Origin of the sequence: Xanthomonas bonasiae (genome assembly GCF_014836395.1) — a bacterium.
GTDB lineage: Bacteria > Pseudomonadota > Gammaproteobacteria > Xanthomonadales > Xanthomonadaceae > Xanthomonas_A > Xanthomonas_A bonasiae.
This window is the reverse complement of sequence record NZ_JACSQX010000010.1, coordinates 165766-222613: the sequence shown is the minus strand read 5'-3', so window position 1 is coordinate 222613 and position 56848 is coordinate 165766. Positions and strand designations below refer to the sequence as shown.

Annotated in this window: 47 protein-coding genes (1 of these 47 cut by a window edge); 26 read left to right on the top strand and 21 right to left on the bottom strand. The window is 69.8% G+C overall.

Translation table 11 applies throughout. From position 1 onward, the window contains the following. The 4 genes from H9658_RS17325 to H9658_RS17310 all read left to right on the top strand — a co-directional run. On the top strand, window positions 1–1671 hold the 3' portion of the coding sequence (locus H9658_RS17325; protein ID WP_191826289.1) for a TonB-dependent receptor. The gene continues 627 nt to the left of window position 1, outside the view; only the last 1671 of its 2298 coding nucleotides appear in the window; its start codon lies beyond the left edge, outside the window; the stop codon is at window positions 1669–1671. Between the two features lie 41 nt (window positions 1672–1712). Further along, complete coding sequence (locus H9658_RS17320) at window positions 1713–2819, top strand: glycerophosphodiester phosphodiesterase (RefSeq protein ID WP_225210062.1); 1107 nt, start codon at window positions 1713–1715, stop codon at window positions 2817–2819. A gap of 287 nt (window positions 2820–3106) precedes the next feature. Beyond that, window positions 3107–3700: a queuosine precursor transporter gene (locus tag H9658_RS17315; protein ID WP_191826288.1), complete on the top strand. Its 594-nt coding sequence runs from the start codon at window positions 3107–3109 to the stop codon at window positions 3698–3700. A gap of 312 nt (window positions 3701–4012) precedes the next feature. Beyond that, complete coding sequence (locus tag H9658_RS17310) at window positions 4013–4240, top strand: hypothetical protein (protein ID WP_191826287.1); 228 nt, start codon at window positions 4013–4015, stop codon at window positions 4238–4240. A 90-nt stretch (window positions 4241–4330) separates the two neighbouring features. Here H9658_RS17310 and glnE read toward each other — a convergent pair whose 3' ends face one another. After that, a complete protein-coding gene (glnE, locus tag H9658_RS17305) occupies window positions 4331–7159 on the bottom strand; it encodes a bifunctional [glutamate--ammonia ligase]-adenylyl-L-tyrosine phosphorylase/[glutamate--ammonia-ligase] adenylyltransferase (RefSeq protein WP_191826286.1) in 2829 nt (942 codons plus the stop codon). A gap of 705 nt (window positions 7160–7864) precedes the next feature. Next, window positions 7865–10150 (bottom strand): translocation/assembly module TamB domain-containing protein, encoded by a 2286-nt coding sequence (locus H9658_RS17300; protein ID WP_225210061.1) that lies wholly within the window; start codon window positions 10148–10150, stop codon window positions 7865–7867. Between the two features lie 74 nt (window positions 10151–10224). Here H9658_RS17300 and H9658_RS17295 point away from each other — a divergent pair, with 74 nt between their 5' ends. Then, complete coding sequence (locus H9658_RS17295; protein ID WP_191826284.1) at window positions 10225–11745, top strand: acetyl-CoA hydrolase/transferase family protein; 1521 nt, start codon at window positions 10225–10227, stop codon at window positions 11743–11745. 360 nt (window positions 11746–12105) lie between these two features. Here H9658_RS17295 and H9658_RS17290 read toward each other — a convergent pair whose 3' ends face one another. From H9658_RS17290 to H9658_RS17270, 5 genes are all read right to left on the bottom strand, one after another. Continuing rightward, window positions 12106–12390: a GIY-YIG nuclease family protein gene (locus H9658_RS17290; protein ID WP_191826283.1), complete on the bottom strand. Its 285-nt coding sequence runs from the start codon at window positions 12388–12390 to the stop codon at window positions 12106–12108. 659 nt (window positions 12391–13049) lie between these two features. Beyond that, window positions 13050–14123 carry a 3-deoxy-7-phosphoheptulonate synthase gene (locus H9658_RS17285; RefSeq protein WP_191826282.1) on the bottom strand — a complete coding sequence of 358 codons (1074 nt, stop codon included), beginning with the start codon at window positions 14121–14123 and terminating at the stop codon, window positions 13050–13052. 346 nt (window positions 14124–14469) lie between these two features. Continuing rightward, window positions 14470–17361, bottom strand: a complete 2892-nt coding sequence (locus H9658_RS17280) for a TonB-dependent receptor plug domain-containing protein (protein WP_225210060.1) — start codon at window positions 17359–17361, stop codon at window positions 14470–14472. 592 nt (window positions 17362–17953) lie between these two features. Continuing rightward, window positions 17954–19603, bottom strand: coding sequence for a chaperonin GroEL (gene groL / locus H9658_RS17275; RefSeq protein ID WP_179569051.1), 1650 nt, complete (start codon window positions 19601–19603; stop codon window positions 17954–17956). Window positions 19604–19740: 137 nt separating this feature from the next. Beyond that, entirely contained in the window at window positions 19741–20028 is a 288-nt protein-coding gene (locus H9658_RS17270) for a co-chaperone GroES (protein ID WP_003470504.1), read from the bottom strand. A gap of 274 nt (window positions 20029–20302) precedes the next feature. Between H9658_RS17270 and H9658_RS17265 the strand changes: the two genes are divergently transcribed. From H9658_RS17265 to H9658_RS17250, 4 genes are all read left to right on the top strand, one after another. Then, the gene (locus H9658_RS17265) at window positions 20303–22072 is read left to right on the top strand and encodes an endonuclease (RefSeq protein ID WP_191826281.1); all 1770 of its coding nucleotides are present in this window, start codon (window positions 20303–20305) and stop codon (window positions 22070–22072) included. A gap of 366 nt (window positions 22073–22438) precedes the next feature. Further along, a complete protein-coding gene (cutA, locus tag H9658_RS17260) occupies window positions 22439–22771 on the top strand; it encodes a divalent-cation tolerance protein CutA (protein WP_179569055.1) in 333 nt (110 codons plus the stop codon). Window positions 22772–22775: 4 nt separating this feature from the next. Continuing rightward, entirely contained in the window at window positions 22776–25061 is a 2286-nt protein-coding gene (locus H9658_RS17255) for a protein-disulfide reductase DsbD family protein (protein WP_191826280.1), read from the top strand. Beyond that, window positions 25058–25627, top strand: coding sequence for a TlpA disulfide reductase family protein (locus tag H9658_RS17250; RefSeq protein ID WP_191826279.1), 570 nt, complete (start codon window positions 25058–25060; stop codon window positions 25625–25627). The genes H9658_RS17255 and H9658_RS17250 overlap by 4 nt, the downstream gene beginning before the upstream one ends. A gap of 150 nt (window positions 25628–25777) precedes the next feature. Here the strand turns inward: H9658_RS17250 and H9658_RS17245 are convergent, their stop codons facing one another. Together H9658_RS17245 and gstA are read right to left on the bottom strand one after the other, a co-directional pair. Then, entirely contained in the window at window positions 25778–27175 is a 1398-nt protein-coding gene (locus H9658_RS17245; RefSeq protein WP_191826278.1) for an FAD/NAD(P)-binding protein, read from the bottom strand. Window positions 27176–27427: 252 nt separating this feature from the next. After that, window positions 27428–28057 (bottom strand): glutathione transferase GstA, encoded by a 630-nt coding sequence (gene gstA, locus H9658_RS17240; RefSeq protein WP_191826277.1) that lies wholly within the window; start codon window positions 28055–28057, stop codon window positions 27428–27430. A 142-nt stretch (window positions 28058–28199) separates the two neighbouring features. On the opposite strand from gstA, the gene H9658_RS17235 reads away from it, so the two are divergent. The 6 genes from H9658_RS17235 to H9658_RS17210 all read left to right on the top strand — a co-directional run bounded on the left by H9658_RS17235 (window position 28200) and on the right by H9658_RS17210 (window position 32557). After that, on the top strand, window positions 28200–28523 hold the full coding sequence (locus H9658_RS17235) for a winged helix-turn-helix transcriptional regulator (RefSeq protein ID WP_179569065.1): 324 nt from the start codon (window positions 28200–28202) through the stop codon (window positions 28521–28523). Between the two features lie 345 nt (window positions 28524–28868). After that, window positions 28869–29315 carry a type II 3-dehydroquinate dehydratase gene (gene aroQ, locus H9658_RS17230; RefSeq protein WP_179569067.1) on the top strand — a complete coding sequence of 149 codons (447 nt, stop codon included), beginning with the start codon at window positions 28869–28871 and terminating at the stop codon, window positions 29313–29315. Between the two features lie 93 nt (window positions 29316–29408). Beyond that, window positions 29409–29888, top strand: a complete 480-nt coding sequence (gene accB, locus H9658_RS17225; RefSeq protein ID WP_179569069.1) for an acetyl-CoA carboxylase biotin carboxyl carrier protein — start codon at window positions 29409–29411, stop codon at window positions 29886–29888. Between the two features lie 77 nt (window positions 29889–29965). Beyond that, a complete protein-coding gene (locus tag H9658_RS17220; RefSeq protein ID WP_218848413.1) occupies window positions 29966–30343 on the top strand; it encodes a four helix bundle protein in 378 nt (125 codons plus the stop codon). Beyond that, on the top strand, window positions 30333–31700 hold the full coding sequence (gene accC / locus H9658_RS17215) for an acetyl-CoA carboxylase biotin carboxylase subunit (protein ID WP_179569073.1): 1368 nt from the start codon (window positions 30333–30335) through the stop codon (window positions 31698–31700). The genes H9658_RS17220 and accC overlap by 11 nt, the downstream gene beginning before the upstream one ends. 95 nt (window positions 31701–31795) lie before the next feature. Continuing rightward, entirely contained in the window at window positions 31796–32557 is a 762-nt protein-coding gene (locus H9658_RS17210) for an HAD-IA family hydrolase (RefSeq protein WP_318241406.1), read from the top strand. A gap of 18 nt (window positions 32558–32575) precedes the next feature. Here the strand turns inward: H9658_RS17210 and H9658_RS17205 are convergent, their stop codons facing one another. Further along, complete coding sequence (locus H9658_RS17205; RefSeq protein WP_191826276.1) at window positions 32576–33469, bottom strand: AraC family transcriptional regulator; 894 nt, start codon at window positions 33467–33469, stop codon at window positions 32576–32578. Between the two features lie 100 nt (window positions 33470–33569). Here H9658_RS17205 and H9658_RS17200 point away from each other — a divergent pair, with 100 nt between their 5' ends. Continuing rightward, the gene (locus tag H9658_RS17200) at window positions 33570–34331 is read left to right on the top strand and encodes an SDR family oxidoreductase (protein ID WP_191826275.1); all 762 of its coding nucleotides are present in this window, start codon (window positions 33570–33572) and stop codon (window positions 34329–34331) included. 68 nt (window positions 34332–34399) lie between these two features. Here H9658_RS17200 and H9658_RS17195 read toward each other — a convergent pair whose 3' ends face one another. Beyond that, window positions 34400–34756, bottom strand: a complete 357-nt coding sequence (locus H9658_RS17195; protein WP_179569078.1) for a hypothetical protein — start codon at window positions 34754–34756, stop codon at window positions 34400–34402. Next, window positions 34753–35700 carry a hypothetical protein gene (locus H9658_RS17190; protein WP_191826274.1) on the bottom strand — a complete coding sequence of 316 codons (948 nt, stop codon included), beginning with the start codon at window positions 35698–35700 and terminating at the stop codon, window positions 34753–34755. Before H9658_RS17190 ends, H9658_RS17195 begins: the two co-directional genes overlap by 4 nt. Window positions 35701–35905: 205 nt before the next feature. On the opposite strand from H9658_RS17190, the gene prmA reads away from it, so the two are divergent. Continuing rightward, complete coding sequence (prmA, locus tag H9658_RS17185; protein ID WP_191826273.1) at window positions 35906–36826, top strand: 50S ribosomal protein L11 methyltransferase; 921 nt, start codon at window positions 35906–35908, stop codon at window positions 36824–36826. Between the two features lie 48 nt (window positions 36827–36874). Here the strand turns inward: prmA and H9658_RS17180 are convergent, their stop codons facing one another. After that, window positions 36875–37342, bottom strand: coding sequence for a hypothetical protein (locus tag H9658_RS17180; protein ID WP_191826272.1), 468 nt, complete (start codon window positions 37340–37342; stop codon window positions 36875–36877). A 186-nt stretch (window positions 37343–37528) separates the two neighbouring features. Here H9658_RS17180 and H9658_RS17175 point away from each other — a divergent pair, with 186 nt between their 5' ends. From H9658_RS17175 to fis, 3 genes are all read left to right on the top strand, one after another. Then, the gene (locus tag H9658_RS17175; RefSeq protein WP_179569086.1) at window positions 37529–37897 is read left to right on the top strand and encodes a helix-turn-helix transcriptional regulator; all 369 of its coding nucleotides are present in this window, start codon (window positions 37529–37531) and stop codon (window positions 37895–37897) included. 174 nt (window positions 37898–38071) lie between these two features. Then, on the top strand, window positions 38072–38989 hold the full coding sequence (locus H9658_RS23025; RefSeq protein ID WP_225210059.1) for a DUF3426 domain-containing protein: 918 nt from the start codon (window positions 38072–38074) through the stop codon (window positions 38987–38989). Between the two features lie 114 nt (window positions 38990–39103). Next, entirely contained in the window at window positions 39104–39376 is a 273-nt protein-coding gene (gene fis / locus H9658_RS17165; protein ID WP_003471008.1) for a DNA-binding transcriptional regulator Fis, read from the top strand. A 253-nt stretch (window positions 39377–39629) separates the two neighbouring features. On the opposite strand, the gene H9658_RS17160 is transcribed toward fis, so the two are convergent. The 8 genes from H9658_RS17160 to H9658_RS17125 all read right to left on the bottom strand — a co-directional run bounded on the left by H9658_RS17160 (window position 39630) and on the right by H9658_RS17125 (window position 47628). Further along, window positions 39630–40604 (bottom strand): phosphatidate cytidylyltransferase, encoded by a 975-nt coding sequence (locus tag H9658_RS17160; RefSeq protein WP_191826271.1) that lies wholly within the window; start codon window positions 40602–40604, stop codon window positions 39630–39632. Continuing rightward, the gene (locus tag H9658_RS17155; RefSeq protein ID WP_179569090.1) at window positions 40601–41233 is read right to left on the bottom strand and encodes a lysophospholipid acyltransferase family protein; all 633 of its coding nucleotides are present in this window, start codon (window positions 41231–41233) and stop codon (window positions 40601–40603) included. Before H9658_RS17155 ends, H9658_RS17160 begins: the two co-directional genes overlap by 4 nt. Continuing rightward, the gene (locus tag H9658_RS17150; protein ID WP_191826270.1) at window positions 41230–41883 is read right to left on the bottom strand and encodes a CDP-alcohol phosphatidyltransferase family protein; all 654 of its coding nucleotides are present in this window, start codon (window positions 41881–41883) and stop codon (window positions 41230–41232) included. Before H9658_RS17150 ends, H9658_RS17155 begins: the two co-directional genes overlap by 4 nt. Next, window positions 41883–43391 (bottom strand): TIGR04222 domain-containing membrane protein, encoded by a 1509-nt coding sequence (locus tag H9658_RS17145; RefSeq protein ID WP_191826269.1) that lies wholly within the window; start codon window positions 43389–43391, stop codon window positions 41883–41885. The genes H9658_RS17150 and H9658_RS17145 overlap by 1 nt, the downstream gene beginning before the upstream one ends. Before the next feature lie 13 nt (window positions 43392–43404). Then, on the bottom strand, window positions 43405–43839 hold the full coding sequence (locus H9658_RS17140; RefSeq protein WP_191826268.1) for a hypothetical protein: 435 nt from the start codon (window positions 43837–43839) through the stop codon (window positions 43405–43407). Further along, window positions 43836–45173, bottom strand: a complete 1338-nt coding sequence (locus H9658_RS17135; protein ID WP_191826267.1) for a phosphatase PAP2/dual specificity phosphatase family protein — start codon at window positions 45171–45173, stop codon at window positions 43836–43838. Before H9658_RS17135 ends, H9658_RS17140 begins: the two co-directional genes overlap by 4 nt. Further along, a complete protein-coding gene (locus tag H9658_RS17130) occupies window positions 45170–46924 on the bottom strand; it encodes a bifunctional alpha/beta hydrolase/class I SAM-dependent methyltransferase (RefSeq protein WP_191826266.1) in 1755 nt (584 codons plus the stop codon). The genes H9658_RS17135 and H9658_RS17130 overlap by 4 nt, the downstream gene beginning before the upstream one ends. A gap of 89 nt (window positions 46925–47013) precedes the next feature. After that, window positions 47014–47628, bottom strand: coding sequence for a CDP-alcohol phosphatidyltransferase family protein (locus H9658_RS17125; protein ID WP_191826265.1), 615 nt, complete (start codon window positions 47626–47628; stop codon window positions 47014–47016). A 78-nt stretch (window positions 47629–47706) separates the two neighbouring features. On the opposite strand from H9658_RS17125, the gene purH reads away from it, so the two are divergent. From purH to H9658_RS17095, 6 genes are all read left to right on the top strand, one after another. After that, the gene (gene purH / locus H9658_RS17120) at window positions 47707–49293 is read left to right on the top strand and encodes a bifunctional phosphoribosylaminoimidazolecarboxamide formyltransferase/IMP cyclohydrolase (protein WP_191826264.1); all 1587 of its coding nucleotides are present in this window, start codon (window positions 47707–47709) and stop codon (window positions 49291–49293) included. Between the two features lie 19 nt (window positions 49294–49312). After that, entirely contained in the window at window positions 49313–50170 is an 858-nt protein-coding gene (locus tag H9658_RS17115) for a hypothetical protein (RefSeq protein ID WP_406848139.1), read from the top strand. Between the two features lie 28 nt (window positions 50171–50198). Further along, entirely contained in the window at window positions 50199–51488 is a 1290-nt protein-coding gene (gene purD, locus H9658_RS17110; protein ID WP_191826263.1) for a phosphoribosylamine--glycine ligase, read from the top strand. Between the two features lie 124 nt (window positions 51489–51612). Next, window positions 51613–52287 carry a uracil-DNA glycosylase family protein gene (locus H9658_RS17105; RefSeq protein WP_191826262.1) on the top strand — a complete coding sequence of 225 codons (675 nt, stop codon included), beginning with the start codon at window positions 51613–51615 and terminating at the stop codon, window positions 52285–52287. Between the two features lie 236 nt (window positions 52288–52523). After that, complete coding sequence (locus H9658_RS17100) at window positions 52524–54617, top strand: TonB-dependent siderophore receptor (protein WP_191826261.1); 2094 nt, start codon at window positions 52524–52526, stop codon at window positions 54615–54617. 97 nt (window positions 54618–54714) lie between these two features. Further along, window positions 54715–56832, top strand: a complete 2118-nt coding sequence (locus H9658_RS17095) for a TonB-dependent siderophore receptor (RefSeq protein ID WP_191826260.1) — start codon at window positions 54715–54717, stop codon at window positions 56830–56832. The last annotated feature ends 16 nt before the right edge of the window (window positions 56833–56848 follow it).

Sequence of the window (56848 nt, the reverse complement as noted above, 5' to 3'; positions counted from 1 at the left end):
AGCGCCGACATGTGGGCCGACCCGAAATCGCCGACCAGCACCGCGCAGTTCAACGGCAAGGGCGTGTACCAGTTCGAAAGCGGCAAGATCACCGCCTTCGTCGATACCTCGCGCACCTCGCAGGCCGACTACGCCTACCTGTCCAAGAGCGGCCTGCACCGCGGCCTGGGCTGGGACTGGAACCTGTACGCGCCGGACTGGCAGCGCGCGCTGGCCGCGGCCTACTGCGCGCCGGCCACCCGCGACGCCAGCCGCTGCGCCTACAGCGGCGGCGTGGACAACATCGACGACGCGTACTACCAGAGCCGCGCGCTGCGCAACGACGACCTGTATTACCTGGCCGGCGATTTCCAGCCGTCCGACACCGTGAGCGTGCACACCCAGGTCTACCACCACGAGAACGAAGGCCAGGGCCATTGGTGGTCGCCGGGCCAGGCGTCGAATCCGGGCACGCCGCAGGCGCTGCCGATCTCGATCCGCAGCACCAACTACACCATCAACCGCACCGGCGGCATCGCCTCGCTGGGCTGGGACCTGGGCCCGCACCACCTGGAAGCCGGCGTGTGGTACGAGCGCAACAAGCACCACGTGGAGCGCAACTTCTACTGGATCGACGGCCCGATCGACGACGACCTGTTCCTCAGCGGCCCGGACCGCCGGCTGTTCTCGCAGGACTACACGATCACCACCAAGCAGGCCTATGTGCAGGGCACCTTCAAGCTGCTCGACGAGCGCCTGACCCTGGACGTGGGCGCGAAGAGCCCGCACACCACGATGACCGCGCGCGAAACGCCGGGGATCGCGGTGGAATCGCCGGTGGCCAACGGCACCCTCAAGGCCAGCGAAGCGCTGCTGCCGCAGGTGGGCGTGAGCTATCGCCTGGCCGAAGGCCAGGAAGTGTTCGCGTCCTATGCCGAGAACATCGCCGCGTTCCAGGGCGGCGGCGCCGGCGGCCCGCTGCTGGTGACCCAGGCCTCGTTCGACGCCAGCGTCGGCGCGCTGGAACCGGAGAAGTCCAAGACCTTCGAGGCCGGCTACCGCCTGGTGCGCGACCAGTTCGAGGCCTCGCTGGTCGGCTACGACGTGACCTTCGACAACCGCCTGCTCTCGCTCAATCCCTGCCCGAGCATCCAGCAGGGCACCACGCCGGCGTGCACCACGCGCTTCTTCAACGTCGGCTCGGTCAGCAGCCGCGGCGGCGAGCTGACCTTCATCTGGAAGCCGACCGCGCACCTGCAGTGGTACAACTCGGCCTCGATCAACCGTTCCACCTACGACGACAACTACGTGCAGAACGGCGTGACCATCCCCACCGCCGGCAAGTACACGGTGGATACGCCCAAGCGCATGGTCACCAGCGAGATCAGCTGGAACTACAACGGCTGGAACGCGAACCTGCGCGGCAAGTACACCGGCCAGCGCTACTACACCTACACCAACGACCAGGGCTTCGGCGGCTACACCGCATTCGACGCCGGCACCGGCTACGACTTCGGCGCGGTGTCGTTCCTGCAGGACCTGAAGCTGTCGCTCAACGTGACCAACCTCACCGACAAGCGCTATGCCTCCAACCTCACCGCCTTCAGCAACAGCGATCCGAACGGGCGTTCGCTGGCGTTCCATGCCAGCGCGCCGCGGCAGGTGTTCCTGACCCTGGACGCGCGCTTCTGAACGCGCGCATCCTGCCCCCACCTGGCCGCCGAGCGCATGCGATGATGAAACCCATGGTCTGGATGCTGGGATGTTCGATGGCGCTGTCGTCGCTGACTGCCGCGGCCGAAACGGTCGCGGTTGCGGGTACGCACAAGCCGCTGGTGATCGGTCACCGCGGCGCCAGCGCGCTGCGCCCCGAGCACACGCTGGCGTCGTATGCGAAGGCCATCACCGACGGCGCCGACTTCATCGAGCCGGACCTGGTGTCGACCAAGGATGGCGCACTGGTGGCGCGCCACGAGAACGAGATCGGCGCCACCACCGACGTCGCCGCGCATCCGGAGTTCGCCGCGCGCAAGACGGCCAAGCAGATCGACGGCCAGCGCGTGGAGGGCTGGTTCACCGAAGACTTCACCCTGGCCGAGCTGAAGACGCTGCGCGCGCGCGAGCGCCTGCCGCAACTGCGCGGCACCGCCTTCGACGGGCAGTTCCAGTTGCTCACCTTCGACGAGATCATCGATTTCGCCGCGGCCGAATCGGCCGCGCGCGGACGCCCGATCGGGCTGATCCCGGAAATCAAGCACGGCACCTATTTCCAGTCGCTGGGCCTGGCGATGGAGGACAAGGTGCTGGCCACGCTGGACGCGCATGCGTACACGCGCAGCGCGCCGGTGATCGTGCAGTCGTTCGAGATCGGCAACCTGCAGTCCCTGCACCGCAAGCTCGGCAAGGACCATCCGAACGTGCGCCTGGTGCAGTTGCTGGGCGATCCGAAGGAACGCCCCGGCGACCAGCTGCGCGATGGCCCGACCTATGCGCAGATGGGCAGCGCGCAGGGCCTGCGCGAAATTGCCAGGTATGCACAACTGGTCAGCCCCAACCTGCGCACCATCATCCCGGTCGATGCCGACGGCGCGCTGGCCGCGCCTACCGCCTTCGTCGCCGATGCGCATGCGGCTGGGCTGCAGGTGGTGCCGTACACGTTCCGTCCGGAGAACTATTTCCTGCCCAAGCACCTGCAGGATGCGCGCGGTCCGGCCGCGGTGAATGCCGCCGGCAGCATCGCCGAGATGCGCGCGTTCATTGCCGCGGGCGTGGATGCCTTCTTCACCGACGACCCGGCGCTGGGCCGCGAGGCGGTGGATGGGACGGCGGTGTCGCGCTAGCGCCGAGGGCACTTCCTCGGCGGCTGGCCCCTTGTAGGAGCGGCTTCAGCCGCGACGGGCTTTACCGGTAATGCCGGTCGCGACTGAAGTCGCCCCCACAAAAGAGCGGCGAACTTCCCCCTTGTAGGAGCGGCTTCAGCCGCGACCGGATCCTACTGGTGAAGCCCGGTCGCGGCTGAAGCCGCTCCTACAGGGAGCACCCGCGGTCCGCCTGCATGCCGCGCTGGCCGCGACGCCGCCGCATCGCGATAATGCGCCGCTTCGCCTCACCCGCAGCGCAGCCGCCCATGCATCCCCCCTCCCCGCCATCGCCCGCGTTCGCCGCATTGACCCCGCGCGCCCTGCTGCTGGCGGTGCTGGCGATGGGCGCCGTCGTGCTGCTGTCGAACGTGCTGGTGCAGTTCCCGATCAACGACTGGCTGACCTGGGGCGCCTTCAGCTATCCAGTGGCGTTCCTGGTCAGCAACCTGATCAATCGCCGCTTCGGCCCGCGCGCGGCGCGGCGCGTGGCCTGGTGCGGCTTCGCGCTGGCGGTGCTGCTGTCGATCTGGATCGCCACCCCGCGCATCGCCGCCGCCTCGTGCCTGGCGTTCATCGCCGCGCAGCTGCTGGACATCGCCGTGTTCGACCGCCTGCGCCGCGGCCGCTGGTGGCGCGCGCCGATCGTCGCCACCACCTGCAGCGCGACGCTGGACACGACGATCTTCTGGTCGGTCGCCTTCGCCGGCTCGGCGCTGCCGTGGGTCAGCTGGGCCGCCGGCGACCTGGCGGTGAAGCTGGGCATCGGCGTGTTCCTGCTGGCGCCGTTCCGCGCGCTGCTGTGGCGGACGGCGCCGCCGGCCGCCGCCGATGCATCGGCCACACGCGCGCCGCGGCGTTAGGGCGAACCGCGATCCGCTTGGCCGCCGCCATGGAAACAGCCCCCTACATTTGCGCAACGTCCCGGCCTGGCGACGCGCAGACACGCAGACACGCAAGCGCCAATGCACCGACCCGGCGACACTCGCCACGCCAGGCCGACGTCGGCAACATCGTCGCCGAGCCGGTGCGACGGATCGAACAAGGCTGCCACATGCGGTCGCGCACGTAACTCGGATCCAAAACACGCCTCGAATGCTTCCCCGCGACGCATCGACGGCGCCGCGACTCGGACGCGCATCGGCCACCTCAAAAACGAAAGGAAGCGAAGACAGATGACATCGAACTACAGCCGCATGCTCCGCGATCCACTGCTTCTTCCGCTATTGCTCGCCTCGCTGTTGAATGCGCTTTGCGCAGACGTTCTTTGGCAAAAATTTGCGGCCGCATGCGACCTCGGTCCCGGCTGGCCGGAATTGCTGCAAGGACTCTCCGGCTTTCTTTTGCTTGTGCTCATGCTCATCAGGGCGCTCTGGCTCAAAAAGCGAATCAACCCCGGATGACGGGCACGCCCCATGTTCGCCACAGGGGCCTGCCATCCACGTCCGGGCAGGCCGGGTCGGATCCGGCGGACCGTCGGCTGGCCCGTCACGCTATCGGCCGCTGCGCCCCGGCTCGAATGCCAGTCCCTTGGCCTGCGCCGCGGCGGCGATCGCCGCGCGCGCGTGCTCGATCGCGGGGGTAATTGCGGTCAGCCGTGGGCGCCGGTCCAGCGTACAGGCCAAGCCGGCATTGACCAGCGTCGCGTGCGCCTCGTGCAACGCGACGGCGGTCGGCGCATCGCACCATGCGCTGGCCGCCAATGCGTCGATCAGCGCCGGCGTAGCGCGCGGCACGGTCAGCTCGGGATGTTGCGCGGCGCCGAGCAGCACCCCGGCCTGCAGCAGGAATTCCAGATCGACCAGGCCGCCGGCGCCCTGCTTCAGGTCGAAGCGCGCCGCATCGCTGCGATCCAGTTCGGCGCGCATGCGTGCGCGCATCTTCAACACTTCCTCGCGGAGCTGCGCCGCGTCGCGCGAACGCGCCAGGGTCTGTTCTCGCACCTGCTCGAAGCGTTGCAGCAACACGGCGTCCCCGGCCACGCCACGCGCACGCACCAGCGCCTGGTGCTCCCAGGTCCAGGCGCGCTCGCGCTGGTACTCGGTATAGCTGGCCAGCGACGACACCAGCGCGCCCTTGCCGCCGTCCGGGCGCAGGCGCACGTCGATGTCGTACAGGCGGCCGCCGCCGGTGACCGCGCCGAGCAACGCGATCACCTTCTGCGCCAGGCGCGCGAACCAGCGCCCGCTCTCCAGCGGACGCGGTCCGCTGGAGGCCTCCGCGCCGGCGGCATGGTCGTACAGGAACACCAGGTCCAGGTCCGAGCCGATGCCCAGTTCGATGCCACCGAGGCTGCCGTAGCCGACGATCGCGAAACTGCCGCCGGGCACTTCGCCGTGGGCCGCGACCAGTTCGGCACGGGCCAGGCGCAGCACGGTCAGCACCACGCCTTCGGCCAGTTCCGCGAGCTGGCGGGCGCTGTGCACCGCCGGCTGGCGCCGGTCCAGCGCGGCCAGGGCGATGCGGAAACTCAGCGCCTGGCGCGCTTCGTTGAGGCCGCGCAGGGCGGCTTCCGGGTCGTCGCCGCCAGCGACGACCGCGCTGTCGCACAGCCGCTGCATCGCCGCCCGATCCGGCATCGGCCCGGCGACGCGGCTGTCGAGCAGTTCGTCGAGCAGCAACGGATACGCGACCAGCCGTTCGGACAGGAACGCACTGCGCGCGAGCACGTCGACCAGCCGCGCCAGCGCGCTGGGCTGTTCGTCGAGCAATGCGAGATAGCTGGCGCGGCGCAGGATCGCCTGCAGCAGGCCGAGCACGCGGTGCAGCGCGGCATCGGCCTGCGGCGAACGCGCCGCGGCGTGCAGCAACGCCGGCAGCACCCGGTCCAGCCGCGCGCGTGCCGCATCGGACAGCGTGCGCACGCCCAGCGACTGCACGAAGCCACGCAGCGCCTGGTCGGCGCCCTCGGCATCGGCGAAGCCGGCGGCGGCCAGCACCTGCGTGCCGGCTTCGTCCGGCAGGCCGCGCCAGTAACTGGCCAGCGCATCCGGCGCCACGGCCTGCACGCGCGGCGCCAGCAACTCGGCGAATTCGGCGGCGACGCGGTCGCGCTGCACCTGCAACGCGGCATACAGCTGCGTCCAGTCGGCGTAGCCGAGACCGAGCGCGATGCGCGCGCGGTCCAGCGCGTCTTCTGGCAGCGCATGGGTCTGCGCGTCGCGCAGCATCTGCAGGCGGTTCTCGACCTGGCGCAGGAAGCGGTACGCGTGGGCCAGCGCCGCGCCATCCGCGGCCGCGACCTGGCCGCCGGCGACCAGCGCCTGCAGCGCCGGCAACAGGCGGCGCTCGCGCAGCGCCGGCTCGCGGCCGCCGCGGATCAGCTGCAGCGACTGCACCAGGAATTCGATCTCGCGGATGCCGCCGGGACCGCGCTTGATGTCGTCGAGACGATCGTGCCGCGCGACTTCGGCGGTGATCGCCGCCTTCATCTCGCGCAGCCCGTCGAGCGCGGTGAAGTCGAGGTAGCGCCGGTATACGAACGGGCGCAATGTCTGCAGCCAGTCCTCGCCGGCGGCGATGTCGCCGGCCACCGCGCGCGCCTTCAGCCAGGCGTAGCGCTCCCAGTCGCGGCCCTCGCGCTGGAAGTAGTGGTCCATGCCGGCGAACGACAGCGCCACCCGCCCGGCAGTGCCGAACGGACGCAGGCGCAGGTCCACCCGGTGCGAGAAGCCGTCGGCGGTGGTCTCGTCCAGCAGCCGCGCCAGGCGCTGCCCGAGGCGCGCGAAATATTCCTCGGCGGCGAGCGCACGCGCGCCATCGGATTCGCCGCCCTGCGGATAGGCGTAGACCAGGTCCACGTCCGAGGAGAAGTTCAGTTCGCCGCCGCCGAGCTTGCCCAGGCCGAACACCACCAGCCGCTGCGCGCTGCCGTCGGCGGCGCGGACCACGCCGTGGCGCGTGGCGAATTCGCCTTCCAGCGCCTGCAGCGCGATGCCCAGGCAGGTCTCGGCCAACTGGGTGCTGCCGGCCAGGGTCGCATCGACGTCGTCCAGGCCCAGCACATCGCGCCACACCAGCCGCGCCGAGGCCGCCGCGCGATAGCGGCGCAGCTGCGCCGGCCACGCCGCCGGCTGCGCCGGATCCAGCTGCGGCACCGGCAACGGTGGCGGATCGGGCTGCGCCAGATGCTCGAGCAGGGTCGGTTGCCGGCACAGCGTATCGAGCAGGAACTCGCTGGTGAGCACCGCACGCTGCAGGTCGGCGTCGAAGCGCGGGCGATCGGGCCAGGGTCGCGCGCCAACGGCCTGGCGCAAGCGCGCCAGGTTGCGGTCGAGCACGGGTTGCACGGTGTCGGGGACAAGCGGGGAGGAGGCGGACATCCGTCGATTCTGGCATTCCGGCGCGTCGGCAGACAGAGGCCGCATGTCGCCCGGACGACGTTTGCGGCCAGGCCGCCGGCAGGAACGGCGTTGCGCTGTGCTGCCTGCGTTCAATCGCTGGGGTTGGCGCTGGCAGAACGGCCGCATGGCACCATGCGCTGTCCGAACTGCAGGCAAAAAAAAGCCCGCTTGCAGCGAACTGCCAGCGGGCTTTGCTCCCTCCCCCACGTCGGGATGCAGGTTGATCTTGGGCGCTTTATTCGCACATTGCACGCTGCACTGCAAAATGAAACCGGGCGGTACATTCTGCTGCGATGCAGTATGCGGCGACGCCCTGTCTTCACGGGGGGCGTTGCTACTGCGAACGCGCCGTGGGCGATCTGGCGATCGGTCGTAACTGAAGTCGGCAAAGGGGTTTGCGGCGAGACTGCTGGGTGCACTGCAGGAGGGGCTTCAGCCCCGACAGTGGCCTGGAGTTGGAAAGGTCCATCGCTTCGTTCGTCGCGACTGAAGTCGCTCCCACAGGGACGTGCCGTGACGTTACTAGGTGCACTGTGGAAGTGCTTCGGCCTGACAGAGGCTGGAGTCATGAAGGTCCATCGCTTCGTTCGTCGCGGCTGAAGCCGCTCCTACCGTCTCTCGTCGGCGATGCATCTGGCGACGCGATGACGACCACGCACGAAGAGGACCACGGCTTATGCCGGGTCAGGGCGCCGACGGCGTCGGGGCTGGCGCGGGCAGCGTGTCCGACAACCACGCCGGTTGCCGCTCGTACCATTCGCGCGCGCCGAGCAGATGCCATTGCCGCTGTTCGCCGCGCAGCGCCACGCCGACGCCGAGCACGCCCCAGCGCGCATACAGTTCGCCCTGGGTGCCGGCATCGCCGACGCGCAGCCGCGCACGCAGCGACAGGCGCTGGTTTTCCGCCTGCAAGCGATCCAGCCACAGCGCGTCCTTGCGCCAGCGCAGCTGGCCGCTCGCCTCCAGTTGCCCGGCGTCGACCAGCTTGAGCAGCCAGGCCGGCGCATCGCTGCGCTGCGCGAACACCGCCAGCACCGGCCCGGCATCGCGCATCTGGATCTGCACCTGCGCATCGGCCTGCGTGGCCGGCGTTGCGGCGATGCGTCCCTGCGGCACGCGCAGCGTGGCCCACCAGTCGCGCTGCTTGGCGCCGTCGCCGTAGCGCACGCCCTGCAGGCGCAGCGTGCTGCCGCTCAGGTCGAAGCGCTTGCCCTGCAGTTCCGCGCGCCGCAGCCGCGCATCGAGATCCAGGTCGCCCGCCAGCGCCAGTCCCGCCGCCTGCAGCCGCGCCTGGCGGCCGCGCACGCGCACATTGCCTTCGCCCACCTGCCCGGCCGCGTCCAGGTGCAGGTCGCCGCTGAGCGATCCGCTGCCGCCCAGCACGCGCACCTGCGCTGCCGGCAGGTAGCGGTTGTAGGCGCGCAGGTCGGGCACGCGCGCATCGTCGAAGCGCATGCGCGCCTGCAACGATTCCTTCAGCGTCGCCAGCGCGCCATCGCCCTCCAGGTCCAGGCGCAGGTTCTCGCCTTGCACGAAGATCGCCTTGGGTTCGGCCAGCGGCGCCAGCGCGAAGGTGCGCATGCGCACGTCGACCTGGGTGCGCGGCTGCGCGGCAGTGCCGACGATGCGTCCGACCGCCTGCGCCTGGCCGCGGATGCGCAGCCGCAGCACATCGGCCACGGCCTGCACGTCGGGCACGTCGAGGCGGCTGCCCGGCTGCAGCGCGCCATGCGCCAGGCGCAGATCGGCGGCCACGTCGCCGCCGCCGTCGAGCCGGAACCACGGCTTGCGCACCAGCAGGTCGCTGATCCAGTTCAGCGATTCGAAATGCCAGCGTCCCTGCACCGTGCCGGACACGCGCGGCAACAGCGACGCCGGCTCGGCGAACGGCACGCTACGCCCGGCGATGCGCACATCGGCATCGAGCATGCTGCGCGGATCGACCTGCCCGGGCAGGCGCGCGCGCAACCGGATGTCGCGATCGACATCGAGCAGCAGCGCCAGCACGCCGCGGTCGGTGGCGCCGACGCCGGCGTGCAGCGGCACCCGCCAGGTGAGCTTGCTGCCCGGCTGCAGTTCGCCGCGCCGCATGCGCAGGTTCGCATCCACATGGCCGAGCCCGGGTTCGGTGCTCAAGCGCGTGTGGGTCCCGGCGGTGTCGATCCGCAGCGCCACGCTGCGCCCGTGCAGCTGCAGCGCCAGGTCGGCGATGCCGAGCTTGCGCAGGCCCGGCGCCTGCGCCCGGTAGTGACGCGGGAACGAGAAGCGCGCGTCCAGATGCGCCTGGTCGGCGATCTGGCGCTTGCCGTAGCGCACGCTGGCGTCGTCGAACACGATCTGCGACGGGAACAGTTCCGACGGCCCGCCCTTGAGTTGTTTCAGGAACCCCACCGTGCCATGGCCCTTGCCTTCGATCGCCAGTTCGCCGATGCGTGCCCGGCGCAGCGTGCCGCTGTGGATCGCGTCGAAGCGTAGGGTCCAGCCCTGATCGCTTTGAGGCGGCGGCGGGATGGCATCGGCGACGCGGTCGATCTCGCCGATCACGTTCACCGCCTCCATCCATGGCAACCGCACCTCGCGGTGCAGCAGCGGCAACAGCGCGATGCGCGCGCTGGCGCGATCCGCGCGCAGGACCCAGACGCTGCGCTGCACATGCCCGCGCATGCGCACGTCCCATGCAGTGACGAAGCCCGGCAGCACGGTCAGCGCCGGGCCGGTCTGCATGCGGAATTTTTCCGGCTTGCGGTTGGTCGCCATGTCGAACAGCGGCGTGTTGAGGAACACGTTGCCCAGCAGCAGGTACAGCAGATAGGCGATCAGCAGCCCGCGCAGCAGCAGGCGCCACGGACGCGGCAAGCGCCGGTAGCGTTCGAGGGCGGCATTCGGCGAGAGGCGGGCGAAGGGCGGCACCGGGGCACTATCGCCGCGGCGCGGCGTGAGGCGCGTGAAAGCCGGACCGCGGCGCGCCATTGCACCATCGCCGCAAACCCACTCCGGGCGCGATCCGCGATAATCGGGGTCTCCCTTCCCTGCACGGTTGCCCCATGTCCGCCGAACGCATCCTCCACCCGCGCCTGCGCGAGCGCATCGTCACCGCCGAGGCCGCCGCCGCACTGATCCAGCCCGGCGAGACGGTGGCGATGAGCGGCTTCACCGGCTCGGGCTACCCGAAGGCGGTGCCGATCGCGCTGGCGCAGCGGATCGAGGCCGCGCACCTGCAGGGCCAGGCGTTCAAGATCCGGCTGATGACCGGCGCCTCCACCGCGCCGGAACTGGACGGCGCACTGGCCAAGGCCGACGGCATCGCCCTGCGCATGCCGTTCCAGACCGACCCGGACGCGCGCCAGCGGATCAATGCCGGCACCCTGGACTACATCGACATCCACCTCAGCCATGTCGCCCAGCACGTGTGGTTCGGCTTCTACGGCGAGATCGACACCGCGGTGGTGGAAGTGGCCGGCATCCGCGAAGACGGCAGCCTGATCCCGTCCACCTCGATCGGCAACAACAAGACCTGGCTGGACCTGGCCAAGAAGGTGATCGTCGAGGTCAACGACTGGCAGCCGGCCGGCATCGACGGCATGCACGACGTGTACTACGGCACCGCGCTGCCGCCGCAGCGCAAGCCGATCCCGCTGCTGCACGCCGACGACCGCATCGGCGAGCCGTCGCTGCGCTGCGATCCGGACAAGATCGTGGCGGTGGTGCGCACCCACGGCCCGGACCGCAACAGCCCGTTCACCCCGGCCGACGCCACCAGCGAGCGCATCGCCGCGCACCTGATCGACTTCCTCCAGCACGAAGTAAGCAAGGGCCGGCTGCCGGCCAACCTGCTGCCGCTGCAGTCGGGCGTGGGCAACATCCCCAACGCGGTGCTGGCCGGCCTGGCCAGCAGCGGCTTCCGCGACCTGAGCGCCTTCACCGAAGTGATCCAGGACGGCATGCTCGACCTGCTGCGCAGCGGCGTGCTGAAGGTGGCCTCGTGCACCGGTTTCGCGCTGAGCCCGGAGGCGAACGAGGAGTTCAAGCGCAACATCGATTTCTACCGCGAGCGCATCATCCTGCGCACGCAGGAGATCTCCAACCATCCGGAACTGGTCCGGCGGCTGGGCTGCATCGGCATGAACGGCATGATCGAGGCCGACCTGTACGGCAACGTCAATTCCACCCACGTGATGGGCAGCCGCATCATGAACGGCATCGGCGGCTCCGGCGACTTCGCCCGCAACGGCTTCCTGTCGATCTTCCTCAGCCCCAGCACCGCCAAGCACGGCAGCATCTCGGCGATCGTGCCGATGGTCAGCCACGTGGACCACACCGAGCACGACGTCTCCATCATCGTCACCGAACACGGCCTGGCCGACCTGCGCGGCCTGCCGCCGCGGCACCGCGCACGGCAGCTGATCGACCATTGCGTGGACCCGAGCTACCGCGCGCAACTGGAGGAGTATTTCGACCGCGCGCTGCGCGACAGCTACGGCAAGCACACCCCGCACCTGCTGCCCGAAGCACTGTCCTGGCATCAGCGCTGGTTGGATACCGGGACGATGCACGCGGCGAGTTGACCCATCCAGCGCGCTACGCAGTGCCATCGCCGCGGCTCCGGCGTGCTTTTGTAGGAGCGGCTTCAGCCGCGACAAGCGACGCCCGGACCGCGACCGTTTCGGTGATCGGTCGGGGCTGAAGCCCCTCCTACAGTGCACCCAGCAAGCAAGCCGCAGTCCCTGTAGGAGCGGCTTCAGCCGCGACAAACGACGCGGCGGGGCTCGCCCGCTTCGGAAAAAGTTGGGGCTGAATCCCCTCCCACAGTGCACCCGGCAAGCTCACCGCAAGCTCCCTGTAGGAGCGACTTCAGTCGCGACGAACGAAGCAGCGATGCTGGCCGGTCGCAGACGCGATCGAGGCCGAAACCTTCGCAGCCTCCGTTACGCGTCAATTGACAGCGAAACCCCTTCAGGCTCGCTCAGGAACGCCAGCTTGCGCGCGCGCGGCAGTTGCTTGAGCGCGTATTCGGCGCGCGAGGCGGCGGCGCGGTCCGGATAGGCGCGGCTGGCCAACAGCCGCAGCGGCGGGTTGGCGCGGGTGTACTTGGCGCCGGTGCCGCGCAGATGTGCCCGGTAGCGCGCCTCGAGGTCGAGGGTGATGCCCGCGTAGTAGCTGCCGTTGCGGCATTCGAGCAGGTACAGGAACCAGGGCGTGGAGTCGGCCATGGGCGCATTATCGGCCAGCGCGGGATTTGCGCCACCGTTCGCGAGCGCCGCATCGCCGTATGCGTTCGACTTCTGCGCATGCCACTGCTCATCCGATGCCGGCGCCCATCATCGCGACCGCGTCGCGGCGCTGAACGGCCACGAAACCGGCTTTAACGCAACCCGAACACCTTGCCAGCCGCTGGCACACACCGGCAAACCGCAGCCAAGGCACGGGCGCATAAATTCACCACCGGCCGGATGCCGTCGATGAAGAGGCTCTCTCCCTTTGGATTCGACGGCACGGCCGGGTCTTTTTGGGCGACACCCAACGGACACCCTGGGCGTTGCCTGCAATCTGCCACCAGATCAACACCGCTTCGACGACCCGTGCCCGCACCGGATCGGAAGCGCCCCCCAGCCTTTTGCGGACGACGCCGGCATGGCGCAGCTGAAGCCGCCTACAAAGACGTGCGCCCCCTGCTACACGCGCTGCGGAAGAGGTTTCCACCCCTGCTGTCACCGGAGTTGGAGCGATCGCGGCTTCGCTCGTCGCGGCTGAAGCCGCTCCTACAGACTGGCCACGGCGGGCATCGTGATAGCGGCGAGTCTGTCGGGCGACACGCATCGGGCTCCTGGCCCGATGCCTGCCGCTCCGCCACACCGCTCCGCCACGCCGCTCAGGCCGCCTGCGACAACCGCGCCTGGCGCCGTGCGCGCACCGCCTGCGCCAAGCGCTCCAGCACCTGCACCGAGCTGTCCCAATCGATGCAGCCGTCGGTGATGCTCTGCCCATAGACCAGCGATTGGCTTTCCACCAGTTCCTGGCGGCCGCCGACCAGATGGCTCTCCACCATGGCGCCGACGATGCGGGTCTGCCCGGCCTCCAACTGCGCGGCGATGTCCTCGATCACCTTCGGCTGGTTGTCCGGGTTCTTGCCGCTGTTGGCGTGGCTGGCGTCGACCATCAGCCGTGCCGGCAATCCGGCCTTCTCCAACACCTGGCCGGCGGCGGCGACGCTGGCCGCGTCGTAGTTGGGCAGCTTGCCGCCGCGCAGGATCACGTGGCAATCGGGATTGCCGGTGGTGGTGGCGACCGCGGTCTGTCCGTCCTTGGTCACCGCCAGGAAATGGTGCGGATGCGAGGCCGCGCCGACCGCATCGACCGCGATCTTGACGTCGCCGCTGGTGCCGTTCTTGAATCCGACCGGGCACGACAGGCCCGAGGCCAGTTCGCGGTGCACCTGGCTTTCGGTGGTGCGCGCGCCGATCGCGCCCCAGGCCACCAGGTCGGCGATGTACTGCGGCGAGATGATGTCGAGGAATTCCACGCCGGCCGGCAGGCCGAGGCGGTTGATGTCGCGCAGCAGGCCGCGCGCCAGGCGCAGGCCCTTGTTGATGTCGAAGCTGCCGTCGAGATTGGGATCGTTGATCAGGCCCTTCCAGCCGACCGTGGTGCGCGGCTTCTCGAAATACACCCGCATCACGATCTCCAGCGCATCGCCGTAGGTGTCGCGCAGCGGACGCAGGCGCTGGGCGTACTCCATCGCCGCCACCGGATCGTGGATCGAGCACGGGCCGATCACCACCGCCAGGCGGTCGTCGCGGCCGTGCAGGATCTCGTGCAGCGCCGCGCGCGAGGCGGCCACGGTCTGCGAGGCCTCTTCGTCGCAGGGCAGCAGCGACAGCAGGTGGGCGGGCGGGGTCAGCGGTTCGATCTTGCGGATGCGCAGATCGTCGGTATGGGGAGCCATGGGGAATCTCTCGGTCGGGTTCTGGGTGGGGGACCAGGTCCGGCGGCATGAAAAAAGCCGCCAGGTTCGCTGGCGGCTTTCGGGGATGCGGCTGAAGTTTCCTTCAGGGTGAACGCACTCCTTCCTCCGCCAGCGGCATCGGAAAACCGTAGTACCAAAAATAAAAGCTGCGGTTGGCGTTCATGGGATGCATTGATAGCACAGGATTTTTGGCGGCGCCACAGTTGCATTGGCAACTGGATGGAGCCGGGATTCGGGATTGGAGATTGGGGAGTCGCAAAGACCGACGGCCCCAGCGATTCGCGACGTCTCCCAATCCCGAATCCCGACTCCCCAATCCCGGCCTCTAGAAATCGAACACATACTCCGCCGCCACTTCGCGCCCGATCGCGTCGTACAGCGTGGTGTTGTAGAACTGGTAGCCGTAGTAGCGTTCCTTGTTGTCGTAGCCGGTGGTGTTGAGCACGTTGTTGACGTACAGGTTCACCTTCATCTTCGGGGTGATGCGGTAGCCGGCGGTGAGGTTCCAGTACACCGCCGGGCCGACGCGGCCGAAGTAACGGCTTGTGCTGTCGCCGAAGTGCGGGTTGGCGCTGTCGGTGACCCGGCATTCGTCGGAGGGACTCGGCTGGTAGCCGTCGTCGAAGCGCGTGCAGGTGCCCCAGTTCACCGCCTGGGTGGAGCCGAAGCGCTTGGCGTAGACGGTCAGGTCCAGCGGGCCGCCGTTCTCCCAGTGCACGCTGCCGCGCAGCTTGCTGCGGATCTTCTGGTCGCGAAGGTTCTTGTAGGCGTCGGTGCGGTAGGTCTGCTCGCGATAGCTGATCAGGTTGTTGTAGTCCAGGCCGAAACTGAAGTTGCCCCAGCGCGCGGTGTTCACGCGGTACTTCAGCGAGGCATCGACGCCGGAGACCTGCATCTGCGCGATGTTGATCGGCCCCTGCTCGATATCGACGACGCGGCCGGCGGCGTCGCGCGTCACCCGCGAGACGATGCGCGCGCAGTATTCGGCGCCGCCCGGGTTGACCCACACCCCGCCGGCAGTGGTGAGGCCGGTGCGGCAGCCCGCTTCGGCGGTCAGGATCTCGTCGCGGTTGAGGTCCTTGATCATGTCCTGCAGGCGGATCTTGTAGTAATCCACGGTCAGCGACAGGCCGTCGGCGATGTCCCACACGAAGCCGGCGGTGGCCGAGCGCCCGTGCTCCGATTCCAGGTCCGGGGTGCCGCGGCGGTTGACCTGCATCAGGTAGTAGACGTCGGCGTTCTCGGCGCTGCAGCCGCCGGTCAGGTAGTAGCCCTGCTGGATGCAGCGGTACTGGTCGATCACGGTCTGCTGGGTGGAGCTGGGTTCGCCGAGCACGTAGTGCATGTCCGGGGCGCGGAAGCTGGTGGCGAGGCTGCCGCGCAGCAGCAGCGTGCTCAGCGGACGCCACTCCAGGCCGGCGCTCCAGGTGGTGTCGCTCTGCTTGCCGATCGCCGAGCCCAGGTCGCTGTTGTAGGAGGTGTAGTCGCCGTAGCGGTCGTGGCGCGCGGCCAGGCTGGCATTGAGCGAGGACAGCAGCGGCACGTCGAACTCGATGCCGCCGGAATAGCGCAGGCGTTCGCCGCCGCCGTAGTCGACCACGTCCAGCGGATAGCAGGTGTTGGCGCACGGATCCGGATCGAGCCGGTAGCCCTGTTTGGCGACCTCGCCGACCGCGGCGAACTTGATCGGCCCGGCCCAGCCCTGGAACAGTTCGCCGGTGATGTTGGCGCTGGCCTGGTTGACCCACGAATCGGCCTGGTTGTGCGCCTTCACCGCCAGGTCGTTGTACTGCGCGCCGCTGAGCGGCTGGTACCAGCGCTCCTCGTTGAGATCGTAGATCGGCGTGCCGTCGGCGGTGCTGCCCAACTGCGCGCCGAGGAAGTAGTCGGTGGCCTTCTGCGTGTCCACGGTGCGCACGTATTCGTCGGTGGTGTAGCGCGCGCGGCCGAGCGCGACTTCCCAGTCGAAGCGGTCGGCCAGCGTGCCCTTGAGGCCGGCGCTCAGATCCCAGGACAGTTCCTTGGTGGTGTTGGCCAGATTCTTCCAGCCGCCGGATTCGTAGCGGGTCAGCTGGCGGATCGCGTACAGGTTGCGGTCGGTGCCGGTGTCGTGGAACGGGCCCAGATAGACGTAGGGCGGATCGTAGGTCCAGTAGCCGATGCTCTTGTTCACCGACAGCGTGCTCCAGGCCTGCATGCCGTTGTCGAAATCGAAGGTGCCGTACAGATAGGCCGAGCCGCTGTCGCCACCGCTGGCGGCGAGCCAGTCGGCGTAGTCGTGGGCCATGCCGCAGTAGCCGCCGAGATTGGTGAGCGTATCGCTGTTGTAGTCGTAGCTGAGCCGCTGCGAATCGACGAACTGGCCGCCGAAGCGCGCGCAGGTGCCGCTGGGCGGGGCCAGGCGTTGGTTGGTGTCGGCATCGAGCAGGGTCAGGCCGGTGTAGGAATTGAAGCCGTACTTGCGCGCCTGCGCGGTCCAGTTGCTGTAGGACTCGTCGTCCTGGTCGTCCATCTTCGGGCGTTCGCCGACCGACAGCGGATCGCGCCGCGTCCACTGCAGCGCATAGGTCAGGTTCCACCTGTCGCCGCTGGTGCCGCCGACCCAGGACAGGTCGAACACGTCACGGCCGCCTTCGGTGGCGGTGCCGCCGCGCAGCCGCACCTGGTTGCCCTCGTAGCCCTTCTTCAGGATCACGTTGATCACACCGGCCACCGCATCGGAACCGTAGATCGCCGAGGCGCCGCCGGTAAGGATCTCGATCCGCTCCACCGCCGCCGACGGGATGCTGCTGTAGTTGGCGAAGTTGCTCTCGCCCGCGTACGGCTGCGGGTAATCGGCGACGCGGTGGCCATTGACCAGCAACAGGGTGCGGCCCGGGCCGAGGTCGCGCAGGCTCACCGGCGAGGCGTTGGGCGTGTGCGAGCCGTATTTGGTATCGGCCTCGACGCTGCCCTGCTGGTTCAACGTGTTGAGCACGTCGTACACGGTGAGGAAGCCTTCCTGCTGGATCTGCTGCGCGCTGATCACCACCACCGGTTCGGCGCCCTCCACTTCCGAGCGTTTGATCCGCGATCCGGTGACCACGACCTGGCCCAGGTCGGTGGCGGCGGCCTTGGGCGCCGCATCGTCGGCGGCGTCCTGCGCCAGCGCGTCGGGCGCGCCATGCAACGCCAGCACGATGCCGAGCGCGAGAGTGGTGAAGGGGTGACGAGGCATGCGGATCTCCCTGCTGCGGGCTGGCGTGGAATGCCGACGGACGACGGCGGCGACGATGCGCGTCCCCGTCCCGCGACCACACGAGGAGCCTCGTGTCGTTGCCCACAGCGCAGCCGCACGCGTGCGATGGCACGCGCTGCGTTGCGCCTCATCGGCGCGCAGAAGGAAGACGAGCGATGCGGGCGCGCCTATCCCCTGACGCGCTCGCGGACCTAACCTGCAATGCGGCGACAACGTTGTCAACACGTCGCCACATGGATCTTGTAGACGATGCCGCTTTGTGCGCGATTCGTTGCGAGAGGCGCCGATTTGCGCGGGATGCGCCGCCACCGACCGCGCAGCGAAGCTGGCACTGCCCTCCGCGCGCGAGGATTCGGTGTGTGCTGTGTGGCATGCGTCGCCGCGGGCAATCGCCCTGCCTCCTACGCTCCGCCGTGCCGCGATTCGCCACGACTAATCGCACGGCGCCTCGCATGCAACCGACATGCGCGCGCGGCGCGTGCACATGCCCCGCAAACGCATAAAAAAAGCCCCGCATCGCTGCGGGGCTCCTTTTCACTGCGTACTGCAGGTCGGCTTGCGCCGGCGCGGATCAGAAATCCATGCCGCCCATGCCGCCCATGCCGCCGCCCATGCCACCGGCGCCGCCGGCCGGCTCGTCCTTCTTCGGCGCTTCGGCCACCATCGCTTCGGTGGTGATCATCAGGCCGGCGATCGACGCGGCGTTCTGCAGCGCCGAACGGGTCACCTTGGTCGGATCCAGGATGCCGAACTCGACCATGTCGCCGAACTCGCCGTTGGCGGCGTTGTAGCCGAAGTTGCCGGTGCCTTCCTTGACCCGGTTCAGGATCACCGACGGCTCTTCACCGGCGTTGGTGACGATCTCGCGCAGCGGCGCTTCCATCGCGCGCAGCGCGATCTGGATGCCGTGGGTCTGATCTTCGTTGGCGCCCTTCAGCTCGCCGATCGCGGTCAGCGCGCGCACCAGGGCCACACCGCCGCCCGGGACCACGCCTTCTTCCACGGCCGCACGGGTCGCGTGCAGGGCGTCTTCGACGCGCGCCTTCTTTTCCTTCATCTCGATTTCGGTCGAAGCGCCGACCTTGATCACCGCCACGCCGCCGGCCAGCTTGGCCACGCGCTCCTGCAGCTTCTCGCGGTCGTAGTCCGAAGAGGTCTCTTCGATCTGCGCCTTGATCTGCTTGATGCGCGACTCGATCGCCGAGCTGTCGCCAGCGCCGTCGATGATGGTGGTGTTCTCCTTGGAGACCTGCACCTTCTTGGCGCGGCCCAGGTCCTTGATGGTCGCCTTCTCCAGCGCCAGGCCCACTTCCTCGGAGATCACGGTGCCGCCGGTCAGGGTGGCCATGTCTTCCAGCATCGCCTTGCGACGATCGCCGAAGCCCGGCGCCTTGACCGCGACGACCTTGACGATGCCGCGGATGGTGTTGACCACCAGGGTCGCCAGCGCTTCGCCTTCGACTTCCTCAGCCACGATCAGCAGCGGCTTGCCCGACTTGGCCACGCCTTCCAGCACCGGCAGCAGGTCGCGCACGTTGGAGATCTTCTTGTCGTGCAGCAGGATGAACGGGTCGTCCAGGTCGGCCGACTGGCTCTGCTGGTTGTTGATGAAGTACGGCGACAGGTAGCCGCGGTCGAACTGCATGCCCTCGACCACGTCCAGCTCGTTGTCCAGGCCCGAGCCTTCTTCAACGGTGATGACGCCTTCCTTGCCAACCTTCTTCATCGCGTCGGCGATGATGTTGCCGATCGACTCGTCGGAGTTGGCCGAGATGGTGCCGACCTGGGCGATCGCCTTGTCGTCGGCGGTGGGCTTGCTGATCTTCTTCAGCTCGGCCACGGCGGCCTTGACGGCCTGGTCGATACCGCGCTTGAGGTCCATCGGGTTCATGCCGGCGGCGACCGCCTTGGAACCTTCGCGGATCAGCGCCTGCGCCAGCACGGTGGCGGTGGTGGTGCCGTCGCCGGCGTTGTCGGAGGTCTTGGACGCGACTTCCTTCACCATCTGCGCGCCCATGTTCTCGAACTTGTCGGCCAGTTCGATTTCCTTGGCGACGGAGACGCCGTCCTTGGTGATGGTCGGCGCGCCGAAGCTCTTCTCGAGCACGACGTTGCGGCCCTTCGGGCCCAGGGTGGCCTTGACGGCATTGGCGAGAATGTTGACGCCGCGCACCATGCGCGAACGAGCGTCTTCACCGAAACGGATATCTTTGGCAGCCATGTGTGTAACTCCGGGATTCGTGATTTGGGATTAGGGATTGGCTGAGAGCGAGCTTCGGGGGAGATCCGGGACCGCGGCGCGACGAGCGCAGCGCGAATCCCGAATCCCCACTCCCGAATCCCGCGATCGGCGGCGTTTTAGCCGACGATCGCCAGGATGTCGTCTTCGCGCAGCACCTTGTACTCGACGCCTTCGGCCTTGTAGCTGGAGCCGGCGTACTGGCCGTAGATGACCTTGTCGCCGACCTTGACCGCCGGAGCGCGGACGCTGCCGTTGTCCAGCGGCTTGCCGCTGCCGATGGCCACGATCTCGCCCTTGGTGGACTTTTCCTTGGCCGAATCCGGGATCACGATGCCGCCGGCGGAAATTTCGTCGGCTTCGATCGGCTTGACTACGACGCGGTCGTGAAGCGGCTTGATGCTCATTGAGAGAGACCCTCTTAAGTGATTGATTGGTCTAGGAAAGGCTGGCGATGTTAGCACTCGCATGTGACGACTGCCAGCAACGCTCGCGAAAAAACCCGGTACGCCGGGATGCGCAAGATGTGGTGCTGGCCGGCGCCCTTTCAAGGGCTGGCGACAAAAAAATTTCGCTTCGGCGCCCGCCCGGCCGCGGAACTGGTACCCGGATTCCGCAACGCTGTCACAGAGGCAGGCTAGGCTCGCAGACCCAGGGGGGACCATCCAAAAGGAGTTGTCGATGAAGCCATCCGCCGTTGCCTTACCTCTCGCCTGTCTGCTGGCCCTGGCCGGCCACGCCCAGGCCGCCGTGTTCATCAACGAATTGCACTACGACGATGCCACCGCCGCCGGCGATACCGGCGAGGGCGTGGAGATCGTCGCCACCGCCGGCGAGAGCCTGAGCGGCTACAAGGTCTACCTGTACAACGGCAGCAGCCCCAGCGCCGCGGCCGTCTATGCCACGACCTCAGTGCCGGCCGGCAGCCTGGTCACCTGCGGCGGGCAGGTGCGCATCGCCACCGTCAGCTATGCCAGCAACGGCGTGCAGAACGGCCCCAACGACGGCCTGGCGCTGGTCGACGGCAGCGGCCAGGTGGTGCAGTTCCTCAGCTACGAGGGCGCGATCACCGGCGGCGGCGGCCCCGCCGCCGGCCTGACCAGCCAGAACCTGCCGGTCAGCGAGAGCAACAGCACCGCGGCCGGCACCTCGCTGCAGCTGCGCGGCAGCAACGGCAGCGCCGCGTCCGACTTCAGCTGGGCCGGCAGTTCGGCCAGCAGCTTCGGCGCCTGCAACAGCGGCCAGACCTTCAGCGGCGGCAGCAGCAACGCCGCGCCGTCGGTGACCGCGACCACGCCAGCGCAGGGCGCCAGCAACTTCCCCGCAGCCGGCGACCTGGCGGTGACCTTCAGCGAGGCGGTGACCCTGGCCAGCGGCGCGTTCGGCCTGAGCTGCAGCCAGTCCGGCACGGTGGCGCTGAGCTACCCGAGCAGCGGCAGCCAGTTCGCGATCTCCACCAACACCGCCCTGGCCGCCGGCGAAAGCTGCAGCCTGAGCATCCTGGCGGCAAGGATCAGCGACGCCGGCGGCGCGCATCCGGCGCAGGACAGCAGCATCGCCTTCAGCGTCGCCAGCGGCAGCGGCGGCGGTACCAGCGGCTACTACTCGCGGGTCAACACCTCCAACGCCAGCCAGTTGCGCTGCTCGCTGCACGAGACGATCAAGGGCCACACCGTCTACCCGTACAGCAGCAGCTCCGGCACCAGCACCTGGACCATCCTGGAGATCGCCGACGAGGACCCGAACAACAGCGGGCGCATCCTCGACGCCTACCGCAACCGCAGCTACGCCAAGGTCACCGACCGCGCCGGCAGCGGCAGCGGGCTGAAATACAACCGCGAGCACAGCTGGCCGAACTCGCTGGGCTTCGGCACCGCCAGCGGCGACAAGGGCCTGCCCTACGCGCCGTACACCGACACGCACATGCTGTACCTGACCGACTCCACCTGGAACGCCGACCGCGGCAACAAGCCGTACGCGAACTGCGACAGCAACTGCGGCGAGCGCATCACCGAGGCCAACGCCGGCTTCGGCGGCGGCAGCGGCAGCTACCCGGGCAACTCCAACTGGGTGCGCACCCCGGACGGCAATGGCGGCAGCTTCGAAGTGTGGAACCACCGCAAGGGCGACATGGCACGCGCGGTCATGTACATGGCGATCCGCTACGAAGGCGGCACCGACACGGCCACCGGGCAGTCCGAGCCGGATCTGGAACTGACCGACGACCGCAGCAAAATCGTGCAGACCTCGGCCTCGCCGGCCTACATGGGCCTGCTGTCGACGCTGATCGCGTGGAGCCAGCAGGATCCGCCGGACGACGCCGAGCGTGCCCGCAATGAAGTGGTGTACAGCTTCCAGGGCAACCGCAATCCGTTCATCGATCACCCGGAGTGGGCGACTTCCTCGCTGTTCACCTCGGCCAAGCCGGCGACCTGCCAGCTGCTCAACTGAGCCGGACCTCCGGCGCGCCGATCGCGGCGCGCCGGAGGGTCTGCGAGCGACCCGGGTGGCCCCGGGGCCATCCGGCGTCGCCCGTACATGCAACCCGTACATGCAATGAAGGCTCGGCGGTAGATAGCCGCCGCTGCCGCGCGCCCCCGGCACCGTCGCGGCCCTACTTTCCTGCCGCCACAACCACTCAACTGCCACGCCGTTCCCGCTGCGCAGCGGGTCGCTGCCGCACGGCCCAGTGCCATGCCCGGCCAGCGCCCTCCGCGGCCGCCCCGCGCAGGCCTGCAACCGCGCGCCCGCGAGCGCGCACTCATGCCCGAACCAGGCCCGGCAAAGCCCTGCCGGCGTCCCTATACTGTCGGCCGCATGTCTTCGCCCCCACTCCGTTTGCTGTTCAGCACCTGCCCCGATCCGGCCAGCGCCGCGCGGATCGCCCAGGTCTTGGTCGAAGAACGGTTGGCCGCGTGCGTGAGCCGCCTGCCCGGCGTGCACGCCACCTATCGCTGGCAGGACGCCGTGGAGCAGGCCGAGGAAGTGCTGCTGCTGATCAAGACCGCCGCCGACCGCGTCCCCGCGTTGCAGCGGCGGCTGAGCGAACTGCACCCCTTCGACGTCCCCGAACTGATCGAGGTCGAGGTCGCCGGCGGCCTGCCCGCCTACCTGCAGTGGGTGTATGCCGAAACCCGTGAGGAACCGTAAGCCGATGACCGTGCTGCACCGTATCGCCGCCCTGTGCCTGCTGGCCCTGGCCGCCTTCCCCGCCCTGGCGATCAGCGAAAAGGATCTGCTGCCGGTCGATCAGGCCTTCGTGCTGAGCGCGCAGGCGCCCGAGCGCGGCCGCATCGAACTGCACTGGAAGATCGCCAACGGCTATTACCTGTACCGGCACCGGATCGCGGTGCGGGTGCTGAGCGGCTTCAAGGCCAACCCGACCGTGCAGTTGCCGGCCGGGCACAAGAAGACCGACCCGTACTTCGGCGAGGTGGAGACCTACCGCGGCGAGTTGAACGCGGTGCAGAGCGGCGTCGCCGATCCCGCCACGACCAGCCTGCAGGTGGAGGTGCGCTACCAGGGCTGCGCCGACGCCGGCGTGTGCTATCCGCCGCAGAAGCGCGTGCTCACGGTGGCGCTGCCGGCGGCCGAGGCCGACGCAACGGCGGCCACGTCCTCGCCGCTGCCGGGCAGCGCGCCGGGCGCGGCCGGCCCCGCCGCCAAGCCGTTGTTCGGCGCCGGCGCCGGCGCCGTGCAAGGCCTGCCGCTGCCGTCGGACCAGGCGTTCGGCTTCGAAGCCATCGTCGGCGACGGCAATACCCTGCTGCTGCGCTTCACCCCCGCGCCGGGCTACTACCTGTATCGCGACCGCACCGCGCTGGCGCTGGAAGGCGCGGCCGGCATCCGCACCGGCATGCCGCGCTGGCCGCAGGGCCGCTCGCACCAGGACGAGCACTTCGGCAACGTGGTGGTGTATTTCGACCAGACCGAGGTCAGCGTGCCGCTGCAGCGCCAGCGCGCCGATGCCGCCGACGCGACCCTGGTCGCCACCTTCCAGGGCTGCCAGACCGACGGCATCTGCTATCCGCCGATGACCCGGCGGGTGAAGCTGTCGCTGCCCAAGGGCAAGCTCAGCCCGACCGACCAGGCCGAAGTGGCGCCGCTGCTGGTGACGCCGCTGGACAGCCGCCAGGCCGACGCCAGCGCCGCGGCGGCCGACGCGGCCGCGCCGGTGACCGCGCCCGATGCGGCGAGCGCGCCCGATGCCTCGGTGCACAACGCCGCGCGCAGCACCGCGCCGGCGGCCGCGCCGCAGAACCTGCTGTGGGTGTTGCTGGCGGCACTGGGCGGCGGCCTGATCCTGAACCTGCTGCCGTGCGTGCTGCCGATCCTGTCGCTGAAGGTGCTGGGCCTGGCGCACAGCGGCGAAAGCCATGCGCGCGCCCGCAGCCATGCGCTGTGGTACACGCTGGGGGTGCTGGCGTCCTTCGCCGTGGTCGGCGGCATCGCCGTCGCCGCGCATCTGCTGTGGGGCTTCCAGCTGCAGCGTCCGGGTTTCGTCGCGGTGCTGACCTACCTGATGTTCGCGATGGGCCTGAGCCTGTCCGGCGTGTTCACGCTCAGCGCCAACCTCGGCGGCCTCGGCCAGTCGCTGTCCTCGCGCAGCGGCCCGGTCGGCGACTTCTCCACCGGCGTGCTGGCCTGCGTGGTGTCCAGCGCCTGCGTCGGCCCGTTCATGGGCCTGGCGCTGGGCTATGCGTTCGCCGCGCCGCCGGCGATCGGCATGCTGGTGTTCCTGACCATGGGCCTGGGCCTGGCGCTGCCGTTCCTGCTGGTCGGCTTCATCCCCTCGCTGGCCAAGCGCCTGCCCACGCCCGGCCCGTGGATGGAGACGCTCAAGCAGGTGCTGGCGTTCCCGATGTACCTGACCGCGATCTGGCTGCTGTGGGTGCTGGGCAAGCAGCGCGGCGTGGATGCGGTGGCGCTGCTGCTGGTCGGCGCCACGCTGCTGGCGCTGGGCCTGTGGTGGATCGAGCGCGCGCGCTGGCGCAGCCACAAGCTCGGCTTGCGCCTGGCTTCGCTGCTGGTGCTGCTGGCGCTGCTGCCGGTGTGGGGCGTGACCCGGCTGGCGCCGCCCAGCGTCAGCGCCGAGCGCAACACCGTGGCCTTCTCGCCGGAGATGCTGGACCGGCTGCGCACCGACAACCGCGTGGTGTTCGTCAACATGACCGCCGACTGGTGCGTGACCTGCAAGGCCAACGAACGCAACGTGCTCAGCAGCGATGCCTTCCGCGACACGCTCAAGCGCGTCGATGCGGTGTACATGAAGGGCGACTGGACCAACGAGGACCAGCGCATCAGCGCCTTCCTGGCCGAACACAAGGCGGTGGGCGTGCCGCTGTACGTGGTCTACGGCCCGGGCGCGCCGCCGACCGTGCTGCCGCCGGTGCTGAGCCAGGCGGTGGCCGAGGACGCACTGCTGCGCGCGGCGCGATGAACGCCACGCCGCCACGCCTGCTCGCGGTGGCGGCCATCGCGGCGGCGCTGGGCCTGGCCGCGGCGCAGGTCTGGTGGCGGTCGCCGACGCCAGCGCCGCCAGCGACCGCCACCGGCAGCGCGCCGCCGGCCGGCGTTGTCGCGGCCCGCCCCGGCGATCCGGCCCCGGCGCTGCGCCTGCCCACCCTCGACGGCGGCAACCTGAGCCTGGCCCAGTTCCGCGGCCGTCCGTTGCTGGTCAATATCTGGGCCAGCTGGTGCGAACCGTGCGTGCGCGAGATGCCGGAACTGGACCGCCTGGCGCGCGCGCAGCCGGCCGACGGCCTGCAGGTGCTCGGCATCGCCCTGGACCGCCCCGAGGACGTGCGCGCATTCCTGCAGCGGGTGCCGATCGGCTACCCGATCGCGCTGGAAACCCCCGGCCCGGCCGATGCCAGCGTGCGCCTGGGCGACACCCAGGGCCTGCTGCCCTACAGCGTGCTGATCGACGCCGACGGCCGCATCGTGCGGCAGAAGCTGGGGCCGTTCGCGCCGGGCGAAGCGGAGCGCTGGGCGCGGCTGCCGTAGCCGCTCGTTTGCGCAATCGGCCCTGTGCCCGTTCGCGCACTCGCCCCTGTAGGAGCGGCTTCAGCCGCGACGGGCTTTCCTGGCAATGCCTGTCGCGGCTGAAACCGCTCCTACAAAAGATGGGGGATCGTCGCCTGGATCGGGATTGCGCTATACCGCCTGCCGCTGCGCCTCGCTGCCGGCGCCGCCGGCAGCAACCCGCGCCTGCCCCAGCGCCGCCAGTTCCGCGGCCAGACGTTGCGCGCCGGCGCGCAATTCCGGCACCGCGGTGATCTCCCACAGGCCGCCGCGCAGCAGCGGTCCCAGGCAGTACAGTCCGGCGACCGGGTGGCCGCTGCCGTCGCGCACCTGCAGGCGCTCGTCCACCACCAGGCCCAGGCCCAGCGGATCGGGCTGCAGCAGGCCCGCATCGCGCATCGTCGCAATCAGCGGATGGCTGGTGCGGGCGACGTCGGTGTCCAGCCCGGTGGCGCGGATCAGCACGTCGAAGTCTTCGGTGCGCGCGCTGTTGCTGGCGCGGTCGCGGATCACCGCCTCCACCGCGGTCTCGCCCAACCGCGCGCGCAGCAGGCGCCCGGCGCGGATGCGCAACTGGCCCTGCTGCTGCATCTGCGCCAGCGCGCTCGCGGCAGCCGGCGCCAGCCGGTGCCGCGCCACTTCCCAGTACGGGCGCAGATGGCGCAGGAACCGCGCGCGCGCCGCCGGCGCCAGGCCTTTCCAGAACGGCTGCAGATGCGGGCGCAGCGCATCGACCACGCAGCGCCAGTCCTCCACCACCGTGGTCAGCTGGCGCAGGCTGCGCACCAGGCCGGCGAGGTCGTGGTTGCGCAGCGCCTGCGCCACGCTCGGCGGCAGCGTCACCGCCGCGCCCGGCTGGGCCAGGTGCGCCTGCGGCGCCAGGCCGCGCCGCGACAACGCGGTGATCGGGCCGCGATGGCCGCGGCGGCGCAGGGTCAGCGCGACATCGGCCATGGTCAGGCCGGTGCCGACCAGCAGCAGCCGCGCCTGCGGCGGCACCTCGTCCAGCACCCCGTCCTGCCACGGCCAGCCGATGTAGCGCCGGTGCACCGCCAGGCGCGGACCGATGCCGGGCAGCGCCGCCGGCGGCAACGCGCCGATCGCCAGCACCACCACGTCGCTGACCACGTCCTCGCCGTTGGCCAGGAAGATGCGGAAACCGTCCGGGCCGCGCTCCACCGCCACCGCCTCTTCGCTCACCCGCGCCACCTCGACCGCCGACGCGGCGAGCGCGCTGTCCAGATGCTGCTCCAGGTAGCGGCCGTACTGCAGCCGCGGCAGGAACTGCAGACGCTTCTCGGCGTCGAGCTGCAGGGCATCGGCGAAGCCGCCCGGATCCTGCGGATCCACGCCGAGATCCTTGGCGCGCACGTTCAACAGATGTTCCGGCCGCGCCGCGCCGTAGGCGATGCCGCGGCCGTAGGTGTCGGCCACGCCGATCAGGGTGATGCGGCTGGCGGCGCCCTGCCTGGCCAGCGTCGCGGCCAGCACGTTGCCGCAGAATCCTGCGCCGATGATCGCAATTCGCATGGCTCGCACTCGTGGCCGGTCGGGGCGTCCTTTGTGCCCGGGATGCCGGCCGCGGGTGTAAATCGCCGGTTAATGCGCGGCACTTGGTGCATGCCGATCGGGTATCAGCACATGCGCTTGGCCCATAAGCGGTGTCCGCTGGACCTTGGCGCGGGACCGCACGATCGTCGCGCGATGCGAGGAAATCGCCAGCACGCCATGGTGCGTTTCCCGCATCGCGCGCGCATGCCCAAGAGTGGATGAGCGGGCCGCCTACTGCAGCCCTTCTTCGCTCAGCGCCTGCTGCACCGACGGCCGCGCATGCACGCGCCGGTACCATGCCTGCAGGTTCTGCAAGGCGTCGAAGTGGATGTCCGCCTTGTAGTGCGAGGTCAGCCAGGACGCCTGGCCCCAGCCGGTCAGCGCATACAGATAGGCATCGGCGACGGTGAAGGCATCGCCCATCAGGAACCGGCGCCCGGCGAGCTGCGCATCGATCCAGGCGAAACGCTGCTCCAGCTTCGGCCGGGCGGTGTCCACGTACTGGCCGGCGAGCCGCGCGTACAGCAGGGGAATAAAGCCCTTGTGGATCTCCGTCGCCAGGAAGTTCAGCCACTCCTGCAGGCGGTAGCGCTGCATGCTGCCATTGGGCGGTACCAGACCGCGTTCCGGCTTGCGGTCGCCCAGGTATTGGACGATGGCGGGACCTTCGCGCAGCACGCTGCCGTCGTCGAGTTCGAGCGCCGGCACGTAGCCCATCGCATTGACCCGACGGAAATCCGCGCCGTCCTCGGTCAGGTGCTTGCGGTGATCGACCCGCACCAGCGTCGCCTCGAGGCCGAGCTCATGCAGCACGATATGCGGCGCGAGGGAGCAGGCGGCCGGGATGTAGTACAGCTTCATTGCGATCTCCAGAAAGTGGGCGCAGCGCTCGCAAGCGCGGCCCGACGCATTCTAGAAACCAGGTATAGAAAAGGAAGAAGGCACTATAATGTTGTCTAGGTACAAAATGTATACCTAGTGCGCGCGCACCGAGGAAGCTGCGATGAAGGACAACGTTTCCGGCTGCTCCGTGGAAGAGGCCATGCGCCTGCTCGGCGGAAGATGGCGCCTGTTGCTGGTGTCGTACCTGCTCGACGGGCCCAAGCGGTTCAACGAACTGCGCCGCGACATTCCGGCCATTTCGCAACGCATGCTGACCCTGGATCTGAGAGCTTTGGAAGAAGCGGGGCTGATCCAGCGCACCGTTTATCCCACCGTGCCGGTCAAGGTCGAATACGCGCTGACCGGGGACGGGCGTCGCCTGGAACCGGTGGTCGCGGTGATGCAGGAGTTCGGGTTGTGGGTCAAGGCGCGGTCCGCCAGCTGAGCGATGCCGGCTGGGGACGGCGATGCGCGCGATCGCCGGTGCCCCGTGCTTGACCTGGGAGGTTGCATGTCCGAGCCTGCGGTGGCGCGCAGCGCATACCGTGCGCCGTCGTCCGCGCACGCGGTCCTCGACGCGGCGCGCAGCGCCCGATCTTGGACTGCACTGGCCGATGAGACGGGGCAGGAGGCAAACAGGCAGCGCGGACGACGCCTGCGTTCGCACCCGAACCGCCCGCGCCGCGCGCCGCAGAACCAAACATCCGTTTAAAACACGCGCAACTTCGCCGAACTGGACAGTAATCCCGGCTTCGCGCAGACTGCCGCCCTTTCCGCTGCTTTGTCTTCCATGGCGCGACTGCTGCTGTTGCATGGCCCCAACCTCAACCTGCTCGGCACCCGCGAGCCGGGGGTCTATGGGCACGCGACGCTGGCGCAGATCGATGCGGCGCTGCTCGCGCAGGCCACGGCCGCCGGGCACCAGCTGGACAGCCTGCAGTCCAATGCCGAGCACGTGCTGGTGGACCGGGTGCAGGCCGCACGCGGCGACGGCACCGCCTTCATCCTGATCAACCCGGCCGCGTTCACCCACACCTCGGTGGCGCTGCGCGACGCACTGGCGGCGGTGGCGATCCCGTTCATCGAGATCCACCTGTCCAACCCACACAGCCGCGAGCCGTTCCGCCACCACAGCTATTTCAGCGACCACGCGGTCGGCGTGATCTGCGGCTTCGGCGCCGACAGCTACCGCTACGCGATGGACGCGGCGCTGACGCGGCTGGGCGTGGCCGCATGAACACCTGTCGCGCGCGCCCGGCGGCGTACGCCCCTATCCGAGTTCGCCAGGCCGCGTGCCTGGTCATTTCCCGATTCACCTCAAGAGGCCGTTATGGATCTCCGTAAAATCAAGAAGCTGATCGACCTGCTGGAAGAGTCCAATCTCGCCGAGATCGAGATCAAGGAAGGCGAGGAAAGCGTGCGCCTGGCGCGCACGCCCAAGGGCATGATCGCCAGCGCCCCGCAGTACGCCGCGCCGGCCCCCGCCGCGCCGCCCGCTGCCGCGCCGATGCCGATGAGCTCGCCCACCGAGGCCTCCACCGGCGGCACCGCCAAGCCCGGCAACGCCCTGCCCGAAGGCCACGTGCTGCGCGCGCCGATGGTCGGCACGTTCTACACCTCGCCGTCGCCGGACAAGCCGGCCTTCGTCAGCGTCGGCCAGGCGGTCAAGGCCGGCGAGACCCTGGCGATCATCGAGGCGATGAAGATGTTCAACCCGATCGAAGCCGACGTCTCCGGCACCATCGTCGCGATCCTCAGCGAAAGCGGCGTGCCGGTGGAGTTCGATCAGCCGTTGTTTGTGATTGGCTGAGCGGCAGGGATTGGGGATTCGTGATTTGGGATTCGCAACAGCGGCCACACGAGCGCCTCACGGTGTGGCGCGATGCGATGACGTTGGTCGAAGCGACCTACCATCTCACCCAGAGCTTCCCCGATGCCGAACGCTTTGGACTGACCGCACAGATGCGGCGCGCGGCGATCAGCGTTCCCTCCAACATCGCGGAGGGCGCCGCGCGGCGGTCCACTGCCGAGTACCTGCGTTATCTGTCGATGGCGCGAGGCTCGCTGGCCGAGCTGGATACGCAGATGCAGATCGCGACACGGCTGCAGTTCGGTTCGCCGGACGCGGCAACCCTCGATCTCTTGAACCGCACCTTTTCCAGGCTCAACGCATTGATCCGCACGCTGGACGATTCGCGACATCTGCGCGAGCCCGGCGCCCTCTACGAATCCCCAATCTCGAATCCCGAATCCCATGCTCGATAAAGTCGTCATCGCCAATCGCGGCGAAATCGCGCTGCGCATCCTGCGCGCGTGCCATACGCTCGGCATCCGCACGGTCGCGGTGCATTCCACCGTCGATCGCAACCTCAAGCACGTGGCCATGGCCGACGAGTCGGTGTGCATCGGCCCGGCGTCCTCGGCCGAGAGCTACCTCAACATCCCGGCGCTGATCGCCGCGGCCGAGGTCACCGACGCGCAGGCCATACATCCCGGCTACGGCTTCCTGTCGGAGAACGCGGACTTCGCCGAGCGCGTGGAGCAGTCCGGCTTCATCTTCATCGGGCCCAAGGCCGACACCATCCGCCTGATGGGCGACAAGGTCGAGGCGATCCGCGCGATGAAGGCCGCCGGCGTGCCGTGCGTGCCCGGCTCGGGCGGCCCGCTGGGCGACGACATCGTCGCCAACACCAAGGTCGCGCGCGAGATCGGCTACCCGGTGATCATCAAGGCCGCCGGCGGCGGCGGCGGCCGCGGCATGCGCGTGGTGCATTCGGAGGCGGCGCTGAAGGCGGCGATCGAGACCACCAAGTCCGAAGCCAAGGCCGCTTTCAGCAACGACCAGGTGTACATGGAGAAGTTCCTGGAGAACCCGCGCCACGTGGAGATCCAAGTGCTGGCCGACGGCCAGGGCAACGCCATCCACCTGGGCGAGCGCGACTGCTCGATGCAGCGCCGCCACCAGAAGGTGGTCGAAGAAGCCCCCGCGCCGGGCATCACCGAGCAGCTGCGCAGCGAGATCGGCAAGGTCTGCGTGGACGCCTGCGTGCGCATCGGCTACCGCGGCGCCGGCACCTTCGAGTTCCTGTTCGAGGACGGGCGCTTCTACTTCATCGAAATGAACACGCGCATCCAGGTCGAGCACCCGGTGACCGAGCGCATCACCGGCATCGACCTGGTCTGCGAGCAGCTGCGCATCGCCGCCGGCCACAAGCTGAGCATCAAGCAGAGCGACATCGTGCTGCGCGGCCATGCGATCGAGTGCCGCATCAACGCCGAGGACCCGGAAACCTTCATGCCCAACCCGGGCCTGATCACCGGCTTCCACCCGCCCGGCGGCCCCGGCGTGCGCGTGGACACGCACATCTACAGCGGCTACAAGGTGCCGCCGAACTACGACTCGATGATCGGCAAGCTGATCGTGCACGGCCCCGACCGCGAGACCGCGATCGCGCGCATGCGCGTGGCGCTGAGCGAGATGGTGGTGGACGGGATCAAGACCAACATCCCGCTGCAGCAGCGGATCATGCGCGACAAGGGCTTCCAGGCCGGCGGGCAGAACATCCACTACCTGGAAAAGCGCCTGGCCGAGCGCAAGAACAAGTCGATTGCTTTAGTGTGAGTCCGGCGAGAGGAGGCGGAAATCGGCAGCGCCGGTCTCCGCTCCTCTGCGGGGCGAGAGGCCAGAGCGCGCGAGCGCGCCGCGGATCGCCGCCGGTGCAGCGCCCTGCGCGGACGCGATCCCGCCTGCCGCGCCTGCGCCTGCGCCTGGATCGCACCGCACGCCGACGCCATTGCCGCCATCCTCACATGCGCCCAGACATCCCGCCGTTCGGCCGTTACCGCGCCTTCCTGTTCGACATGGACGGCACCATCCTGACCTCGATCGCGGCGGCCGAGCGGGTATGGAGCGCCTGGGCGCGAACCCACGGCATCGACCCGGCCATCCTGTTGCCGACGATCCACGGCGTGCGCGCCGAAGAGACCATCGCACGCCAGGGGTTGGCCGGCATCGACGTACAGCGCGAGGCGCAAGCCGTGACCGCGGCCGAACTCGAGGACATGCAGGGGGTGCAGGCGATCGCGGGTGCCGAGGCCTTCATCGGCACGCTCGCGCCGCACGCCTGGGCCGTGGTGACCTCGGCGCCGCGCGAACTGGCGAGCCGGCGTCTGCGCGCCGCGGGCCTGCCGCCGCCACCGGTGCTGGTGTCTGCCGAGGACGTCGTGGCCGGCAAGCCTTCGCCGGAAGGCTACCTGCTGGCGGCGCGCCTGCTGGGCGTAGCGCCGGGCGACTGCCTGGTGTTCGAGGACGCCCCGGCCGGCATCCAGGCCGCCGAGGCCGCGGGCGCGGCGGTGTGCGCGATCACCTGCGCGCATGCGCACGCGGCGCAAAGCTTGCCGCGCCTGCACCTCTCCGACTATGTCGGATTGCGCTGCGTCGAAGAGCAGACAGGGCGCTTTGCCGTGGTTGCGGGCTGAACCGGCGCGCGGCCTGGGTCAGGCTTTGGCGTAGCGGCTGGGCGGTGCGCCCACCTGGCGGCTGAAGGCCACGCTGAAGGCGCTCGTCGACCCGTAGCCGACGCGTTCGGCCACCTCGGCCACGCTCGATCCTGAGCGCCGCAACAGATCCTTCGCCACCTGCATGCGCCAGGCCAGCACGTACTCCATCGGCGGCACGCCGACGGTGCGGGCGAACCGCTCGAAGAACGTGGAGCGCGACAGCGCGGCCGCCTGCGCGAGTTCGCCCACCGTCCAGGCGTGATCGATGCGGGCATGGATCCGCGTGAGCGCCATCGCCAGCCGTTCGTCGCCCAGGCCGCGCAGCAGGCCCGGCGGCGCATTCCCCGCGGTCGTCCAGCGCAAGGCCTCGACCAGCAGCATCTCGACCAGCCGCGAAAGCACGTACTCGCTGCCCGGCTTCCTGTCGTGGTACTCCTCGCCCACCATCTGCACCAGTTGCATCAGGCGGCCGGCGCCCCGCACGTGGACCACCGCCGGCAGCAGCGAGACCAGCAGCCCGGCATGGGCGCTGTCGAACAGGAAGGCGCCGCCCAATGAGCGCATGTCCGGCGCGCCGTCCGGTTCGCCGTGGCGCCGTTCGCCCTGCCCGCCGGGAACGACCTTCGGATCGATGAACACTGGCGGCGCCGGCACCAGGCTGGAGAGCGTGAACGCCGGCGTGGTCGGCAACAGCACGAAATCGCCGGCGCCGATCGTGATCGGCGGATGCCCGTCCACCGCCAGCACAGCGATGCCCTCGAGCACGATGCAGAACCCCGGCTGCCCGTACTCGGCATAGCGCACCGCCCAGTTGCCCTTGCCGCTGATGAGGTTGGCGAACACCGCGCGGGGTTGGAGCAGACGGACGAGGTCGGAAAGTGGATCGTGCATTTCGGACTTTCGCTAAAACAAAACGGATTCTGCATTATCGATCATCCGATGCGGCTGACCTATCGTTTCCTCCCGAGTCCACTCACTCCTGGAGAACGCAATGCAGACCGTCCTGATCACTGGCTGTTCCTCCGGCTACGGCCTGGAAACCGCGCGCCACTTCCTGGCCCAAGGCTGGAACGTCGTCGCCACCATGCGCCAGCCGCACCCGGCGCTGCTGCCGGCCTCGCCCGACCTGCGCCTGCTGGCGCTGGACGTGACCCAGCCCGACAGCATCGCGCTGGCGCTGGAGGCGGCCGGCCCCATCGACGTGCTGGTCAACAATGCCGGCATCGGGCTGTTCGGGGCGTTCGAGGCCACGCCGATGGCGACCGTGCGCGAGGTGTTCGAGACCAACACCTTCGGCGTCATGGCGATGTGCCAGGCCGCGATTCCGCGGTTTCGCCAGCGCGGCGCGGGCGTCATCGTCAACGTGACCTCCAGCGCCACGCTGGCGCCGTTCCCGCTGGTGGCCGCGTACACGGCGAGCAAGACCGCGGTGCAGGGCTTCACCGCGTCGCTGCGCCACGAACTCCAGGCGTTCGGCCTGCGGGTCAAGCTGGTGGAGCCCGGCTACGGCCCGTCCACCCGGTTCACCGCCAACGGGCAGCAGCGCATGCAGGGCCTGATCCCGGACGCCTACGCGCCGTTTGCCCAGGAGGTGTTCGCGCGCCTGGGCCAACCGGCGGCGGTGACCGTGGCCAGCGACGTCGCCCAGGCGATCTGGGACGCCGCCAACGACGCCAGCGACCGCCTGCATTACCCCGCCGGCGCCGACGCCCTGGCCCTGTCCGCGCAGCCGGCGCCCGCCAAGGAGCGCTGATCACCAAGCTGCAAGACCTCACGGGAACCGCAAACCCGCCTTTGCGAATCCCGAATCCCCAATCCCGGCTACTTCGCCTGCTGCGTCCCCGGCACCGGCTCGGCGCCCAGGGTCGAGGTCGGGCTGACGATCATCACCGTCTCGGTCGAGCCATCCGGCCACACGATCTGGAAGGTGCTGCCCGGGCTCAGGGTGGAGAACGGCATGCCGCTGCGCGCGCGGTAGATCGCCGCCACCTGCGCGGCACCGGCGCGGCGCAGGTCGGGGTCGGCGTGCGCGGTGGTCAGCTCGACCTTGGACAGGCCGCGGTAGCGCTGCTCGGCCGTGTCGATCAGCAGCAAGCCGGCCGCCGCCGCCGAATAGGCGACCAGGGCCAGCACCCAGAACCAGAACTTGGCGCCGTGCAGCCATCGCCGGTAATTCATGACCCCGCTCCTCTCGCCGTCGTATCCACCAGCCGGTTGACCATGTCGTTCATCGTGTCCGTACCTTGCCGCGGCACCGCGGCGTCGTAAACAAAACTGCTGAAATCCTGGGTCGGGTCCTGCGAGCAGATCCCGCCGTTGGCGCAATAGCGGGTCATCAACTCGCTGTTCGGGCCGCAATCCAGCCCCAGCCGGCAGGCGGCCAGCTGCCAGGCCAGTTCGGTGAAGGCGGTGCCGGCGATGCGCTCGTCCAGGCTGTCGTCGCCGCTGGCGGCCAGGCCCATCGCCGGCGCCAGCGCCATGTACGCATCCGGATCGCCGGAGGCGCGCACCCGTTCGACCAGGTCGCGCTTGTAGCCGGCCGAGGACTGCAGCGGCTGCCCCAGCGTCAGCAGCGCCGCCTCTGCGGCCAGGTTGCCGCCGCGTGCGGCCTGCACGCGCTGGGCGACGATGGCCTGGCGGGTGAGGCCGTCGCCGGGCACGAAGCCGGCGCAGCGGCGGCCGACCCGCGCGCGCGCAGCGACCATCCGCCCCGAGGTCGGCAGTTGCGCCGCATCGATCGCGCGGGTGTCGGCGGCATAGCCGGCCGGATTCATCGCATAGCCGGCGCAATAGTCGTAGATGCGGCTGAGCAGCCAGGACGCATCGGCATCGCCCTGCGCGGCGGCGGCGGACAGCTGCTGCGCGGTGCGGTACAGGTCGGGACTGCGTTCCAGCGCGGTGCGCCGGTCGGGCGACGCCGCCGGCAATAGCTGAACCGAGGTGGGCCTGCGCTGGTCCTGCGCCGGGACGCCCACGGTGGCCGGGGTGGCCGCGGCGGCACCCGCGCTCACCGGCAGCGCCGGTGCCGCCGCCAGCAGCACCGCGCGATAGCCGACCACGCCCAGCAGCAGCGCAGCGGGCGCCAGCAACAGCCAGGTTTTACGGGACACGGCGAAGGGCATGCGCGTAGGCGATCGGGGCAGCAGGCGACGAGGGCGGCCGCGGCCGCTGGAACCGGGGGCCGCCGCAATGTCGCAGTCTAGCGCAGCCGATGGCGGGCCATGGCAGACAATGGCGTCCGCGGTCACGTCGCGCGCGGCCGGCGCCGGGCCGGGCCGCCGCCGCGGTCGTCTAAGATGCGCGGTCACTCCTCCTCGTGCCCGACCGATGCCGTTCCTCGAACTGACTGTGCGCTGCACCGATGCCACCCAGCCCCGCTACGAGAACGCGCTGGAGGACGTCGGCGCGCTGGCGGTCACCCTGCTCGACGCCGAGGCCGACACCAGCAACGAGCGCGCGATCCTGGAACCGGGGGTCGGCGAGACCCCGCTATGGGGCACGCTGGTGCTCAGCGCGCTGTTCCCCGCCGAACAGGACGCGTTGCTGCTGCTGGCCGCGCTGGAAGCGTTCGATCCGGGCCTGGACTGGGCCCAGGCCACGTTCCGCAAGGTCGACGACCAGGACTGGGAACGCGCCTGGCTGGACCAGTTCCAGCCGATGCGCTTCGGCACTCGCACCTTCATCGTGCCGTGGAACCACGAACTGCCGGAAGAAGCGCGCGGCGCCGATGCCGCGGTGGTGCGGCTGGACCCGGGCCTGGCGTTCGGTTCCGGCACCCACCCGACCACCGCGTTGTGCCTGCGCTGGCTCGACGCCCTGGCCGCCGACGGCGCGCTGGCGCAGGCGCGCGTACTCGATTTCGGCTGCGGCTCCGGGATCCTGGCGCTGGCCGCGCTGAAGCTGGGCGCGGCGGTGGCGGTGGGCGTGGACAACGATCCGCAGGCGCTGCTGGCCACGCACGACAACGCCGAGCGCAATGACGTCGGCGCGCGCCTGGCGGTGCACCTGCCGGCCGACGAGCCGGTGGCCACCTATCCGGTGGTGGTCGCCAACATCCTGGCCTCGGCGCTGGACGCGCTGGCGCCGACCCTGGCCGAACGCGTCGCGCCGGGCGGGCGCATCGCCCTGTCCGGGATCCTGCATGGCCAGGAACAGGAGCTGTTGCAGCGCTACGCACCGTGGTTCGAGCAATTGCGCACAGAGCAGGACGGCGACTGGATGCGCATCGACGGCGTGCGCCGCGCCTGAGTCCGCGGGCCGGCGGGTCCGCTCACGCGGTCGCGCCGGATCCAGCGCTCACCCGCGGCCTGCGGCCAGGCTGCGGATCGCCGCGGTCAGCAAGGCCGCCTCGGCATGGATCGCCAGCACCCGGGTCCGCGGCCGCCAGCCCTGCGCGCGCAGGCGGCGCTCGTGCCAGCGATGGCCGCGCCGCGCCCGCGGCAGCCGCCAGGCCAGTTCCAGCAGAACGCCGATCAGCGCCGACGCGCCCAGGGCCTGCACCAGCGCCACCCAGCCCGCGGCGTGCGCCAGCAGCCACAGCGGCGCCGGCACCCGCGACGGCGGCGCGGGCGGATACGGCAGCGCGAACACCTGCCATGACCAGCCCTGCCTGACCGCGCGGCGACCGTCGCCGGCATCGGCCCAGATCCGGTAGCGGTGCGCGCCGATCCCCGGCGGCGGCCGCGGGCGGCTGCGCGCGCGCAGCGGCGCGAGCGCGAAACGGGGGTGCTGGGCGTCTTGCAGCGGGGCATCCTGCGTGTGCATCGGCGCGTCCTGGTCCATGGCAGCGGGGCGGGCGGCGGCGGCAGAGACGGCGCGGACGATGCGGCGTCTTCACTGCGCACAGCCATCGTCGACGACAGTATCAACAACAAAGTGCTCATTGAAAGCCGTACGAACCAACTTTCCCAGTCGGCGCGGCTATATCTCGCCTCCCCCGCGGAGGTGAGCGTGAGCAGCAGGTTGTACGAACGGGTGCGCGAAGCGCGCAAGCTGACCGGCCTCACCCAGGAAGCGCTCGCGCTCGACCTGTCGGTGACCCGCAGCGCCGTGGCGCAGTGGGAGATGGCCGACGGCACCGCGCCGGCGGTGGAGCACCTGATCGCCCTGGCCCGCCGCAGCGGGCTGACCTTCGAATACCTGGCCACCGGCCGCGGCGAACGCGTGTTCGGCGAACCGCTGTCCGTCGCCGAGGAAGCCGCGCACTACCGGCAACTGTCGGACCAGCAGGCGCGCCTGCTCGACAGCTTCGAGACCCTGAGCCCACGCCAGCGCGCCGGCCTGCTGGACCTGATCGGCGCCGGCAAGCACCGGCGCTGAGCGGGGCAGGCGCCCCCGCCCGGCGTTCCTGTAGGAGCGGCTTCAGCCGCGACAGGAACTTACCGAAGGTGCCTGTCGCGGCTGAAGCCTCTCCTACAGAAGGCCATGACCGCGCTGCAGCCCGCTCCCGCGCGTGCTTGAATAGGGTTCTCGTTGCCGCCGTCGCCTTCACGCATGCCCGATCCCACCCCGCCCCGCCCCAGTCTCGCGACCCTGCTGCGCCAGCCCCAGCGGCCGGCGCCGGAACAGGCCGATGGCGCCGCGCCGGCCGGTCCCGCGGCGGACGCGGCGGCCAGCCCCGCCGAGACGGGCGACACCGGTGGCGGCGCGACGCCGCGTGCCGATGCCGCCGGCGCGCCACTGTCCACGCCTGCGCCGGTGTCGATGGCGGAGACGGACGCCTCGCGCGCCGCCGGGACCTCCGCAACGCCGCCCGCTTCGGTGAGCGGCGAGTCGATCGCGCCCGGTGTACTCGAATCGCAGTCGGAACCGGAATCGGAGCTGGAGGTGGAGCTGGCGCCGCCGCCGCCGCCGGCGCAGGAACCGGGACCCACCACCGCCGCAACCGCAACCGCCGCCGCTCCCAGCTTCATGCAGCCCAGCGCGTCACGCCGGCCGGTGCTGCGCGCCGCCCCCTGGCAGTGGATCGCGCTGGTCGGGCTGGGCCTGCTGCTGGCGCTGCAGATCCTGGTCGCCGACCGCCAGCGGCTGGGCGCCGACGCGCGCTGGCGGCCGTGGGTGGCCGGCGTGTGCCAGGCGCTGCGCTGCAGCCTGCCGCCGTGGCGCGAGCCGAGCGCGTTCACCATGCTCAGCCGCGAAGTGCGGCCGCTGCCCGGACGCGCCGGCACCCTGCAGATCCAGGCCACCTTCCGCAACGACGCGCGCTGGGCGCAGGCCTGGCCGCTGCTGCAGCTGTCGCTGGCCGATGCCGACGGCCGCACCATCGGCAGCCGCGTGCTGCGCCCGGAGGAGTACCTGGGCCGCACCCGCCCGGATGCGGCGACGCTGGCGCCCGGACAGAGCGCGCAGGTGGCGTTCCAGGTGCGCGAACCGGCCGCGGGAACCGCGGCATTCAGTTTCGACTTCCACTGAAACGCTGTGACACCACGATCCGCCATGGCAGCGAGGCAGGCCACGCGCTAGACTCGTCCCCCCGCGCCGGCCCTCCGCCCTCCGGCGCCGCCGTCATCCGGGGACCCGCCGAACTTGAACGCTGCCACCACTCGTCCTGACTCCAGTCGCGGCGCGCCGAAGCCGCCGCTGCGCGAACACGTGGCGCAGTCCGTGCGCCGCTACCTGCGCGACCTCGATGGCTGCGACGCCGACGACGTGTACGAGATCGTGCTGCGCGAGATGGAGATCCCGTTGTTCGTGGAAGTGCTCAACCACTGCGAAGGCAACCAGAGCCGCGCCGCGGCGATGCTGGGCATCCATCGCGCCACGCTGCGCAAGAAGTTGAAGGAATACGGGTTGGCTTGAGAGCCGGGATTCGGGATTCGGACTGCAGGATTACGTCTGCGCGCAAATCCGCTGTCAGACCACTGATAAAAAAGGCCGCCTTTTCTGCCGAAAAGGCGGCCTTTTCATTTCAATCTGTGCGCTCTTCTGTAGGAGCGGCTTCAGCCGCGACGCGTTACCGGTAAGGCGTCGCGGCTGAAGCCACTCCTACAGGAGGCGGCCCGGTCACCGCGAATCCCGAAATCCCGAATCCCCAATCCCCAATCCCGGCCTCTCACACCCACCCATACCGGATCAGGTGGAAGAACACCGGCGCGGCGAAGCACACCGAATCAAGCCGGTCGAGCACGCCGCCGTGGCCTTCGATCATGTGGCCCCAGTCCTTGATGCCGCGGTCGCGCTTGATCGCCGACATCACCAGGCCGCCGAAGAAGCCCATCAGGTTGGCCACCAGCGCCAGCGCGAACGCCTGCAGCGGCGAGAACGGGGTGATCCACCACAAGGCCGCGCCGAGCAGGCTCGCCGACAGGATGCCGCCGACGAAGCCTTCCACGGTCTTGGACGGCGACAGCTTCGGCGCGATCAGGTGCCTGCCGATCAGCTTGCCCCACACGTACTGCAGCACGTCCGAGGACTGCACCACGATCACCAGGAACGCGAACAGCAGCAGGTTGCGGCCTTCGTAGCCGGGGATTTCCAGGTTCAGCAGCGCCGGCACGTGGGAGATGCAGAACACGCAGATCATCAGTCCCCACTGCACTTTCGCGGTGCGCTCCAGGTAGCGCGTGGTGTCGCCGCCGATGGTGGCCAGGATCGGCAGCACCAGGAACGCGTAGACCGGGATCAGCAGCGTGTACAGCCCGTACCAGCCGCTCCACACCAGCCAGTACTGCCACGGCAGCACGATGTAGAACGCGGCCAGCAACGCGTAGTAGTCGCCGCGCCGGGTCGGCGCCAGGGTGATGAACTCGCGCAGCGCGAACAGCGACACCAGCGCGAACAGCACGATCACGCCGATGCGCCCGAACACGAACGCCAGCGCCACCACCGCGGCCATCACCCACCAGGCGCGGATCCGCGCCACCAGGTTGTCGAGCACCGCGCTGGGGCGCCCGCGCGCGCGCCAGCGCATGGTTTCGGAAATCAGCGTGGCCAGCAGCAGCACCGCGGCGATGCCGAGGAACAGCCAGATGGTCTGCTGCCGCAGCGAGGATTGCTGCAGATGGTCGCTGAAGGCGATCGCGTTCATCGTGCGGCCTCCATCTGTTCCGGCGACAGCGCCAGCAGCGCCGCACGCGTGCGCTCCAGGAACGCCTGCTTGTCCTCGCCGGCGCCCAGCCGCAGCGGCTCGCCGAAGGTGGTGGTGCACAGCAACGGCAGCGGCAGCCACTTGCCCTTGGGCATGACCCGCTTGAGGTTGTCGATCCACACCGGCACGAACTCCAGCTCCGGTCGATTCCGCGCCAGGTGGTAGATGCCGCTCTTGAACGGCAGCACGCCTTCCTCGGTGTTGCGCGTGCCTTCCGGAAACAGGATCAGCGAGCCGCCGCCATCGACCGCCTCGCACAGGCACTCGATCGGATCGCGGCTGCGCTGCGCGGCCTCGCGCTCGATCAGCACGCCGTTGAACACCGCGTGGATCAGGTAGCGGCGCAGCGCGTCGCGCTGCCAGTACTCGGCTGCGGCCACCGGCCGCACCTCGCGCCGCAGCGCCGCCGGCAGCGACGACCAGATCAGCACGAAGTCGCCGTGGCTGGCGTGGTTGCCGTAGTACACGCGGCGCTCGCTGGAGGGAATGCAGCCGCGCCAGAACGCACGCGCGCCGGTCAGGATGCGGATCGCGGCACTGCAGCCGCGGGCGATCAGACGCTCGATCATGTCCACTCCAGTTCGCGCACGATGGCGCGCAGACGCATCACGATGGTCACCGCCGCGCCGCCGATCAGCAGCGCCATGGTCGCGACCAGAATCATTTCGGCGACGGCCGTGTAGTGCAGCAGCAGAACGACGGCCGCCAGCAGCGCAGCCAGCGACAGCCAGTGCATGCGTTGCACGCGCGCCATCGGTCCCTGCAAGGGCTCGCTGACGCCACAAGCCAGGCCGAGCATGCGCACGTAGGCGGTGCCCACGCACAGCAAGGCCGCGGCCCAGCCCAGGTCGGCTCCCCAGCTCAGCACGTGCTGCAGGCCGTAGCCCACGCCCAGGCACACGACGACGTCGGACAGGCGGTCGGGCGCTTCGTTGTAGACCTCGCCGGCGCGGCCGACCATCCGCGCCTGCCGCGCCATCAGCCCGTCCAGGCGATTGCACAGCAGCCGCCCCTGCAGGCCGAGCGCGGCCAGCAGCAGCAAGCCGGCCGCATCGCGCGGCGGCTCGCGCCAGGCGCAATAGAACATCAGCGCCGCCAGCGCGGCGAAGCCGGTGGCGGTCCAGGACAGGCCATTGGGCGTGGCGCCACGCGCGCGCAGCGCCGTCGCCAGGCGCGCGCGCCACTGCGCGCGGCGTTGTGCAAGGGTCGCTCGAGCCATCAGTCGCCACCTCCACCGCAACCGCCGCAGCCGCTGCTGCAACTACTGCCGCAACTGCTGCTGCCGCCGCCGCCATCGCCACCGCCGGTGTTGCAGCTGCTGCCGCCACCGCTTCCGCCGCTGCTGGCGACCACTGGCGATCGCAGCGCGTGATAGTCGGCCCACGCCGTGCTCATCAGCACGCCGGTGCCGCCCAGCGCCAGCGGCGTGGCCAGGTGCGTGCCGGGCGTCGTGGAGGAGAGGAACGTCCCGGCGCGCCATGCCGCATCGCGCGCGGCCAGCAGCCGGTCGCCGGCGACGCTGCGGCGCGGCGGGGTCAGCAGGAAGCCCAGTGCGATGAGCGTCACCGCCACCATCGCCGCGACCAGGAAGCCGACCGGGCGCTGCAGCTGCAAGCCGATCTCGATCTTGAGCGCACCCACGACCCACAGCGCTACCGGCGGCGCGGCGCCGAGCAGGCGCGCGCACCAAGCCTGGCCGCGCCCGAGCAGCAGGCGCTTGCCGATCAGCGCCTGGCGCAGCGGCATCGCGTCGTCGCGCAGCGCCTGCAGCGCCAGCGACAAGGTCGGGTTGGCGCGGACCAGTTGCAGGGCGCGCTGCAACGACGCCGGCACCGCCACGCCGTCTGCCACGTGCAGCGCGGTCGCATCACTGCGGCGGCGCGTCAGCGTCGACAACGTCGGCCGCAGCTGCACCGCGCCGCAGATCTGCAGCAAGCCAAGGTGCAGGTCAGCCACGCGCTCGCTGCCGCCGGCCAGGAACGCCAGCTCGGCGTGATCGACCACGCTGGCCGCGTGCCGCTGGCCGAGGCCGCGCACCGCGCGCCGCAACCGCGCGGCCAGCGCCCAGGCCAGGCCGATCCCCGCCAGGAACAGCACGATGAAGGCACTGCCGCGCCAGTGCAGCGGCGAGACGGCCGGGTTGTCCAATCCCAGCCACCAGCCCAGCAGCAGCGTGGCCGCCGCCCACAGCCACAGCGCCTTGCCGGATGCGCGCGGCCTGTCCCAGCGGCGCGCGTGGAGATCGTCGGAGGTGGCGGCCCGCGCGGCGCGCTCCCCGGCCGGTGCCGGCCAGCAGGCCGCCGGCGGTTCGCCGAAATAGCAGCGGTAACGCGCCAGGGTGGCCCGGTATTGCGCGGCGTGGCGCTCGGCGTCGACGGCATCGCCGCGGCCGGGCCGGTGATGCAGGGTGGTCTGCAACACGTGGGGGCAGAACTGCTGCCAGTATTCGCGAGTATCGGTGAGATGGGTATGCCAGACCTGGTCGATCAGCGCACTGGGGGTGACGTCCTCGGCTCCGCTGCAGGCCAGGAAGCAGAAGCGCCGGTATTCCTCGACCGCCTGCGCGGCCACGGTCAGGGAGACCTTGGCTTCCTTGGCCACGCGGCGCACGAACACCGGCAAGGCGTCGTCGGCTTCGCCGAAACGGTAGGCTTGCAGCCGCTGCCACAGCGCTTGTTGCGCGGCGTCGGCGTGGGGAAGCGGCGCCGGATCGGTGGAGGCGGTCATGGCCTGCGCTCCGTCATGCGATCTGCGCCGCGATCGGCGTCGCCAGCAGCGCCAGCAGCTGCAGCGCCAGGCTGGCGATCTGCCGCAACAACAAGCCGCGCATGCCGCGCCAGCGTGATTGCCAGTCGCGCGGCGGCGGCAAGCGCCGCAGCAGGCCGAGCCGGTGCAGGGCGGCGTCGAGATCGGTGCCGGCCTGGTCCAGGTCCGCTTCGGCCAGCACCGCGTCGAGCAGCGCGGCATCCAGGCCGACGCGCGCGGCCCAGTAGCGCTGCACCACGCCGGCGAGCACGCTAAGCAGGCACAGCATCGCCGCCAGCGACATGGCGACGTTGGCGTACCACGCGCCCAGCAGCAGCGCGACGGCGAACAGCACCAGCGACAGCCGGTCCAGCGGCGATGCCTGCCGCAGCAGTGCGGCCATCGTGCGCAGTTCCAGCGGCGTGCTCATGCCGGCAGCTCCAGGGCGCGCGGCGGCAGGTACGGCGCGGCGCATGCGGCGGCGATGGCATCGCGCTGCGCAGGCCCCAGCACCACCCGCGCTGCGCGTGCGCGCAGCAGCGCGAGCGCGGCATCCAGATCGGCGGCGCGACCGCTGTGCAGCAGCCAGGTGGCGACCGCGGCGGCGCTGCGCGAATAGCCCAGTGCGCAGCACACCAGCACCGGGCCGTGACGGCGTGCGGCCTCGATCGCGGCGGCGGCTTCGCGCAATGCCGGCGCGGGCGGCGCGACCAGGTCCAGCATCGGCATGCTGCGGTCGTGCGCACCGGCATCGCGCAACGACAGTTCGGCGCAGACATCGACCACCGCGGCGAACGCGGCGCGCTCGCCGCGGCCGGGAAGGCGTCCCAGCCAGACCCCGTCGGCGATCTCGCGCGGCGCCGGATCGCGCCGGGTCCAGGCGCGCGCATTGAGCCTGGCCGCGGCCAGGTACGGCGCGTACAGCCAGCGCGCGGCCAGGCTGAGGCGGCCATCGGCGCGCTTCTGCAGGCCGAGCGCGCCAAGCAACGCGTAGTCGAGCGCGACCAGCAGCAGCGACAGCGCCGGCCACAGCAGCCACCATGCCGTCCCGCCGAATGCGTAAGCCAGGGCTACGCAAGCCGCGCTGCCGAACAGGTAGGCAACGGCCAGCCGCCAACGCGCCGGATCGCGCGCCAACGCCAGCGCGCTCCACGGCGGCGCGATGCGCTGCGGCCACAGCCACACGCAAAGCCAGCCGGCGGCCAGGCCGGTGGGAATGTCCAGGAAATGGTGCTGGTAGGTGGTCAGCACCGACAGCCCGATCAGCGCGAACCAGGCGTGCAGCGCGCCGCGCGCGAGTCCGTGCAGATGCTGCGCATAGCGCACCCACAGCACCACCAGCAGCACGATGTGCAGCGACGGCGCCTGGTTGAACGGCTTGTCGAAGCCGAGCAGCACCGCGAACAGCCAGCCAAACACCCCTTCGCTGGGCGGTCGCTCGAAACTGAAACGCAGCGGCCATAGCAGAAAACAACCCACCGCCAGCAGCTGCGCGGTCAGCAACCGCCGGGCGTGGGTATCCAGTTCGGCGCGCGTGCGGCAGACGAAGAACGAGATCACGTAGAACAGGTCGATCGACCAGTACGGCACGATCGTCCACGGCCAGAACGGGATCTGCGTTTCCCACGCGAACGGCAGCGACGGCACGTAGGCGCGACGCTCGGCCAGCGTATTGGCCAGGCCGTAGCTGAGGAAGAAGAACGGCCCCAGCAGCGCCAGCCACGCCAGCGCCCGCCGCCACGGCCGCGGCGCCGCTTCGCTCACGGCGCGATCCGCTGCGCCAGCGACACGGTGAAGATGCCCCATTCGTCGATGCGCTGTTCGAGTTTGCGGAAGCCGGCCGCGCGCACCAGTTCGTCCATCTCCTGCTGGGTGCGGCGGCGCATCACCCAGGCCGCGCCGCCGCGGTGGCTGGTCAGCGCGCGGGCGATGAATTCCAGCTGCGGGTGCCACGGCTGGCCGGTGTAGGCCAGATAGCCGCCCGGTTCGACCGCGGCGGCTACGCCCTGCAGCGAGCGCAGCACCTGGTCGTTGTCGGGGAACAGTTCGTACAGGCCCGACACCACCGCCAGCGTCGGCCGCGGCTGCAATGCCGCCAGCGCGTCGCGGTCGAAGGCGTCGCCCTGCTCGAAACGGGCGATGTCGGCGGCGCCGAGTTCGGCGATCAGCGCGCGCCCGCGCTCCACGTTCAAGGCGCTGAAATCGCGCAGCGCGATCGCATCGGCGCGCTGTTCGCCGCCGGCCAGCGCTTCCAGCACGTAGCGGCCGTGGCCGGCGGCGATGTCGAGCACGCGCACCGGCGCGCCGGCGTCGCGCAGCCGCTGCATGGCCAGGCGCAGCAGTTCGTGCAGATGGGTGCGGCGCACGCGGATGCCGCGCCAGCCGATCGCATCCAGGTAGTTGCGGTCGATGAAGCGGCCCAGCGGGCCCTTGCCGCTGGCGCGGTCGCGATACACGTAGTCCAGCGTGCTGCCGGAATCGAAGCCGGTCTGCAGGCCCAGCGCGACGCCCTCGGACAGGGTGCCGCCGAAGCGCAGGTTGGCGCGCACGAAGCGCCAGCGCAGGTCCTGCAGGCTGTATTTCTGCGGCGGCCAGGACAGCCGCTCGGCTTCCTCGAAGGTCGGCCCGCGCCGGTGCGCCTGCAGCAGGCTCGGCAATGCCGGCGCCTCGGCGAAGCGCTCGCGCACGAAGCGGCGGATCTGCGCCAGCGCCGGCGCGCGGTCGCGCTCGCCCAGGGTGTCGTGGAAGAACCCGGGGAGCAGGTGGCGCTCCTTCACCGGCGAGGACAGCCGCTCGTAGAAACGGTCCTGTGGGCCGCGGTGCACGACGAAATCGTCGCCGGATACCAGCAACTGCACCGGCACGGTGATCGCCTGCGCGTCGCCGACCACGCGGTCGGCGGCGGCGTACACTCCCAGCAGCACCCGCACCGAGATCGGCCGGGTGATCAGCGGATCGTCGCGGTAGCTCGCCACGCGCGCCGGATCATGGGTCAACCACTGCGGCTTGACGTAGCTGTTGACGAAGAAATTGCCGCGCAACTTGTGCATCAAGGCCAGCCCGGGCCGCGCGAACGGCACGTACAGCTTGACCTTGAACGCCGGCGAGGCCAGCACCAGCGCGCGCAGCGGCGGCGCGTAATCGTGCACCCAGGTGCTGGCGATCACCGCGCCCACGCTCTGCGCGATCACCACGATGTCCTGCACCGCGATGCCGTGGGCCTCGCCGATGTGGGCGATGAAGCGGTCCAGGTCGCGCACCAGCGCCGGGAAGCCGGGCGCATCGCCGCGCACGCCGGGCGAGCGGCCGTTGCCGCGCGCGTCCCAGGCGAACATCGCGCAGTCGTCCAGCCCCAGTTCGTCCGCCAGGTGCAGCACCCGCCCCGAATGTTCGTGGCCGCGATGCAGCAGCACCACCGCACGCGGCACCGCCGCCGGCGCCATCGCCGGCCAATGCCGGTAGAACAACCGCGTTCCGTCGAAACTGCAAAACTCGCTTTCGCTGACCTGCCGCATCCGTTGCCGATTCCCTGTCGTTCGTACTTGCCGTTGCCGTGAGTGCCGCTACCGCTTCCGTGTCGTTGCCGCGGCCTGCGCCGCGCGGCTCAGCGCGGCGCCCCCTCGCGCAGGCCGGCGGCAACGCGCCGCAGTACCGTCGCCGCGCACAGCAGCGCCAGCACGATCGCGAACCCGTCCACCGTCTTCGCCCCGACCCAGCCGCCGGCCAGCAGCAGCCCGAGCAGGCCGATGGCGAAGGCGCGATCGCTCTTGCCCATCGGTCCGTCGTAGCGCCGTCCGGCGCCGACCATCAGCCCCAACACCCCGGCATACTCGGTCAATGCCGCCGCCAGCGCCAGCGCCCACAGCCAGCCGGCAGCCGCACCGGGCACGCTGGCCAGGCTCAGGTACAGCGCCGCATCGGCGATCACGTCGCTCAGTTCGTTGAGGTAGGCGCCCAGTTTGGACTGCTGGCCGAACTCGCGCGCCAGCATGCCGTCGACCGCGTTCAAGGCCATGCGCAGCAGCATCCACGCCGGCAGCAGCGCGTACCACAGCGGCTGCGCCGGCCCGCGCCAGAACACCCAGGCGGCGACCAGCAGCGATACCGCGGCCGCGCCCACGGTGACCTGGTTGGCGGTCACGCCGAGCCGGTACAGGCCACGCACCCCGGGGCGCAGCAGGTCCTGGAAGCGTCCTTTCAATGCGTAGATCGAAACCATTGCGGGGTCCTGAGGGTCCATGCCGGGGCGGCGCAGCCTACAATATCGGCTCCCCGCTCCGATGTGTGCCCTGCCCCCATGTCCTCCGATTTCCTGCCCGTGCGCCGGGCATTGCTGTCCGTTTCCGACAAGACCGGCCTGATCGACCTGGCCCGCGCGCTGGCCGCGCGCAACGTGGAACTGCTGTCCACCGGCGGCACCGCCAAGGCGATTCGCGAGGCCGGGCTGGCGGTCAAGGACGTGTCCGAGCTGACCGGCTTCCCGGAAATGATGGACGGCCGGGTCAAGACCCTGCACCCGCTGGTGCACGGCGGCCTGCTCGGCCGCGCCGGCACCGACGACGCGGTGATGGCCGAACACGGCATCGCCGCGATCGACCTGCTGGTGCTGAACCTGTATCCGTTCGAGGCGGTCACCGCCAGGGCCGACTGCACGCTCGCCGAGGCGGTGGAGAACATCGACATCGGCGGCCCGGCGATGCTGCGCTCGGCGGCGAAGAACTTCGCGCGCGTGGCGGTGGCCACCGATCCGGCGCAGTACGCCGACCTGCTCGCCGAACTGGAGGCGCACGACGGCCAGCTGTCGGCGGCGAAGCGCTTCGCGCTGTCGGTGGCCGCGTTCAACCGCGTGGCGCAGTACGACGCGGCGATCAGCAATTACCTGTCGGCGGTGGTCGAGCACAACGAGGCCGGCGTGTGCCGCACCGCGTTCCCGGCGCAGAGCAACGGCAGCTTCGTCAAGGTGATGGACCTGCGCTACGGCGAGAATCCGCATCAGCATGCCGCGTTCTACCGCGACCTGTGCCCGGCGCCGGGCTCGCTGGCCACGTTCCAGCAGTTGCAGGGCAAGGAACTGAGCTACAACAACATCGCCGACAGCGACGCGGCGTGGGAATGCGTGCGCCAGTTCGACGCGCCGGCCTGCGTCATCGTCAAGCACGCCAATCCCTGCGGGGTGGCGGTGGGCGCGGCCTGCGGCGATGCCTACGAACTGGCCTACGCGACCGATCCGACCAGCGCCTTCGGCGGCATCCTCGCCTTCAACCGCACGCTGGACGCGGCCACCGCCAAGGTCATCCTCGACCGCCAGTTCGTCGAGGTGCTGATCGCGCCGGACTACGAAGAAGGTGCGCTGGAGTACGCGAAGAAGAAGGCCAACGTGCGCGTGCTGCGCATTCCGCTGGCGCCGGTGTCCAGCGGTTTCGTCGACACCAAGCGCATCGGCTCGGGCCTGCTGATGCAGACCGCCGACGACCGCGTGGTGAGCCGCGACGACCTCAAGGTGGTCACCCGCCTGGCGCCGACCGAGGCGCAGTTCGCCGACCTGCTGTTCGCCTGGAAGGTGGCCAAGTACGTCAAGTCCAACGCCATCGTCTACGCCAAGGACCACCGCACCATCGGCGTCGGCGCCGGGCAGATGAGCCGGGTATATTCGGCGCGCATCGCCGGCATCAAGGCCGCCGATGCGGAGCTGGTGGTGGAAGGTTCGGTGATGGCCTCCGATGCGTTCTTCCCGTTCCGCGACGGCATCGACGCGGCCGCGGCCGCCGGCATCAAGGCGGTGATCCAGCCCGGCGGCTCGATGCGCGACAGCGAGGTGATCGCCGCCGCCGACGAGCATGGCATCGCCATGGTGTTCACCGGCGTGCGCCATTTCCGCCATTGAGCGGCCAGGGATCCGAACGATGAAATCCAGCCCGTTGCGCCACGGCCTGCCGCTGCTGCTCGCGCTCGGCATGGCGGCCTGCAAACCGACCGCCACGCCAACGCCGGCCGCGCCGGCGGCCGCACCGACGCCAGCCGCAGCGCCTGCAGCCACTGCGCATGTGCCGCGCACCGAACGCCTGCAGGCGTTCCTGCAGACGCGCTACGGCAAGCAGGCGCGCCTGTCGGAGAGCTGGTCCAGCCAGGCCGACGGCAACGCGGTGCAGAGCGAGGTCTGCGCCGAACAGCCGGTGGTGGTCGGCGACCAGATCCAGGAACTGCTGGCGGTCTGCCACCGGCTCAGCGACGGCGGCCATGCCAATCCGGGACTGATCGATTTCCTGATCCTGCGCGACACCGGCCAGGGCCTGGCGGTGGTGGCCGAGAAGCTCGGCGACGGCTTCGGCAGCGATGGCGATCCGGGCGCGGTGGACATCCTGCGGCTGGGCAGCGATTTCTACGGCTTCCTGGTCTACAGCAGCTGGGTCGGGCAAGGCACCGTGCTGGAATCGCAGGATCTGGTGCTGCCCGGCCCCAAGGGCCTGGTCAACGCCGGCTCGGTGCGCCAGCACATCGACAATCATGGCGCGCTGGACTGCAGCGACGACGGCCGCGATCCGCAGCAGACCGCCGCGCAATGCCAGGCGCAGCTGTTCGACGTGGACTTCGAACTCGACGTGGACGACAGCGATCGCGCCGCGCGGGTGTGGCCGGTGACCATCGAGGAACGCGGCATCTCCTGCGGCAAGAAGCTCGGCACCACCCAGGTGTTCGCGTTCGACGCCAAGCGCTGGGCCTATCCGTTCCCCGATTCGATGCAGCGCGAAGCCTGCGAATAGTCCTTCCTTCGACCTCACGAGACACGCCTTGAAAATCCTCGTCATCGGTTCCGGCGGCCGCGAACACGCCCTGTCCTGGAAGCTCGCCCAATCCCCGCGCGTCAGCGAAGTGCTGGTGGCCCCGGGCAATGCCGGCACCGCCACTGAAACCAAGTGCCGCAATGTGGCGGTCAAGGTCGACGACCTCGACGGCCTGCTCAAGCTGGCCCAGGACGAAGCCGTGGCGCTGACCGTGGTCGGCCCGGAAGTGCCGCTGGTGCTGGGCGTGGTCGATCGTTTCCGCGCCGCCGGCCTGCGCATCTTCGGCCCCAGCGCCAAGGCCGCGCAGCTGGAAGGCAGCAAGGCCTTCGCCAAGGCATTCCTCGCCCGCCACGGCATCCCGACCGCGTTCTACGAAGTGCATACCGAGGTGGACGCGGCGCTGGCCTATGTCCGCGACAAAGGCGCGCCGATCGTGGTCAAGGCCGACGGCCTGGCCGCGGGCAAGGGCGTGATCGTGGCGATGACCCTGGACGAGGCCGAAGCCGCGGTGCGCGACATGCTCTCCGGCAATGCCTTCGGCGATGCCGGCGCGCGCGTGGTGATCGAGGAATTCCTCGATGGCGAGGAAGCCAGCTTCATCTCCATGGTCGATGGCGCCACCGCGCTGCCGATGGCGACCAGCCAGGACCACAAGCGCGTCGGCGACGGCGATACCGGCCCCAACACCGGCGGCATGGGCGCGTATTCGCCGGCGCCGGTGGTCACGCCGCAGGTGCACGCGCGGGTGATGCGCGAGGTGGTGGAGCCGACCGTGCAAGGCATGATCGCCGACGGCGTGCCGTTCACCGGTTTCCTGTACGCGGGGCTGATGATCGACGCCAGCGGCGCGCCGAAGGTGATCGAGTTCAACGTGCGCTTCGGCGACCCGGAAACGCAGCCGGTGATGCTGCGCCTGCAGTCGGACCTGGTGGACCTGATCGAAGCGGCGATCGACGGCCGCCTACATGCGACCGAAGCGCAGTGGGATCCGCGCCCGTCGCTGGGGGTGGTGCTGGCGGCCGCGCCGTATCCGGAAACGCCGGTCACCGGCGAAGCGATTTCCGGGCTGGACCAGGTGCCGGCCAGCGCCAAGGTGTTCCATGCCGGCACCGCGCTGGACGGCCAGGGCCGCGTGCTCAGCGCCGGCGGCCGCGTGCTGTGCGTGGCCGCGCTGGGCGACAGCGTGTCCGACGCGCAGCGCAATGCGTACGCCGGCGTGGCGCAGATCCGGTGGCCCAGCGAATTCCATCGCAGCGACATCGGCTGGCGCGCGATCGCGCGCGAACGCGGCGCGTAGGGGCCACGCCGCCCTCTGTAGGAGCGGCTTCAGCCGCGACAGATCGTATGGGCACCTCCGGATAGGATCTGTCGCGGCTGAAGCCGCTCCTACAGCTGACACCATCGGCATTCGAGGACATTCCATGGCGCTGGATCCCGATCTGCGCACACAATTCCGCGCGCTGGCGGCGCAGACCGACGGCATCGACACCAAGGTCTACGCCGACTACGCCAAGGACCCGCTCGAGCCGATCATCGGCCTGGGCCGCCGCAACGCGCGGCTGTGCGTCTTCGGCCGCGATCCAGGACGCACCGAGGTCGAATACGGCGAACCGTTCGTCGGCAGCGGCGGCCAGCTGGTGCGCAAGGCGCTGTACCGGCACCTGCACGGCGGCGAGGCGATGCCCGATTTCGCGGCCTCGCTCGCGGTCGGCCGCGATGTCTTCTGGATCAACACCGTGCCGTACAAGCCGCTCGGCAACAAGGCCTGGTCGATGCAGGTGAAGCGGCGCTTCCATCCGCTGATGCGGCGCCTGCTGATCGAACAATGGCGCGGCCGCGACATCGTCACCCTCGGCCGCGAAGCGTTCCTGTGGTTCGGCATCGACCAGCCCAGGGACGTGCGCGCGCAGCTGGACGCATTCTGGGCCGACCCGTCGCGCTTCGACGCGCACATCGACATCGGCCTGCGGACCGAGACCGGCGCAGCGCGCCGCTTCATCCTGCATCCGCTGCCGCATCCCTCGCCGCTCAACCAGACCTGGTTCAAACGCTTCCCGGCGCTGCTCGAAGCGCGCTTGCGGCAACTGTCGGTGTGAGCGCGAGCGCCCGCACAGCCGTGCCGGCCGCCATGCTGGAGCGCGTCCAGGCAACGATCCGTTGACCTGAGCTTCACAAAAGAGAACAATTCGCATTAGCCAGCGCATGGCTCCGCGTCGACGGAGCCAGTTTCCCCGCATCCGGGACATCCAGCGGTCAGCCATCCCCCTTCCTCTCCCACCGCTTTCGCCGATCGCGGGCGGCACGCCGCTGCCCGCAGAAAAGGATGCTGCCGATGTCTTGTCCGTCCGCGCACGCCGCGCATGTGCTCCCCTGCCGATTCCATCGCGGCGTGCGCCTGGCCGCGCTCGCCGCCGCGCTCCTGCTGGCCTGCGACGCCCATGCCGGAGACACGGAGACCGAGCAGGCGACCGAGCTGGACGCGGTCAGCGTGACCGCCGCGCGCGTGCATGCCAACGCCGGGGCGCTGGGCGAACGCAACGTGCAGGACACGCCGTTCGCGATCCAGGTGCTGGACCGCGACGACCTCGACAAGCGCCAGGTGGTGTCGCTGGGCGATGCCTTCTTCAACGATCCGTCGGTGGTCACCCAGGTCGGCGCCTATTCCAGCGGCTGGAGTTCGCCGATCATCAACCGCGGGCTCGGCCTGAGCTACGACAGCTACCGCGTCAACGGCCTGCAGGTCTCGTCCTGGGGCAGCGAATGGCCGCTGGAAACGATGGAACAGGTGGAACTGCTGAAGGGGCCGGCCGGCTTCCTGTACGGCTTCGGCCAGCCCGGCGGCCTGGTCAATTACCTGACCAAGAAACCGACCGACGACACCACCCTGTCGGCCAGGCTCGGCTGGCGCTCGGACGCCGTGGCCAGCGCCCAGCTCGACGCGGGCGGGCGCTTCGGCAACCAGGACATGTTCGGCTACCGCCTCAATGCCTTCCGCGAGAAAGGCGAGACGTACAACGGCGGCGAGGTCGACCGCAAGGTCGTCTCGGCCGCGCTAGACGCGCGCCTGAGCGATCGCCTCACCTGGACCGCCGACCTGGTCTACCAGAGCCGCCAGCTGTCCGAGGAAGCGCCGCAGTACTACTTCATCGGCCTGAGCGCGGTGCCGCGCGCGATCGCCGGCGACGCCGACCGCTCGGTGACCGGTTCGTACTACGACACCCGCTCCCGCCTGCTGTCGACCGGGCTGGAATGGCGCTTCGCCGACGGCTGGAAGGCCAGCCTGAACTACGGCGTCACCACCTCGTGGAACGACGTCAACAAGATCTTCGCCTACATCGACGACGGCAACGGCGACTACGCCGTCAACGCCTACGAACTGGGCGGCAGGAGCGAGTGGAAGCTGGTGCAGCTGATGCTGCAAGGAAACTTCGCCACCGGGCCGCTGCGCCACCAGCTGGTGGCCGGCGCCTCGCGCCAGGACGCCACCGGCTGGGACCGCCCCTACGTGTGGCAGACCATCGGCCGCGGCAACCTCTACGACTGGCAGGGCATGACCCATTACAGCAGCGCCTCGCGGGTGATGACCCGCAGCAGCGAGACGCTGCAGAAGGCGCTGTTCGTCAGCGACACCGTCGCCTTCGCGCCGGGCTGGTCGCTGCTGGCCGGCTGGCGCTACAACGACTACGAACAGGTCGGCACGTACCACACCTATCCGGTCACGCCGACCTATGCGCTGATGTACAAGCCGGCCGACACGGTCACGCTGTATGCCAGCTACATCGAGTCGCTGGAAGCCGGCGGCCGCGTCGGCGACGACTACATCAACGCCGGCCAGGTGCTCGACCCCACCATCAGCAAGCAGTACGAGATCGGCGCCAAGATCGCCTATCCGCGCTGGAACGCCAACGCGGCCGCGTTCCGGCTGGAGCGCGGCGCCAGCATCGACCGCATCACCGCGGCCGGCAAATATCTGGAGCAGGACGGCGTCACCCTGTACGACGGCATCGAACTGAGCGGCGACTACCGCCTCACCGAGCAACTGAGCATCGGCGTCGGCGCCACCTGGCTGGATCCGCGCTACGACAAACTCTCGCCGGACAACGCCGCCGATCAAGGCCACCGGGTCAGCTTCGCGGCGCGCTGGCAAGGCGTGGCGCACGTGGACTACGCGTTCCCCGGCATCGACGGACTCAGCGTCTATGCCGCGCTGCGCTACTTCGGCGACGTCTGGTACGACACCGCCAACACGCTGAAGCTGCCGGACTACACGCTGGCCAATGTCGGTGCCGGCTATCGCATGCGCCTGCACGGGCACCCGCTGACCTGGCGCGCGAGCATCGACAACCTCACCGACCGCAAGTACTGGATCACCAACAGCGTCGGCGCGCCGCGCACCTACGCGCTGAGCGTGCAGTTCGACCTGTGAACCGCGCGGCGGCCTGCGCAGCGGCCGTCGCGCCTTTCGTCCACCCAGCCCCAGCGGCAAGGCACGACGCCCTCTTCCCCGACCAACGGAATCCGTCATGCCCACCCGACTCCCACGCCCCTCCCTGCTGCCGCTTGCGCTGGCCGCCGCGCTCTGCGCTCCCGTCCATGCCGCAGCGGCCGAGACCGACGCCGACCCCGCCGAACGCAAGGCCACGGAGCTGGACGCGGTCCGGGTCAACGCCGAGCGCGCCGAGGCGCCGGCCGGCGCCCTGGGCGAACGGCCCGCGCGCGACACCCCGTTCTCCATCACCCGCATCGATGCCGACGCCCTGCAGGAGCGCCAGGTCAACTCGCTGGCGCAGATGTTCATGACCGATCCGTCGGTCTCCGGCAACGTCGGCGCCTACAACAGCAGCTGGTACACCACCATCCAAGTGCGCGGCCTGCCGGTCAGCTACAGCAACGGCTACAAGCTCAACGGCATGCCGCTGTACACCTACGGCGCCGAGTGGCCGAGCGAGACCATGGAGCAGGTGCAGCTGCTCAAGGGCGCCAGCGGCTTCATGTACGGCTTCGGCGCCCCTGGCGGCATCGTCAACTACATCACCAAGAAGCCCACCGACACGCCGCTGCTGGACCTGAGCGTCGGCTATCGCGACGGCGGCGTATACAGCGCGCAGCTCGACAACGGCCGCCGCTTCGGCGAGGACGACCGCTTCGGCTACCGCCTCAACGTGCTGCGCGAACAGGGCGATACCTACAACGACACCCACGTCGAGCGCACGCTGGCCTCGCTGGGGCTGGATGCGCGCCTGAGCGACGACCTCACCTGGACCGCCGACCTGCTCTACCAGGACCGCAAGCTGGAGAACGAAGCGCCGACCATCACCTTCTACGGCTATGGCGACAGCGCCCTGCCGCGCCGCCTCGACCCGCGCCGCGACCGCGCCATCCGCGACACCTTCTTCAACACCGAGATGCAGTCGGCGATGACCGGCCTGCGCTGGCGGATCGACGATGCCTGGAACGCGCGCCTGGACCTGAGCTACAGCAAGTTCCGCAGTTCGATCAACAAGATCTGGGACTACGTGCTCAACCGCGAGGGCGACACCAACACGTATATCTACGACCTGGGCAATCTCGCCGAGAACTACCTGGCGCAGGGCCTGCTCGAAGGCCGCTTCAGCACCGGCCCGATCGACCACCAGCTGGTCGCCGGCGCGAGCTGGCAACAGGCCGACAGCGGCTGGGCCAAGCAGAACCTGTGGTACCAGCTGGGCACCTCCAACCTGTACGAGGACAGCGCGCTCAATTACCACAGCACCCACTCGCGCGACACCTACCGCAGCGACCGGGTCGAGCAGAACGCGCTGTTCGCCAGCGACACGCTCAGCGTCGGCACGCACTGGTCGCTGCTGCTGGGCCTGCGCCACACCCGCTACGAACAGAACAGCTGGGACGTGGACGGCACGCACACCGCGCGCTACCAGAAGTCGGTCAACACCCCGACCGTGGCGCTGCTGTTCAAGCCGCGCGAAGACCAGACCGTGTACGCCAGCTACGTGGAATCGCTGGAGCAGGGCAGCACCGTCGGCCAGCTCTACGAAAACCGCAACACGCTGCTGCCGCCGCTGGAAAGCAAGCAGTACGAGCTGGGCTACAAGCTGGAGCGTGCGCGCTGGGCGCTGGATGCGGCCTGGTTCCGCATCGAGCGCGGCGCCGAATACGGCAATGCCGCCAACTACTACGTGCAGGACGGCGAGGTGCGCTACCAGGGATTCGACCTCAGCGGCCACGTGCAGGCCACGCCGAACTGGCGCATCGGCGCCGGCGCGACCTGGGTCGACGCCGAATACCTGCGCAACGAGGCCGCCGCGGTCGGCCGCACCCCCGCCGGCGTGGCCAGGTTCCAGGCCACGCTCGACACGGCGTACGCATTCGACGCCGTGCCCGGGCTGAGCGTGCACGCGGCCGCCAAGCACTACGGCTCGCAGCCGTACGGTGCGTCGATGTGGAACGACCTGTACGACCTGAAGCTGCCGTCCTTCACCCTGCTCGATGCCGGCCTCGGCTATCGCACGCACTGGGGCGCCACGCCGCTGACGCTGCGCGGCGAACTCACCAACCTCACCGACCGCCGTTACTGGACCAACGACGGCAACGGCTACGGCCAGCCACGCACCTGGTCGCTGAGCGCCACGTTCGAACTTTGAGCGCCGCGCGGGCGCC

What these genes read in the sequence shown, in the direction of transcription:
- H9658_RS17320 (WP_225210062.1), top strand. Translation starts at nt 1,713, where the DNA reads ATGATGAAACCCATGGTCTGGATGCTGGGATGTTCGATGGCGCTGTCG.
- H9658_RS17315 (WP_191826288.1), top strand. Translation starts at nt 3,107, where the DNA reads ATGCATCCCCCCTCCCCGCCATCGCCCGCGTTCGCCGCATTGACCCCG.
- H9658_RS17310 (WP_191826287.1), top strand. Translation starts at nt 4,013, where the DNA reads ATGACATCGAACTACAGCCGCATGCTCCGCGATCCACTGCTTCTTCCG.
- glnE (WP_191826286.1), bottom strand. Translation starts at nt 7,159, where the DNA reads ATGTCCGCCTCCTCCCCGCTTGTCCCCGACACCGTGCAACCCGTGCTC.
- H9658_RS17300 (WP_225210061.1), bottom strand. Translation starts at nt 10,150, where the DNA reads ATGGCGCGCCGCGGTCCGGCTTTCACGCGCCTCACGCCGCGCCGCGGC.
- H9658_RS17295 (WP_191826284.1), top strand. Translation starts at nt 10,225, where the DNA reads ATGTCCGCCGAACGCATCCTCCACCCGCGCCTGCGCGAGCGCATCGTC.
- H9658_RS17290 (WP_191826283.1), bottom strand. Translation starts at nt 12,390, where the DNA reads ATGGCCGACTCCACGCCCTGGTTCCTGTACCTGCTCGAATGCCGCAAC.
- H9658_RS17285 (WP_191826282.1), bottom strand. Translation starts at nt 14,123, where the DNA reads ATGGCTCCCCATACCGACGATCTGCGCATCCGCAAGATCGAACCGCTG.
- H9658_RS17280 (WP_225210060.1), bottom strand. Translation starts at nt 17,361, where the DNA reads ATGCCTCGTCACCCCTTCACCACTCTCGCGCTCGGCATCGTGCTGGCG.
- groL (WP_179569051.1), bottom strand. Translation starts at nt 19,603, where the DNA reads ATGGCTGCCAAAGATATCCGTTTCGGTGAAGACGCTCGTTCGCGCATG.
- H9658_RS17270 (WP_003470504.1), bottom strand. Translation starts at nt 20,028, where the DNA reads ATGAGCATCAAGCCGCTTCACGACCGCGTCGTAGTCAAGCCGATCGAA.
- H9658_RS17265 (WP_191826281.1), top strand. Translation starts at nt 20,303, where the DNA reads ATGAAGCCATCCGCCGTTGCCTTACCTCTCGCCTGTCTGCTGGCCCTG.
- cutA (WP_179569055.1), top strand. Translation starts at nt 22,439, where the DNA reads ATGTCTTCGCCCCCACTCCGTTTGCTGTTCAGCACCTGCCCCGATCCG.
- H9658_RS17255 (WP_191826280.1), top strand. Translation starts at nt 22,776, where the DNA reads ATGACCGTGCTGCACCGTATCGCCGCCCTGTGCCTGCTGGCCCTGGCC.
- H9658_RS17250 (WP_191826279.1), top strand. Translation starts at nt 25,058, where the DNA reads ATGAACGCCACGCCGCCACGCCTGCTCGCGGTGGCGGCCATCGCGGCG.
- H9658_RS17245 (WP_191826278.1), bottom strand. Translation starts at nt 27,175, where the DNA reads ATGCGAATTGCGATCATCGGCGCAGGATTCTGCGGCAACGTGCTGGCC.
- gstA (WP_191826277.1), bottom strand. Translation starts at nt 28,057, where the DNA reads ATGAAGCTGTACTACATCCCGGCCGCCTGCTCCCTCGCGCCGCATATC.
- H9658_RS17235 (WP_179569065.1), top strand. Translation starts at nt 28,200, where the DNA reads ATGAAGGACAACGTTTCCGGCTGCTCCGTGGAAGAGGCCATGCGCCTG.
- aroQ (WP_179569067.1), top strand. Translation starts at nt 28,869, where the DNA reads ATGGCGCGACTGCTGCTGTTGCATGGCCCCAACCTCAACCTGCTCGGC.
- accB (WP_179569069.1), top strand. Translation starts at nt 29,409, where the DNA reads ATGGATCTCCGTAAAATCAAGAAGCTGATCGACCTGCTGGAAGAGTCC.
- H9658_RS17220 (WP_218848413.1), top strand. Translation starts at nt 29,966, where the DNA reads ATGACGTTGGTCGAAGCGACCTACCATCTCACCCAGAGCTTCCCCGAT.
- accC (WP_179569073.1), top strand. Translation starts at nt 30,333, where the DNA reads ATGCTCGATAAAGTCGTCATCGCCAATCGCGGCGAAATCGCGCTGCGC.
- H9658_RS17205 (WP_191826276.1), bottom strand. Translation starts at nt 33,469, where the DNA reads ATGCACGATCCACTTTCCGACCTCGTCCGTCTGCTCCAACCCCGCGCG.
- H9658_RS17200 (WP_191826275.1), top strand. Translation starts at nt 33,570, where the DNA reads ATGCAGACCGTCCTGATCACTGGCTGTTCCTCCGGCTACGGCCTGGAA.
- H9658_RS17195 (WP_179569078.1), bottom strand. Translation starts at nt 34,756, where the DNA reads ATGAATTACCGGCGATGGCTGCACGGCGCCAAGTTCTGGTTCTGGGTG.
- H9658_RS17190 (WP_191826274.1), bottom strand. Translation starts at nt 35,700, where the DNA reads ATGCCCTTCGCCGTGTCCCGTAAAACCTGGCTGTTGCTGGCGCCCGCT.
- prmA (WP_191826273.1), top strand. Translation starts at nt 35,906, where the DNA reads ATGCCGTTCCTCGAACTGACTGTGCGCTGCACCGATGCCACCCAGCCC.
- H9658_RS17180 (WP_191826272.1), bottom strand. Translation starts at nt 37,342, where the DNA reads ATGCACACGCAGGATGCCCCGCTGCAAGACGCCCAGCACCCCCGTTTC.
- H9658_RS23025 (WP_225210059.1), top strand. Translation starts at nt 38,072, where the DNA reads ATGCCCGATCCCACCCCGCCCCGCCCCAGTCTCGCGACCCTGCTGCGC.
- H9658_RS17160 (WP_191826271.1), bottom strand. Translation starts at nt 40,604, where the DNA reads ATGAACGCGATCGCCTTCAGCGACCATCTGCAGCAATCCTCGCTGCGG.
- H9658_RS17155 (WP_179569090.1), bottom strand. Translation starts at nt 41,233, where the DNA reads ATGATCGAGCGTCTGATCGCCCGCGGCTGCAGTGCCGCGATCCGCATC.
- H9658_RS17150 (WP_191826270.1), bottom strand. Translation starts at nt 41,883, where the DNA reads ATGGCTCGAGCGACCCTTGCACAACGCCGCGCGCAGTGGCGCGCGCGC.
- H9658_RS17145 (WP_191826269.1), bottom strand. Translation starts at nt 43,391, where the DNA reads ATGACCGCCTCCACCGATCCGGCGCCGCTTCCCCACGCCGACGCCGCG.
- H9658_RS17140 (WP_191826268.1), bottom strand. Translation starts at nt 43,839, where the DNA reads ATGAGCACGCCGCTGGAACTGCGCACGATGGCCGCACTGCTGCGGCAG.
- H9658_RS17130 (WP_191826266.1), bottom strand. Translation starts at nt 46,924, where the DNA reads ATGCGGCAGGTCAGCGAAAGCGAGTTTTGCAGTTTCGACGGAACGCGG.
- H9658_RS17125 (WP_191826265.1), bottom strand. Translation starts at nt 47,628, where the DNA reads ATGGTTTCGATCTACGCATTGAAAGGACGCTTCCAGGACCTGCTGCGC.
- purH (WP_191826264.1), top strand. Translation starts at nt 47,707, where the DNA reads ATGTCCTCCGATTTCCTGCCCGTGCGCCGGGCATTGCTGTCCGTTTCC.
- H9658_RS17115 (WP_406848139.1), top strand. Translation starts at nt 49,313, where the DNA reads ATGAAATCCAGCCCGTTGCGCCACGGCCTGCCGCTGCTGCTCGCGCTC.
- H9658_RS17105 (WP_191826262.1), top strand. Translation starts at nt 51,613, where the DNA reads ATGGCGCTGGATCCCGATCTGCGCACACAATTCCGCGCGCTGGCGGCG.
- H9658_RS17100 (WP_191826261.1), top strand. Translation starts at nt 52,524, where the DNA reads ATGTCTTGTCCGTCCGCGCACGCCGCGCATGTGCTCCCCTGCCGATTC.
- H9658_RS17095 (WP_191826260.1), top strand. Translation starts at nt 54,715, where the DNA reads ATGCCCACCCGACTCCCACGCCCCTCCCTGCTGCCGCTTGCGCTGGCC.